Origin of the sequence: Streptomyces sp. NPDC006458 (assembly GCF_040612135.1) — a bacterium.
Classification (GTDB): domain Bacteria; phylum Actinomycetota; class Actinomycetes; order Streptomycetales; family Streptomycetaceae; genus Streptomyces.
On the sequence record NZ_JBEXPR010000013.1, the window covers coordinates 173,015 to 230,685 of the forward strand.

44 protein-coding genes and 5 pseudogenes (1 of these 49 cut by a window edge) are annotated in these 57,671 nt (G+C 71.0%); 37 read left to right on the forward strand and 12 right to left on the reverse strand.

Going from position 1 to position 57,671, the window contains the following annotated elements:
• Window positions 1-295 precede the first annotated feature (295 nt).
• The gene (locus tag ABZZ79_RS19630) at window positions 296-1,651 is read right to left on the reverse strand and encodes an NAD(P)-binding protein (RefSeq protein WP_356690339.1); all 1,356 of its coding nucleotides are present in this window, start codon (window positions 1,649-1,651) and stop codon (window positions 296-298) included.
• An 832-nt stretch (window positions 1,652-2,483) separates the two neighbouring features.
• Between ABZZ79_RS19630 and ABZZ79_RS19635 the strand changes: the two are divergent.
• Window positions 2,484-2,606: pseudogene (locus tag ABZZ79_RS19635) on the forward strand (IS3 family transposase); the annotation flags it as partial.
• Window positions 2,607-2,994: 388 nt separating this feature from the next.
• On the opposite strand, the gene ABZZ79_RS19640 reads toward ABZZ79_RS19635, so the two are convergent.
• The 6 genes from ABZZ79_RS19640 to ABZZ79_RS19665 form a co-directional block, all read right to left on the reverse strand.
• Window positions 2,995-3,603: a hypothetical protein gene (locus ABZZ79_RS19640; RefSeq protein ID WP_356690341.1), complete on the reverse strand. Its 609-nt coding sequence runs from the start codon at window positions 3,601-3,603 to the stop codon at window positions 2,995-2,997.
• Window positions 3,604-3,692: 89 nt separating this feature from the next.
• Window positions 3,693-5,945: a hypothetical protein gene (locus ABZZ79_RS19645; RefSeq protein ID WP_356690343.1), complete on the reverse strand. Its 2,253-nt coding sequence runs from the start codon at window positions 5,943-5,945 to the stop codon at window positions 3,693-3,695.
• Window positions 5,946-5,999: 54 nt separating this feature from the next.
• On the reverse strand, window positions 6,000-6,815 hold the full coding sequence (locus tag ABZZ79_RS19650) for a hypothetical protein (RefSeq protein WP_356690345.1): 816 nt from the start codon (window positions 6,813-6,815) through the stop codon (window positions 6,000-6,002).
• A gap of 102 nt (window positions 6,816-6,917) precedes the next feature.
• Window positions 6,918-7,559 (reverse strand): Crp/Fnr family transcriptional regulator, encoded by a 642-nt coding sequence (locus ABZZ79_RS19655; RefSeq protein ID WP_356690347.1) that lies wholly within the window; start codon window positions 7,557-7,559, stop codon window positions 6,918-6,920.
• Between the two features lie 62 nt (window positions 7,560-7,621).
• Entirely contained in the window at window positions 7,622-8,113 is a 492-nt protein-coding gene (locus ABZZ79_RS19660; protein WP_356690349.1) for a hypothetical protein, read from the reverse strand.
• Between the two features lie 108 nt (window positions 8,114-8,221).
• A complete protein-coding gene (locus tag ABZZ79_RS19665) occupies window positions 8,222-8,605 on the reverse strand; it encodes a cellulase family glycosylhydrolase (protein ID WP_356690351.1) in 384 nt (127 codons plus the stop codon).
• Window positions 8,606-8,674: 69 nt separating this feature from the next.
• Here ABZZ79_RS19665 and ABZZ79_RS19670 point away from each other — a divergent pair.
• The 5 genes and pseudogenes from ABZZ79_RS19670 to ABZZ79_RS19690 form a co-directional block, all read left to right on the forward strand.
• Window positions 8,675-9,586, forward strand: a pseudogene (locus ABZZ79_RS19670) (LacI family DNA-binding transcriptional regulator); the annotation flags it as partial.
• Between the two features lie 29 nt (window positions 9,587-9,615).
• Window positions 9,616-11,742 (forward strand): annotated as a pseudogene (locus ABZZ79_RS19675) (glycoside hydrolase family 2 protein); the annotation flags it as partial.
• Window positions 11,739-12,362, forward strand: a complete 624-nt coding sequence (locus ABZZ79_RS19680) for a LacI family DNA-binding transcriptional regulator (RefSeq protein WP_356690353.1) — start codon at window positions 11,739-11,741, stop codon at window positions 12,360-12,362. The pseudogene ABZZ79_RS19675 and the gene ABZZ79_RS19680, both read left to right, overlap by 4 nt.
• Window positions 12,268-12,684, forward strand: a pseudogene (locus ABZZ79_RS19685) (substrate-binding domain-containing protein); the annotation flags it as partial. The gene ABZZ79_RS19680 and the pseudogene ABZZ79_RS19685, both read left to right, overlap by 95 nt.
• Window positions 12,591-13,250: a family 1 glycosylhydrolase gene (locus tag ABZZ79_RS19690; protein ID WP_356690355.1), complete on the forward strand. Its 660-nt coding sequence runs from the start codon at window positions 12,591-12,593 to the stop codon at window positions 13,248-13,250. The pseudogene ABZZ79_RS19685 and the gene ABZZ79_RS19690, both read left to right, overlap by 94 nt.
• 457 nt (window positions 13,251-13,707) lie before the next feature.
• Here the strand turns inward: ABZZ79_RS19690 and ABZZ79_RS19695 are convergent, their stop codons facing one another.
• Entirely contained in the window at window positions 13,708-14,421 is a 714-nt protein-coding gene (locus ABZZ79_RS19695; protein ID WP_356690357.1) for a ScbR family autoregulator-binding transcription factor, read from the reverse strand.
• 327 nt (window positions 14,422-14,748) lie between these two features.
• On the opposite strand from ABZZ79_RS19695, the gene ABZZ79_RS19700 reads away from it, so the two are divergent.
• Window positions 14,749-15,954 carry a transposase gene (locus ABZZ79_RS19700; protein ID WP_356690359.1) on the forward strand — a complete coding sequence of 402 codons (1,206 nt, stop codon included), beginning with the start codon at window positions 14,749-14,751 and terminating at the stop codon, window positions 15,952-15,954.
• Window positions 15,955-16,283: 329 nt separating this feature from the next.
• Here the strand turns inward: ABZZ79_RS19700 and ABZZ79_RS19705 are convergent, their stop codons facing one another.
• Window positions 16,284-17,201 (reverse strand): shikimate dehydrogenase, encoded by a 918-nt coding sequence (locus ABZZ79_RS19705; RefSeq protein WP_356690361.1) that lies wholly within the window; start codon window positions 17,199-17,201, stop codon window positions 16,284-16,286.
• 317 nt (window positions 17,202-17,518) lie between these two features.
• Here ABZZ79_RS19705 and wrbA point away from each other — a divergent pair, with 317 nt between their 5' ends.
• Window positions 17,519-18,136, forward strand: a complete 618-nt coding sequence (gene wrbA / locus ABZZ79_RS19710) for an NAD(P)H:quinone oxidoreductase (protein ID WP_356690363.1) — start codon at window positions 17,519-17,521, stop codon at window positions 18,134-18,136.
• A gap of 357 nt (window positions 18,137-18,493) precedes the next feature.
• Window positions 18,494-19,984 carry an ABC transporter substrate-binding protein gene (locus tag ABZZ79_RS19715; RefSeq protein WP_356690365.1) on the forward strand — a complete coding sequence of 497 codons (1,491 nt, stop codon included), beginning with the start codon at window positions 18,494-18,496 and terminating at the stop codon, window positions 19,982-19,984.
• A 110-nt stretch (window positions 19,985-20,094) separates the two neighbouring features.
• Here the strand turns inward: ABZZ79_RS19715 and ABZZ79_RS19720 are convergent, their stop codons facing one another.
• Window positions 20,095-21,333: a 3-deoxy-7-phosphoheptulonate synthase gene (locus tag ABZZ79_RS19720; RefSeq protein ID WP_356690367.1), complete on the reverse strand. Its 1,239-nt coding sequence runs from the start codon at window positions 21,331-21,333 to the stop codon at window positions 20,095-20,097.
• Between the two features lie 560 nt (window positions 21,334-21,893).
• On the opposite strand from ABZZ79_RS19720, the gene ABZZ79_RS19725 reads away from it, so the two are divergent.
• The 16 genes from ABZZ79_RS19725 to ABZZ79_RS19800 all read left to right on the forward strand — a co-directional run bounded on the left by ABZZ79_RS19725 (window position 21,894) and on the right by ABZZ79_RS19800 (window position 40,250).
• Window positions 21,894-22,691, forward strand: coding sequence for an arginine deiminase-related protein (locus ABZZ79_RS19725; RefSeq protein ID WP_356690369.1), 798 nt, complete (start codon window positions 21,894-21,896; stop codon window positions 22,689-22,691).
• A gap of 81 nt (window positions 22,692-22,772) precedes the next feature.
• Complete coding sequence (locus ABZZ79_RS19730; RefSeq protein WP_356690371.1) at window positions 22,773-24,689, forward strand: FixH family protein; 1,917 nt, start codon at window positions 22,773-22,775, stop codon at window positions 24,687-24,689.
• 88 nt (window positions 24,690-24,777) lie between these two features.
• Entirely contained in the window at window positions 24,778-26,052 is a 1,275-nt protein-coding gene (locus ABZZ79_RS19735; RefSeq protein ID WP_356690373.1) for an MFS transporter, read from the forward strand.
• A gap of 514 nt (window positions 26,053-26,566) precedes the next feature.
• Entirely contained in the window at window positions 26,567-27,394 is an 828-nt protein-coding gene (locus ABZZ79_RS19740) for an isocitrate lyase/phosphoenolpyruvate mutase family protein (RefSeq protein WP_356690375.1), read from the forward strand.
• 162 nt (window positions 27,395-27,556) lie between these two features.
• Window positions 27,557-28,927: a helix-turn-helix transcriptional regulator gene (locus ABZZ79_RS19745; protein WP_356690377.1), complete on the forward strand. Its 1,371-nt coding sequence runs from the start codon at window positions 27,557-27,559 to the stop codon at window positions 28,925-28,927.
• Window positions 28,928-29,096: 169 nt separating this feature from the next.
• Window positions 29,097-30,380: a SidA/IucD/PvdA family monooxygenase gene (locus tag ABZZ79_RS19750; RefSeq protein WP_356690379.1), complete on the forward strand. Its 1,284-nt coding sequence runs from the start codon at window positions 29,097-29,099 to the stop codon at window positions 30,378-30,380.
• Window positions 30,380-30,751: a cupin domain-containing protein gene (locus ABZZ79_RS19755; protein ID WP_356690381.1), complete on the forward strand. Its 372-nt coding sequence runs from the start codon at window positions 30,380-30,382 to the stop codon at window positions 30,749-30,751. The genes ABZZ79_RS19750 and ABZZ79_RS19755 overlap by 1 nt, the downstream gene beginning before the upstream one ends.
• Entirely contained in the window at window positions 30,748-32,286 is a 1,539-nt protein-coding gene (locus ABZZ79_RS19760) for a class I tRNA ligase family protein (RefSeq protein ID WP_356690383.1), read from the forward strand. The genes ABZZ79_RS19755 and ABZZ79_RS19760 overlap by 4 nt, the downstream gene beginning before the upstream one ends.
• 1 nt (window position 32,287) lies before the next feature.
• The gene (locus ABZZ79_RS19765) at window positions 32,288-33,361 is read left to right on the forward strand and encodes an FAD-dependent oxidoreductase (protein ID WP_356690385.1); all 1,074 of its coding nucleotides are present in this window, start codon (window positions 32,288-32,290) and stop codon (window positions 33,359-33,361) included.
• Window positions 33,358-34,656 (forward strand): ATP-grasp domain-containing protein, encoded by a 1,299-nt coding sequence (locus ABZZ79_RS19770; protein WP_356690387.1) that lies wholly within the window; start codon window positions 33,358-33,360, stop codon window positions 34,654-34,656. Before ABZZ79_RS19765 ends, ABZZ79_RS19770 begins: the two co-directional genes overlap by 4 nt.
• Window positions 34,653-34,997, forward strand: coding sequence for a hypothetical protein (locus ABZZ79_RS19775; RefSeq protein ID WP_356690389.1), 345 nt, complete (start codon window positions 34,653-34,655; stop codon window positions 34,995-34,997). Before ABZZ79_RS19770 ends, ABZZ79_RS19775 begins: the two co-directional genes overlap by 4 nt.
• Window positions 34,994-36,349: an FAD-binding oxidoreductase gene (locus tag ABZZ79_RS19780; protein WP_356690391.1), complete on the forward strand. Its 1,356-nt coding sequence runs from the start codon at window positions 34,994-34,996 to the stop codon at window positions 36,347-36,349. The genes ABZZ79_RS19775 and ABZZ79_RS19780 overlap by 4 nt, the downstream gene beginning before the upstream one ends.
• A gap of 18 nt (window positions 36,350-36,367) precedes the next feature.
• On the forward strand, window positions 36,368-36,889 hold the full coding sequence (locus tag ABZZ79_RS19785; RefSeq protein ID WP_356690393.1) for a flavin reductase family protein: 522 nt from the start codon (window positions 36,368-36,370) through the stop codon (window positions 36,887-36,889).
• Between the two features lie 2 nt (window positions 36,890-36,891).
• Window positions 36,892-38,079, forward strand: a complete 1,188-nt coding sequence (locus tag ABZZ79_RS19790; RefSeq protein ID WP_356690395.1) for an acyl-CoA dehydrogenase family protein — start codon at window positions 36,892-36,894, stop codon at window positions 38,077-38,079.
• 52 nt (window positions 38,080-38,131) lie between these two features.
• Window positions 38,132-38,977, forward strand: a complete 846-nt coding sequence (gene ddaH, locus ABZZ79_RS19795; RefSeq protein ID WP_356690397.1) for a dimethylargininase — start codon at window positions 38,132-38,134, stop codon at window positions 38,975-38,977.
• 31 nt (window positions 38,978-39,008) lie between these two features.
• Window positions 39,009-40,250, forward strand: a complete 1,242-nt coding sequence (locus ABZZ79_RS19800; protein WP_356690399.1) for an ATP-grasp domain-containing protein — start codon at window positions 39,009-39,011, stop codon at window positions 40,248-40,250.
• Window positions 40,251-40,450: 200 nt separating this feature from the next.
• Here ABZZ79_RS19800 and ABZZ79_RS19805 read toward each other — a convergent pair whose 3' ends face one another.
• Window positions 40,451-41,599: an MFS transporter gene (locus ABZZ79_RS19805; RefSeq protein WP_356690451.1), complete on the reverse strand. Its 1,149-nt coding sequence runs from the start codon at window positions 41,597-41,599 to the stop codon at window positions 40,451-40,453.
• Between the two features lie 189 nt (window positions 41,600-41,788).
• Here ABZZ79_RS19805 and ABZZ79_RS19810 point away from each other — a divergent pair, with 189 nt between their 5' ends.
• The 10 genes from ABZZ79_RS19810 to ABZZ79_RS19855 all read left to right on the forward strand — a co-directional run bounded on the left by ABZZ79_RS19810 (window position 41,789) and on the right by ABZZ79_RS19855 (window position 56,201).
• A complete protein-coding gene (locus ABZZ79_RS19810) occupies window positions 41,789-42,652 on the forward strand; it encodes a hypothetical protein (RefSeq protein WP_356690401.1) in 864 nt (287 codons plus the stop codon).
• A gap of 11 nt (window positions 42,653-42,663) precedes the next feature.
• Window positions 42,664-45,705: a caspase family protein gene (locus ABZZ79_RS19815; RefSeq protein WP_356690403.1), complete on the forward strand. Its 3,042-nt coding sequence runs from the start codon at window positions 42,664-42,666 to the stop codon at window positions 45,703-45,705.
• Between the two features lie 57 nt (window positions 45,706-45,762).
• Entirely contained in the window at window positions 45,763-50,778 is a 5,016-nt protein-coding gene (locus ABZZ79_RS19820; RefSeq protein WP_356690405.1) for a hypothetical protein, read from the forward strand.
• Between the two features lie 124 nt (window positions 50,779-50,902).
• A complete protein-coding gene (locus tag ABZZ79_RS19825) occupies window positions 50,903-51,292 on the forward strand; it encodes a cell division protein SepF (RefSeq protein WP_356690407.1) in 390 nt (129 codons plus the stop codon).
• 85 nt (window positions 51,293-51,377) lie between these two features.
• Window positions 51,378-52,697, forward strand: a complete 1,320-nt coding sequence (locus ABZZ79_RS19830) for an ATP-binding protein (protein ID WP_356690409.1) — start codon at window positions 51,378-51,380, stop codon at window positions 52,695-52,697.
• Window positions 52,694-53,026 (forward strand): nucleotide pyrophosphohydrolase, encoded by a 333-nt coding sequence (locus ABZZ79_RS19835; protein ID WP_356690411.1) that lies wholly within the window; start codon window positions 52,694-52,696, stop codon window positions 53,024-53,026. Before ABZZ79_RS19830 ends, ABZZ79_RS19835 begins: the two co-directional genes overlap by 4 nt.
• A 194-nt stretch (window positions 53,027-53,220) precedes the next feature.
• Entirely contained in the window at window positions 53,221-53,685 is a 465-nt protein-coding gene (locus ABZZ79_RS19840; protein ID WP_356690413.1) for a DUF6099 family protein, read from the forward strand.
• Window positions 53,686-53,947: 262 nt separating this feature from the next.
• Window positions 53,948-55,297 carry a cytochrome P450 gene (locus ABZZ79_RS19845; protein ID WP_356690415.1) on the forward strand — a complete coding sequence of 450 codons (1,350 nt, stop codon included), beginning with the start codon at window positions 53,948-53,950 and terminating at the stop codon, window positions 55,295-55,297.
• 190 nt (window positions 55,298-55,487) lie between these two features.
• The gene (locus ABZZ79_RS19850) at window positions 55,488-55,910 is read left to right on the forward strand and encodes a hypothetical protein (RefSeq protein ID WP_356690417.1); all 423 of its coding nucleotides are present in this window, start codon (window positions 55,488-55,490) and stop codon (window positions 55,908-55,910) included.
• 156 nt (window positions 55,911-56,066) lie between these two features.
• Window positions 56,067-56,201, forward strand: a complete 135-nt coding sequence (locus ABZZ79_RS19855) for a hypothetical protein (RefSeq protein ID WP_356690419.1) — start codon at window positions 56,067-56,069, stop codon at window positions 56,199-56,201.
• A 59-nt stretch (window positions 56,202-56,260) separates the two neighbouring features.
• Here the strand turns inward: ABZZ79_RS19855 and ABZZ79_RS19860 are convergent, their stop codons facing one another.
• Complete coding sequence (locus ABZZ79_RS19860; protein WP_356690421.1) at window positions 56,261-56,683, reverse strand: DUF4352 domain-containing protein; 423 nt, start codon at window positions 56,681-56,683, stop codon at window positions 56,261-56,263.
• A 362-nt stretch (window positions 56,684-57,045) separates the two neighbouring features.
• Between ABZZ79_RS19860 and ABZZ79_RS19865 the strand changes: the two are divergent.
• Window positions 57,046-57,422: pseudogene (locus tag ABZZ79_RS19865) on the forward strand (LLM class F420-dependent oxidoreductase); the annotation flags it as partial.
• A gap of 179 nt (window positions 57,423-57,601) precedes the next feature.
• Window positions 57,602-57,671: the beginning of a 3' terminal RNA ribose 2'-O-methyltransferase Hen1 gene (locus ABZZ79_RS19870; protein ID WP_356690423.1), read on the forward strand. The gene runs 1,388 nt beyond the window's last position; 70 of the gene's 1,458 nt are visible here — the first part of the coding sequence; the start codon lies at window positions 57,602-57,604; its stop codon lies beyond the right edge, outside the window.

The window sequence follows — 57,671 nt, forward strand, 5'->3', positions numbered from 1 at the left end:
CTGGCGACCCACCCGGGTCCGGGCGAGGTTGGCCAGGAAAGTACGCCGCGTCCAGGATCCAGTCGGGGGCGTCGGGCGCCCTCACCGGGAGACCCTGCTCGCCGCCGAGATCCTCGAAGAAGAGGGCCAGCGCTGGCAGGGCCACTGCCAGCGCGAGCGTCGCCCCGGCGACGACCACCTGACCCGTTGTCACCTCACTCCGCATCACGGGGGAACCTCTGACCGAACCGCCATCGGGCCCGTTCCACAACGAGGACCGGGCCCGATGAGTGTGTCTGCCGTGGTGGCCGACCAGTCAGGAGGGCAGGGCAACGTCCACGTGGGCGCATCCGTGGCGGCCCGCGAGCGGCCAGGGTTCGAAGGTGTCCGCGGCCAGTTGCACGAACATGCGGTGCTGGTGGGCGATGACGCCAGTGGCCGGTGTGTCGAGGAGGCGGGCCAGGACGTAGGCGGCGGACAGGCTGGTGACGTCGCGGATGGTGCCCAGCGGCAGCAGGGAGCGGGTCTCAGCGATCGCCTCGTGCTCACCTGCCCGCAGGACGACGCGTGTTCCGGGGGCGATGCCGTGCGCGGCGATGGCGACGGCGATGTTGTCGAGGTCGTCGGAGCCGACGGCGGCCAGGGCCCTCGCCCGATCGAGATGGACCTGCTCCATGACGGCCCGGTCACCGCCGTGGCCCGTCAGGACGGGAATGCCCAGAGAACGGGCGAGCCGAACGCCCGGCGCGTCGGGATCGCGCTCCACACCGACCACCGGCACGCCCAGGCGCCGCAGTTCACCGCACAGACGCAGCCCGACCTGGCCGATCCCGACGACGATGACATGGTTCGCGCGGGGGATGGTGCGCGGTCCGATCAGCCCGATCAGGCGGGGCCCGAGCATGCGGTCGATGAGGCCGGCCGTGAACATGGCGCTGAAGACGATGGTGCTGAGGATGAACACGCTGGCCACCACGGGATACACGGTGGAGTGCTCGGGTGCGGCTGCCGGTCCGACGGTGGCGACGACGCGGGCTGCGTCGAACAGTGCCTGTGCGGGGCGGTGACCGAGCACGACCAGCCAGGTGAAGTCGGCGAGGAGGACGCCGAGCATGCCCAGCAGGCCCATGAGCATCAGCTGCGTCCCCACGTCATGAGGGCGCAACTGCCCAGCTATTCGCCCGAGTCTCGTCCGGCGATCGGCTCGCTCCGGTCTCCAGGGCCGGGTGGACGGGGGTTGCCCATCGGCGACCTGGACGGCGTGCGGGCGGCCGTCCTTGTGCGACAGGGCGGCGATCGAGCCGTCGAGGCAGGGGCCGGCCAGGGCGGGCGCCGCCAGGTCGGCCGGGGAGGTCACGTGGCACTGTGGCAGCAGGCGGAGCAGTTCACCGGCTATGGTCCGATCGAAGATGGTCACGGTGATCGGGGTGTGGGCGGACATATGCGCGACGGCCAGTGCGTAGCGCAACGCCGCGACATCGTCGTGCAGCAGCACAGCCACCGCGTCGGGCGACGGCGTCATCGCCGCACGCAGTTCCTCGTCGCCGGGCTTGGTCAGGTGCCGCACGATGTGCGCACCCTCGCGCAGGGACGCACACACCCGGCGCGCCACGTTGGTCTCGCCGATGACGACGAAGGAGCGGGCGCCGGTCGGGGCGGGGGAGTGGGCCATGGCGTCTCTTCAGCCCCCGGTCACCTGCAGTCGTCGGGGCGGTGTCATTGAGCAAGACTTCGTCATGGGAATAAGCCTCGGCTTATCGCGGGGCTGATCGTGCCGCCGAATTGGATGACGCTCACGCGGTGGGTTGTACGGACGCCCCACTTGACAACCGAGCCTGGCTCGGCTGTCCGGGCCCTGGCGATACCCCCTTGTGGAGCTGATGACGCTGGTCGAGACCGGAACCAGGGCTCTGATCGGCGCAGTCTTCGGACCCTAGACGGGATGGGTAGGGACCGCCAAGATAAGGCGGGCACGCTGCGCTCGACCTGCGCCTGTCCCACGTTTTGGGAGCCGCAGCCCAGCCTTGGGCCCCGCCGAGCGCGACAGCTGGGGTACTGCCTCCCAGCAATCCGGAGTACAGCCTCACCACTCAGCGGCTGGGACGCTCATTTGACGCTCCGGGCCTCCGATAGCCTCCTGGCAGGACCGCCAAACCCGGCCTGACCTGCATGTTCTCTCACGTCGGCGCAGCGTGACATGTTTTCGATGACGCATCATGTGGAGTGCGTGGCGATTCTGGAGCCGGTGAAGAAGGACGCCTGACCTGGGGTTTTATGAGTGCACATAATGGGCGTTATGGGCGTTATCTTGACGCTGAAATGGCGCTCGTGACGCTCGTTCTGATGGGGTGTCAGGCGTCTTGCTGGGCTGGTCAAGCCACGAATCGGCGTTGTCGCAGAGGCCCGGCCGGGGAAAAAGTTCCATTGAGCGGTCGGGAGATAGCCGCGGCGACATCACGGCGGGGTGGATCACAACCTCAGCGGGCTGAGCCCCCGGGAGTCCGATCGCGATCGTGACCTGGATCGAGCGGACCTACCACCGACGCCGCAGACAAACCTCACTCGGCCAGCTGACCCCCATCGAATTCGAGACCCTCATGACCACACCGGCCCTCCAGGCCGCGTGACCGCACCTGTCACCCGAACCTGCATCAGCCCCTCAGGTGCCGCAGTCGAGGCGAACCTCGTCCTGAGGCATGAGCCCGAACCAATGGACGCGAGTATCCGCGACAGGGCGAAGGAGTTGTCCGCTCCCGGGATGCTCGAGTTACGGGCGCCGGTCGGTTGGCTCGTCGCTCTTGGGCGGACCGGAGGGTGTCTGGGCGCCGGTCGCTTGATCGGAGGTGCTGGCGGCTTGGTGGCCGTGGAGTCGATAGACCATTTCATCCGGACAACGGTCTAGGCGGGCTCGACGCCATGCAGCGTCGTAGGACAGGGGCGTTGCGCTGCGCCGTTGAACGAGGAGGGCTCGGAGGCTGGTCATTGGGGCCAGCAGCACTCGCCACAAGACGAGCTTCATGGATGTGCCCTTCGAGCTGTCGTGTCGGCCCCGGCTATGTCCATCGGCGCGATGCTGCTGGGCAGGCTGCCGTCGTTGAGTGCCTTGAGGGAGTCAGACAGTACGAGCATTGCCTGCTGTCGCTTTTCGATGTCCGTGAACCCTTGGCCGACCTGCTCCCATTGCTGCAGGAGCGGGAACCACCAGCGGTTGCATGAGTAGATCAGGCGAGCGAGGCGCTGGAGTTCGGCAACATGCTCGTTTGCCAGGGCACCGGGGGCGTGGTGCTCAAGTTGGTCCAGGACGACGAGGTCCGGGTGATCGTAGAGGTTGTCCTTCAAGAAACGCAGACGGCGGACGCGTTGCTCGTCCGCTGCCCGCTGTGCCAGTAGGTCCTTGGCGGTGCTGGGCAGACCGAGAGCCGCGTAGGCGTTCAACAGGCAGTAGTTCGAGGCGCGGTGGGGGAGACAGCCGAGGGCGGCGTTGACGGCGTCCTGGGCAGCAGGTACGTCCGAGGCCGTCAGACGTGCCGCTGCAGCGGAGGCCGTGGCATGCACGGCGGCGCGTACTGTCTCCTCCGCATTGGGAGGCACACGCCACAGTGGTCGCCAGGTGATCGTGTACACGGCTTCGAACGCGATGTCGTCCGTGGCACTCGGCAGCAGACGCGGCTGGACAGACGTACTCCTACGGACTGCGCGCCTCCATGGCCACCTCACTTGAGCCTCTCTTCGAGCGGAAAGACCGTGCGCAGACGGCTGTCGACGAGGTGGTTGTAGAAGTCGTCAGCCACACTGACGCCCTCAACGGTGGAGATGCCACGCAGCTCGTTCATCAGCTTCATGCCGGCCTCGAACATGTTGTGGCCGCGTAGCGCAGGCAGGAGTTGGTCGCGCAACTGTGTGTAGGCGCTGGGATCGCCCGCGCACGAGCGGATCCAGCCCGTCAGACGCGAAATGACCTGGGCAGCGGTGTCCGATGAGGAGAGCAGGTTGTTGAGGGCTCGCTGTACGTCGATGTCCGGGGGAGGCGCGCACACGAGCCACGGTGTGCCGTCACGGCGAGCGGTCATCAGCGCGAGGAAGGCCAGTGCACCGCCGCGCGCGGAGACTTTGCCCTGTTGCCAGCCCTGGACCTCAGCGACCAGTCGCTGTCCCACGGTGGGGTGTTGGACCAGATCGTCGTAGGCAGCCAGGACTTGGCCAGCTGCGTCGGCGTTCTTGTGCGCGACGCGACGCAGGCGCACCATTGCTCGCTTGGCCAAAGACGTGGCGGCGGAGGAGTCCTCCAGGATCCGTTGACACAGCCCGATTACGGCGGGCGCATAACTCCTCTGTTCCGCCCACCCGTAGAGCGCTGCCCACGCCAGGCGGCCGACGTGTTCGTTGCGCACGGCCTTGTCCAGGACCGCACCGAGCACCTCTGGCTGGCTGCTGCCGACGAGTTCACCCAACTCGGTGAGGTAGACCACCGTTCCGTGCCGCACGGTGAGTTCGGCCAGCGCCGCCACGGCGTGGTCTTCCGGATCGGCGTTCTGAGCTGTCGCGACGAGCCAGGTCAATAGGGGTTTGCGCATGACGTCGTAGTTGTCCCAGACGTACTCCAGCACCGCGCGTCCGTAGGCGGGCCGGTCGAAGACCACTGTGTCCTGCAGGTCGACTCGACCTCCGACGTCCTGGATACGCCGACGCATTCCCCGTCCTGCAAGGGCATTGAGGGTCGGCGAGAATCCTGGTGCTGTGTCGGCGGTGCCGGGCGCGTCCCCGATGGCTGCGAGCAGCGCGGCTGCACTGCGCGCGACTATGGGCATGGGCGCAGACTGCTGCACGGCCAAGGCCAGCAGCAGGCAGCGGTCTTCCACGGAGAGCGATGGGTTGTCGGGGGTGTGCAGGCTGTTCATCTCGCCGAATCGGCTGTCGAGTTCACCGCGCCAGTCGGTCAACGCTGCGATGATGCGGTCTTCGAGCGTGCTCCCGGTTTCGCCCTCGCTTTCGGCCTGCACGAACGACTGCTGGGAGCTGGTGCGGGTGTGCTCCTTCCAGGCCATCACGACGGTGTGCGCGGCCCGCACGGCGGCCACTGCTGTCAGTCCGCGCAAGGACGTGGTGGTCTTGGAGAAGGAGCGGAGTGACGTGACGAGTTGGTCGTAGCCGTGGGCGGTCAGGTGTGCCTCGACCACGCGCTGGGCATCGGGCGCCTCGTGCAGGTGAACGACTTGGATGCCGTCACGATCGCTGAGGCGGTGGTCCTTCCACAGGTCCTGTGCGACGGTCAGCGCGAGATAGGAGCGGCAGTCGCGCAGGTGGGAGGCGTGTTTCGACAGGGCATTCAGGAAGTCGGCGGAGACTTGGTCGTTCTCCGGATGCTTGAGATCGAGTTGGTACGCATGCGTCTTCTCCAGAGGCAGGCGCCCCTGGCGGGGAGTGTCCCAGTCCGCATCCAGCTGGACCACGGTGGTTTCGTCAGCAGTGTGCTCGGCCAGCAGTCGCAGAGCGAAGGTGGTGGAGCCACACGAACGCGGTGCCACAATGACGTTGATCGGCTGGCGAGGACGGCCGGTGACAGGATTGACGATCTGTTCCCAGACCAGGTCCCAGTGCGGGCCTCGCACGAACGGCTGGTCGAGCAGCCGCTCACGGTTCTGTTCCACGCCCTCCAGTAGGTCCCGTTTTCGAGTCTCCAGGATCACCTGCTCGATGTGGTGGGCGACAACTTCGGGGTCCCCGTACACGTGTGTCGCTGCACCGTCGGTTTCGTGCACGCGAAGCGCGGGTGGCACAGCGCCCGGCTGTGAGGGAACGGGATAAGGGGACGGGTCGTCAGGGTTCGCGCCCGGTCGATCGGCGGAGCCGCTTCCGGTGCGCAATCGATGCAGCCAGCCGCCGGAGCCGTTGGACTGGCTCTCATCACCCTCGTTGTTCGGTGGGGCGGCGTCGGAGCGAGTGGGGTCGAACGGTACGTCAGTCATACTGGAACTCCAGCGTGAGTGCAGGAAAGGCAACGGGGCGGAAGGCCAGACGCCTCACCGCTGGCGGCGATCGATTCGCACGGTTTCGATGCTGTTGGCGATCGTGGCGTCGCTGACCTGAGCGTGGAACTGGAACGTGCCGCCGCTGCTGGCAGCAGGCGCCGCCGACGCAGCGTTCTGCTGCGCGGTAGAGGACTGAGCAGAAGTCGACGATGCGACATCTGTGACATAGGGGTGTACGGCCGGACTGGTCAGGCCCGGTACATGAATCCGGCAGGGCTGCTCGAAGCCGGGCTTGTCGCTGACGCGGGCAACCGCCTCAAGGAAGTGGTGCGGGCCGAGATCCGGCGTACGTCCTGCATGCACGGTGCGCTGGTAGACGACCTCGGAGAGCGCGGCTGCGAGGAAGGCACCGCAGTCCTTCGCGGCGGACAGTGCTTGGCGGGCTGCCTGGCTGTCGAGCAGTCGGGTGGTGTCGTTGATGGCTTTACCGCGATGGTCGGGCAGGGACAGCGGGCCGACGTGCACGCTGGCCCGCAGCCGCAGTACGGGGCTACTGGCCAACCGCTGCTGCTCGTAACGCACGAGGGCCGCATTAAGCCGGCCCAGCAGCGGGTCCACGAGCCAGGCCAGCACCGCGGGTGGGAACAGCAGAATCGCCCCGTCGCCGTTGTCCTTGTAGCCCCCGGGAAGATCCTGCGGGGCGGGCAGCCGGCACTCGGCGAGCACGGTTGCCACGATGTCATCCACGTCGCACCGCGCGGCGGCCATCTTCGCCTCGGGGATTTGGCTGTACTTCTCCATGTCGATCGCTACGAGGGCGAGTTCAGCGGGCACGTCCAGAGGCTCTGCATGCAGCGGTGCATCCATCGGGCACCGTCCTTTCAGCACAGGCGGTCAGGGAAGTGCCCATACTGATCGCGCGGGTTAGCCGCCGCTGCCCAGCAGTGGGCACGCCTGAAGTGCGGCTCGTCACGCCTGCGTACGCGCGTGCGACTGAATCGAATGGATGTCGCGGACGAGGAGCCCGCCGCCGGAGGTGGTCCGGACCCAGTCCTGCTCGCGCCACGGCTTGAGTGCGTTGACCACCGCATTGCGCGAAGCGCCGATCATCTGAGAGAGCTCCGTCTGCGTCAGACGCACGGCGAGCTCCGAGGCCGAAGAGGATGCGGCGTCGACCAACCTCGACAGAGCCGATGCCAGGCGCAACGGCACGGATGCGGTGGCCAGTTCGAGTCGGACGGCCTCCGACTCCCGCACCCGGGCAATGGCGTGGCGCAGCAGAGGGGCCAGCAGGCCATGCTCGTCGACGAATGCGAGGAACACGGCGGCCGGAATGATGTGGATGTGACAGGGCTCGGCAGCGATGACCGTGGCAGTACGCGGCTGGGAGTCCAGGACCGCCAGCTCTCCAAGTAACTCGCCGGCGCCGCGTACGGCGAGAAGCGTCCTTTCGCCGCTGGTTCCAGCCAGGGTGATCAGTGCTGACCCGGATTCCAGCACGATCACGTGTGTTGCTGGATCCCCCTGACGTAGCAGCACACTCCGAGCCGGTCGGATGCGCTGCGGGGCCAACGCTTTCAAGCGTGCCCATAAAGCGTCACCGATCGCCATGGCATGCGGCTGATACACACGTCCCCCCCGCTGTGCGGCCCCGACACACTGAGGTGATGGTCTCAATTAACCAGAAAGCAGCTCAACAGGCATATTCCAGCCATCAAGAGAGCTGCTAGGGCAAAATCTACGGCCAAGCGGGCGGCGCGCAGCTTCCTGTCCGCGAGCCAGGCAAGCACCCATAGCCGACGTGCCTCGACGTGTCGTTCAAGCTCCCCACGCGCGGTCGTATTCACACCGAACCGAGGGTGTACGAGCGCCTCAGCCATCAGTTCGGCCTGCAGTCCCGACTTTGGAACCGCAGGACGCATTGCGAGCAGCGCGACCCCAATCGCAGCCAGTAGCAGCAGGCACATCAGTACTAGAGACAACACCCCGATCAAGGGCAGGCTGCCTGCACTCGACAGGACCGCGACTCCAGCAGCCAGCAATCCACCGGCTATTCCGCACAGCGCCGTTGCTTTCGTGTCCGCCCGCTGGACCTCGATGAAGGCGCGTTCGGTGTGCCCTTGCAGTCGCTGTATCTCTGTCGGAACAACTAAAGGCTCCTGCATACGCCCGCACCCTCCGCAGTCGTCGCGTGCTTGTCATGGCAGTAGCCAGGCTGCTCGCAGCGGCGCAGGAGTGTTGCCCACCGCAGGGCACGAGGAGCGCCTGGTGCCTCACTTCTCGGCCATTCCAAGACCGAACTCGCCGACCACGACTGGGAGACGGTTGTCGACGAAGTGGTTGAGGTAGTTCTGCGCCTCGGCTGCGGTGTCGTAGACGCCGTACAGGTGGACCGAGAAGACCGTGTTGTGGTCGGGGTCGGCGGCGAGGACCGACGTGGCGGTGTTGCGCACGGTGCCGGCCCCGTCCTGGCCCCAGCTTGGGGCGTCCGCCATCAGGGCATGGCGGAGACCGGCGACGCGCAGTTTGCTGATCGCGCTCTTCGTGGCGTTCGTCCACGCGCTATCTGGTCCGCGCTCGTCCTGGTCCACCGGTCGCCGCTGCTGAGACTGGGTCAGTGTCAAGAACACACTGATCGGCCAGGAGGACTTGGTCATCGTCGACCTGGGCAACGAGCCGGGCGGAGTTCCGTCGGCGGCACGAGCGAGCGGTAGGGTCGACCACCGGTGACGGACCAGCACTGGACAGGAGCGGCGCGTGAGGCGGCCGACCATGCGGACATAGCACGCCGCGCCGGCGTGTCCAAGGTGGCGGTCTCGTACGCGCTGAACGACCAGCCGGGGGTCTCCGAGGCGACCCGGGCGTCGATCAAGAGCATCGCCGAGGAGTTGGGGTGGCGCCCCAGCAGTGCCGCGCGTGCGCTCACCGGAGGGCGGGCGCACGCGGTGGGTCTCACCGTGCGACGGCCCTCCCGGCTGCTGGGCGTGGAGCCGTTCTTCATGGAGTTCATCAGCGGAGTGGAGTCAGCCCTCGCCGAGCGGTCGTACGCACTGATGCTGCAGATGGTCGCGACGCAGGACGGCGAGATCGAGGTGTGCCGGCGCTGGTGGGGTGAACGCCGGGTCGACGGGGTGTTCCTGATGGACCTCCAGGCCGAGGACGCGCGCGTGCCCGCCGTCGAGTCCCTCGGTCTTCCGGCTGTGGTCGTCGGGCCGCCCGATGCCTCCGGTTCGCTGCCCGCGATCTGGTCGGACGACGGCGCGAGCATCCACGAGATCGTCCGCTACCTCGCGGTGCTCGGCCATCGGCGCATCGCCCGGGTGGCGGGCCCCGCGGAGCTGACCCACACGATGATCCGCGACCGGGCGCTGCGCGACGCGTGTGCGGAGGCCAAGATCCCCGAGGCCACCGTGGTGCACACCGACTACACCGGCGAGGCCGGGGCCCGTGCCGCCCGCTCGCTGCTGATCGCGCGGGAGCGGCCTACGGCCATCGTCTTCGACAACGACATCATGGCCGTGGCCGCGCTCTCCGTGGCCCAAGAGATGAACCTCTCGATCCCCGCGGACCTGTCGATCGTGGCGTGGGACGAGTCCCCCCTGACCCAGGTCGTCCGCCCCATGCTGTCTGCGGTCAGCCGGGACATCCCGGCCCCGGGCGGCGAGAGCTCCTCGGCACCACCCGCAACATGCACCGCACCCATCGCTTCGACGTCACGGGCCGTACGGGACCGCTGGAGGTCCGCTTCGCCTCCGCGTACGACGAGGCCGACCGGGTCCGCGCACCGGCGAACGGCCGAACGTCTACCCCGAGCCCTTCCAGTACATCCGCAAGATGGCCTGCTCCTTCGGGTGGGACTGGGGCCCCACGGTCGTCACCGCCGGCATGTGGCGGCCGGTGCGCCTGGAGCACTGGTCCACCGCCCGGCTCGCCGAGGTCCGCCCGCTCGTCGCGGTCGACGACCACGCCGGCCGCGTGGAGCTCCGGGTCCGGGTCGACCGCACCGCGAGCGGCGCGGGCCGGCTGCTGACCCTCCGCGCCACCGTGGCGGATGCCGTCGCGGAGACTGCCTTCGAGGGGGACGAGGCCATGCTCGTCCTCAAGGTGCCCGCGCCCGAGCTGTGGTGGCCGCGCGGCTACGGTGAGCAGCCCTTGTACACGCTCGACGTGATGCTCCTCGACGAGGACGGGGCCCCGCTCGACTCCTGGGAGCGCCGGATCGGCTTCCGTACGGTCACGGTCGACCGCTCCGCCGACGAGCACGGCACCGGCTTCACGTTCGTCGTGAACGGCGTACGAATCTTCGCCCGCGGGGTCAACTGGATCCCGGACGACGTGCTGCCCTCCCGGGTCACCCGCGCGCGGTACCGGACCCGGCTCACCCAGGCCGCAGAGGCCAACGTCGACCTGATCCGGGTCTGGGGCGGCGGAATCTACGAGGACGACGCCTTCTACGACGTCTGCGACGAACTGGGTCTCCTCGTCTGGCAGGACTTCCTCTTCGCCTGCGCCGCCTACCCGGAGGAGCAGCCGCTGCGTCGAGAGGTGGAGGCCGAGGCGCGCGACAACGTTGTCCGGCTGATGCCCGCACCCGAGCCTGGTGCTCTGGAACGGCAACAACGAGAACCTGTGGGGCTTTCGCGACTGGGACTGGGAGAGACCGCTGGCCGGCGACTCCTGGGGCGAGGGGTACTACCTCGGGGTGCTGCCCCGGGTCGTCGCCGAACTCGACCCCACCCGTCCGTACGCCGCGGGCAGCCCCTGGTCCGGCTCCTGGGACCACCACCCCAACGACCCCGCCCACGGCACCCATCACTCGTGGGAGGTGTGGAACCGGCGGGACTACGCCGAGTACCGGGCGGATGTGCCGCGGTTCTGCGCCGAGTTCGGCTGGCAGGCCCCGCCCGCACTCGCCACGCTCCGCCGCGCGCTGCCCGGTGAGGAACTCGCGCCCGACTCACCCGGGATGCTGCACCACCAGAAGGCCGAGGACGGCAACGGCAAACTGGCCCGGGGCATCGAGCGCCACTTCGATCTGCCGCCCGGCACCGACTTCGACCGGTGGCACTACCTCGCCCAAGTCGTCCAGGCTCGGGCCGTCGCCGCCGGCATCGAGCACTGGCGGGCCAACTGGCCGGTGTGCGCGGGCACGGTGGTGTGGCAGTTCAACGACTGTTGGCCGGTCAGCTCCTGGGCCGCCATCGACGGCGACGGCCGCCTCAAGCCGCTGTACCACGAGCTGCGCCGCGTCTACGCCGACCGGCTGCTCAGCCTTGTACCCACCGAGAGCGGGCCGGTGCTCGCGGTCGACAACCAGAGCGGCTCCCCGTGGCGCACGGCGGTCACGCTGCGCCGGATCGGCGCGGACGGCACCGTCCTGCAGGAAGCGGTCGTCGAGGTGGAGGCCGCTCCACGTTCGGTCGCCCGGCAGGCACTCCCGGCGCAGGTCACCCCCGCGCCCGGATCGTCGAAGGAGTTCCTCGTAGCCGAAGCGGACGGACTGCGGGCGGTCCATCTGCCCGTGACCGACAAGGAGTTCGACTACCCGGCCGCCGAGTACGACGTCCAGGTCGAGGCCGTCGCCGGAAGCGGGACGGTGGAGGTGGTCGTGACCGCCCGGACCCTGATACGGGACCTCCTCCTGCAGCCCGACCGGCTCTCGCCCGAGGCGCGCGCGGACCGCGGTCTGCTGACCCTGCTCCCCGGCGAGCAGGCCCGGATCGCGGTCACCGGCTGGCCCGGCACCGACGCCACCGCCGTACGTCAGGCGCTGTTCAGCGTGGGATCCGCGTGAACGTCCCCGCCGCCCGCGTCACGATCAACGATGTCGCGGCGCGGGCCGGAGTCTCCAAGGGCGCCGTCTCCATGGCCTTCAACAACCGGCCCGGGGTGTCCCAGGCGACGCGCAAGCGGATCTTCGAGGTCGCCCAGGAACTCGGCTGGACCCCGCACCAGACCGCGCGAAGCCTCTCCGGCCGACGGTCGGGCATCGTGGGCCTGGCGCTCTGTCGCCCCGCCAGGGTCCTCGGGCTCGAACCCTTCTACATGGAGTTCATCTCCGGGATCGAGGACGTCCTGGCCGAGCGCTCGTGCTCCCTGCTGCTGCGGCTGGTGCGCGACCTGGAGGAGGAGACTCTGCTGTACGAGGAGTGGTGGCGCAGCCGGACGATCGGCGGGGCCATCCTGGTCGATTTTCACCACGACGACCTGCGGATCGAGCCGCTGCGGGCGCTGGGCATGCCGGCCGTCGCCGTCGGGAACCCGTCGCTGACCGGCGGATTCCCCTCCGTCTGGAGACGCGTCGGAGGCGGCGGAAGCCGTGCGCTACCTGGCGGCGCTCGGCCACCGGCGCATCGCGCGCGTCGGCGGTCCCGCCGGCCTCGGCCACAGCGGCATCCGTGCCGCCGCGTTTGAGGCCACCATGGCCGAACTCGGCCTTGACGGCCGTCGTCAGATGGCGACCGGCTTCGTCGGGGAGGAGGGAGCCCGCGCGACCCGGAGCCTGCTGCTCGGCCCGGACCGTCCGACGGCGATCGTGTACGACAACGACATCATGGCCGTCGCCGGGGCGGCCGTCGCAGCCGAGATGGGGCTCGTGGTGCCGGACGACGTGTCCCTGCTCGCCTGGGACGACTCCCAGCTGTGCCGGCTCACTCATCCGCCGATGTCGGCCATGAGCCACGACGTGCACCAGTTCGGCGAGGAGGTGGCACGTGCCCTGTTCGGCGTGATCGAGGGCACCCACCGGGGGAGCCGCCAGGTCCCCACACCCGCTCTGGTGCCGCGGGGTTCCACGGGGCCGCCTCGCAGGGCCTAGTCCCCGACAGGCAACAGCCGCCGTGCTGCGGAGCGAGAGGTCGCACCTCCACGGGGGAGAGGTGCGGCCTCTGGTCGTCCGTCCGCACGCGAGCAGCCGGGAGAGCTTGGCGGACTCCTGCCTCCGACGCCCTGCGGGAGCTCCTGGTGCGCCTCCGTGACCGCTACGGCGCCCTCCTTCCGCCGATCCACATCACGGAGAACGGCTCCGCCGAGGACGACACCGCCGCCGCGGACGGCACCGTCCACGACGCCGACCGGATCGACTACCTGAAGAGCCACCTCCAGGCCGCCTCCGAAGCCGTCGCGGCGGGCGTCGACCTGCGCGGCTACACCGCATGGTCGCTCATGGACAACTTCGAGTGGGCCTTCGGCCACAGCAAGCGCTTCGGCCTCGTCCACGTCGACTTCCCGACCGGGACCCGCACCCCCAAGGCGTCCTACCACTGGTACAAAGCGGCCATCGCCGCCTCCGCTGCCCGATAGGTGTATCGATCACGAGCGTTGTCGGCACCGGGCCGGGCTTGAACATGGCGAAGAACTCCGGTGGGTGAAGGTGTCGAGCCCTCACCCACCGGAGGTCTTCGTGTCCCACCGCGATGTCCGGCTGACCGTTCACGGCAGGCGGCTGCCAGGGCGCTGAGCGCCAAGCGCCGACGGGGCGACAGCGGGGCTGGTCACGCCGCCCGCCGTCCCGGCCCGCCACCCGCGGCCCGCGCCCCGCGGCCCTGTGTCTGCGTTGCGCCGCCGCCCCGCCCCTCCGCTGCCTCGGAGCGCAAGGCGGAAGGGCCGGTTCGGCCTGGTGATGCGGAGCTCGTGGTTTCGCATCGGCGCTTACAAAACAAGGCGGACGGTTTCTTATGATCAACTTTCATTGGGGTTGATGATGGCGGTGTGAAAGTTGTCGTACCGGTTGGTCTGAAAAGTCGACGGCGTTCTGTCGTCAGCCGGCCCGTACGCGTGAGACCAGCGGCTCGGGCGTGCCGGACGTGCGCTGGGGGCCGATGCCGGGTGCCGGGTCGGGTGGTGCGGGGGGTGTCGTTCCGGCGGCCCGGAAGTGGTGGAGCCGGTCCGCGGGGACCAGGGCCGGGAGCAGGGCGTCCCAGGCGCCGGCGATCACCCGCGGCCGCAGCCAGCCGCGGTCCTGGCGGGAGAGGAGTTCGATGCCGGCCGTGGCGGCGGTCAGCATCTGGGCGGCCTGGGTCAGGTCCAGGCCGGGCAGCAGTTCGCCTCGGCGGTGGGACCTGGCGAGCAGGTGGCCGACCGTGCGCCGCCAGCTCCGGTACGGGCTGATCCGGACGTCCTCGCCCGGGCGTCGGCGCTCGTCGCAGAGCCGCAGGCCCGCGCGGAATACGACGTCCTGGTGCATGTGGCGGGCCAGGTCGTGGGTCATGTCGATCAGCGTCTGCAGGACCGGCCCGTCGGGCGTCCCGGCGGCGCGCACGATCTCCCTCCAGTCGGTGCCCAGTTGGGCCACGACCGCCTCGGCCAGCTTCTCCTTCGAGCTGAAGTGGAAGTAGAGGGCTCCCTTCGAGACCTCTGCCATCTCCACGATCTCGCTCAGGCTGGTCGCGGCGAAGCCGGTCGTGTCGAAGCACACGGCTGCCGCCCGGACGACCAGTTCGCGGGTGCGTTCGGCTCGTTCCTGGCGTGGCATGGCTACCCCCTCATCGCGGCGATCCCGGGTCGGTGACGGTCGAGGACCGCCGGGGTCCGGCTGGAGCCCGCTTCGGGCGCCGCTGGACCGAGTTCCGGGTGAGATCGACAAAAGACACTCTAGCAAACCAACCAAGCGGTATTTTATTGTCTGTCGGGTGGGCTTCCGAGAGTGTGACTACCTGACGAACGAAGTCTACAAAACCAACTGCCCGGTACGGTATGGTCGTTCCGGTCGACGTTCCGCGTACGGCTCCCGGCCGTGCCGCCACCAACAGGAGGTCGCCTGCGAAGGCGACCGGGGAGAGGGAGGGGAGTCGTGGAAGGCGTGGAGAGGGAAGCCCTGGCAGCACAGGCGTGGGGCGACGTCGCGGACGACTTCGTCACCGAGTTCTGCGGGCGGATGCTGGCCTCGCTCAAGAGGCGCGATCAGCGGACCAGGGGTGAGTGGTACGTCTCCGGGTTGCTGACCGTTCCGGGCCGCAAGTCCATGCGTGCCCTGGCCGCCGTCGCCGATCACGGTGCCGCCGAGCAGAGCCTGCACCACTTCATCAGCAACTCCTCGTGGGGCTGGCAGCCCGTACGGCAGGTGCTCGCCCGCCATCTGGACAGGGTGCTGCTGCCGCAGGCCTGGGTGATCGACTCCATGGCCATCCCGAAGGCCGGAGAGCACTCCGTCGGAGTCGCCGAGTCCTTCCGCTTCGACCTCGGACGGGTCGTCAACAGCCAGCAGGCCTACGGCGTCTCCCTGGCCAACGAGCAGTTGAGCGCCCCCGTCAACTGGGGTCTCAACCTGCCGGCGGAGTGGCTGGAGGACGAGGAGCGGCGTCGGCGGGCCCGGATCCCGGACGACGTCGCGGCGATGAGCGTCGAGGCGGGAGTCGTGCACACCGTCGCCGAACTCGCCGACTCGTCTTGGGGGTTGCGCCGCCGACCGGTGGTCCTGGACGGTCGCACCCTCAACTCGAACGCCTTGGTCGAGCAGTTCACCCGCCGGCGCATTCCGTTCGTCATGCGCGTCGACGGGTCGACCCGGGTGGTCGGCTTCGACCCGGCGCAGCCCGGTGCGGGAGAACGGCTGTTCCAGGCGCAGCAGTTGATCGAGCGTGGCAAGAAGCTGTCCAAGCCCGTCTGCTGGGTCGACCCGGAGTACTCGATCACCCGGTCGGTTCTGGTGAGCGGCACCAGGGTGACCATGCCGGGCGTTCGCAGGCCGGGCATGCCGCATCTCTCCGACCGGGCCCTGACACTCGTCGGCGGCTGGCCGATGCAGAAGGGCCGGCCGGGGGAGGTCTGGCTGTCCAATCTGCTGGACGTGCCTCCGGCCGCGCTGCTGCGGCTGGGGCGGCTGACCCGGCGGGTGGGCAAGGACTTCCAGGAGGTCAGCACCCGGGTGGGGATGCGGGACTTCGAGGGGCGCTCCTACGCGGGCTGGCACCGCCATGTGACGCTCTGCTCGGTGGCCCACGCGATCATGGTGCTGTCCTCGGCCCGCCGCCGGCGCTTCGCCGCCCCGGAGGAACTGTCCGCCTAGGAACGTTGTCCGGATCAGGTCGGCTGTGAGGGACGGGTTTCGCGGCGAGGAACAGTGCCCTTGCCGCGAGGGACGGCGTCTCGCGGCCGGCCCGAGCGAGATGCAGGCGGCCCGAGCGGGATGCAGGCGGCTCGAGCGGGATGCAGGCGGCTCGAGCGAGATGCAGGCGGCTCGAGCGGGACGCGGGTGAACTGAGCGGGACGCGGGTGAACCGAGCGTGCGGGAGGAAGTGTGTGACGGCGACGCGACTGGGGTCCCCCCACGGCCTTGAGGAAGTGGGGGACTGCGTGCGGGACCCCGCGACGCCGACAGGCTCCGAACAATCGGCCTCAGTGGAGGCTGCCGCCCGAACCCGCGGGCTCGGCCTCGGCCTCGCGTGCCGCCCGCCGCGTGAGCTCGGCTCGGGCGGCCCGGCCCATCGCGGCGACCGGCACATCGGTCCGGCCGGTCAGCAGCTCGATCTGCCGCACGGTCCGGTGCAGCAGCAGGGACAGACCGTCGACCACGGTGCTGCCGTTGAAGCCCGCCGCCTTGGCGAGCCGGGTCGGCCAGGCCGAGTACACCGCGTCCAGGACGGCGGCACCGGAGTGGGCGACGGCCGGGGCGAGAGCGTCGGCGGCGTCCTCGGGCAGGGTGGAGACCACCACCGCGACGCCCCGGAGCAGGCGCTGCAACTCGTTGACGTGGTGCAGGTCCACCGAGACACCCAGCCGGCCGGCCGCCGCCTCGACCTCGGTCGCGCCCGTGCGCTCCTGGACCACCACGACCGGCTCGCGGACCCCGACCTCCCGCAGCGCGGCCAGCGCGGAACAGGCCGCCGCCCCGCCGCCCAGCACCACGGCGGAACCCGGCGCCTCCAGACCCGCCTGGCGCAGCGCGGCGGTGATGCCGTGCACGCCCGTGTGGTCGCCGAAGCTACGGCCCTGACGGAAGACCACCGTGTCCGCCCCGCCCACGTCCATGGCCAGGTCCGAGACCTCGTCGAGCAGCGGCAGCACGGCCCGCTTCAGCGGCACGGCCAGACAGAGCCCGGCCCAGTCCTCGCCCAGCGAGTCCCACACGGCGGGCAGGGCCGCCTCGTCGCACTCGATGGCCTCGAAGGCCCAGTCCAGCCCCATGGCCGCATAGGCGGCTCGATGCAGCGTGGGTGACAGGGAGCGGCCGGCCGGCGATCCGAGGACCGCCGCACGGTTGCCCCTGCGGCCCCCGGGCGAGGTGCGGCCCGCGGGAGTCTGGTCTGCATACATGGGTGGAGGACGCTCCTTCTGCGTCGGGTGGGGGGTGGACTCCGGATATCGGAACAGCTTAGAACCCTGGTCTTCCGATCAGGACACCGAGTTGACATAGATTCGTGGTGAATCGCGCGACAAGCCGTTCTTTCGCCCGTCCGTGAAGTGCCGGCGGTTCCGCGGAGCCGCAAGGTGATGAAATCGCGGCCGGCTGTTTGCCGCCCCCGCGGCCGCCCGCGACAGTCGATTTACAGGTGGCCCGTCCGTCGGTTTCGCCGAGGCCCGCCCGTCGGTTCCGTCCGTATGCCAGCCCAACGCGAATTGGAGTTGCGACCGTGACCAACGTCGCCGTCATCTACTACTCGTCCACAGGACACGTGCACACGCTGGCGGAGTCGGCCGCTGCGGCAGCGGGGAAGGCCGGCGCCGAGGTCCGTCTGCGCAGAGTCGCCGAGACGGCCGCGGAGGCCACGATCGCCACCAGCCCGGAGTGGGCCGAGCATCTCGCCGCCACCGGCGGTGTCGCCGTGGCGCAGGTCGAGGACCTGGACTGGGCGGACGTCATCCTGTTCGGCACGCCCACCCGCTTCGGCCTGCCGGCCGCTCAGCTCAAGGCGTTCATCGACAGCACCGGCGAACTCTGGCAGCAGGGGCGCCTGGTGAACAAGGTGGTCTCCTCGTTCACCTCGACGTCCACCTCCCACGGCGGCCAGGAGAGCACGCTGCTCGCCCTCAACAACACCTTCTACCACTGGGGCGCGATCATCGTCGCCCCCGGTTACGCCGACCCCGTCCAGTTCGCGACCGGCAACGGCAACCCGTACGGCACGAGCCACATCTCGCACGACGACACCACCCCTCCCGGCGAGGAGAACCTGAGCGCCATCGAGTTCCAGGCCCGTCGCACCGTGGAGATAGCCACGGCGCTCAAGACCGGTATGCAGGCGGCCTGAAGCCGCGTGGAATCTTGAATTCCCGTGAGCCGGGCCCTGGATGACCGACATGGCTGAGCGTCAGCCCGCCAGCCCGTCAGCCGAGGGCCAGGCCGTCTCCAGGATTTCTGTTGCCGGGCCGGGCCCGTTCCGTCGCAAACACAACCGGCTTCATCGGGAATGCGACCGGCCCGCGGGAATCGAGGCGGGGAATTGTTCGGCGGAACACCGGCCCCCGATCAAACGCCAGGGCTCCGCTACCAATCAACCGGGCGAGTGACCACACTGCTCACCGGCGGCGGCCGCGATGTTCGCAGATCGCCCGATCCGGCGCGCCCACAATCCTTTTCAGCACCTTGACCCAAGGGATTCACACGCATGAACATCATCAGCTGGAACGGCACCGAACCCGAGAATCCGCTGGTGCCGGGCGACGCGACCGAACGCGACAGCGTGAAGATCGTCAACGCCCTCTTCACCGGCCTGGTCGAGTACGACCCGAACACGGCCGAACCGCGCAACGCCGTCGCGAAGTCCATCGAGTCGGCCGACTCCCGCGTCTACCGGATCACCCTGAATCCGGGATGGACCTTCCACGACAACACCCCGGTCACGGCCGCGAGTTTCGTCGACGCCTGGAACTACACCACCTACGGCCCGAACAAGCTCCAGGGCGCCGAGTACCTTTCCCACATCCAGGGCTACGAGGACACCCAGAGCGGCGCGGCCAAGACGCTGTCCGGCCTGAAGGTGATCGACGACAGCACCTTCGAGGTGACCCTGTCGGCGCCCTTCTCGGCCTTCGTGACCCAGCTCGGCTACGCCGCCTTCTTCCCGCTGCCGGCCGCCTTCTTCGCCGACCGCGAGGCCTTCGAGGCGCACCCGGTCGGCAACGGCCCGTTCCGCTTCGAGTCGCACACCCCCGGCGAGCACATCGTGCTGCTGCGCTACGACGCCTACGCCGGCGTCCGCAAGCCGCGCGTGGAGGGCGTGGAGTTCCGGTTCTACCGGATGCTGGAGGACGCCTACGCCGACGTGGTGGCGAACAAGCTCGACTACCTCGACTTCGTCCCGGCGGACGCCCTCGACGGCGGCCGCTACAAGCAGGAGCTGGCCGGACGCTGCATCTCCAAGCCGTACATGGGCGTGCAGTCGATCTCCTTCCCGCTGTACGACCCGCGCTTCGGCGACCCGAGGCTGCGCCAGGCGATCTCGATGGCCATCGACCGGCAGTACGTCATCGACACGGCCTTCGACGGCGACAAGATGCTGCCGGACGGCCTGGTCCCGCCGATCGTGCCCGGGTACGGCGGCGACGCCAGCGGTGATCTGTGCACCTACCAGCCGGAGAAGGCCCGAGCCCTGTTCGAGACCACCGGCTTCGAGGGCCCGATCGAGCTGACCTCCAACGACGACTCGGCCAACCAGGTGTGGATCGACGCGGCCTGCCGCACGATCACGGCTGCCCTCGGCGTCGAGGCGCGCTACGCGCCGGTCCCGACCTTCGGCGAGTTCCGCAAGCTGATCAACGAGGAGAAGATGACGACCATCTTCCGCTCCGGCTGGGTGGCGGACTACCCGTCCATCGAGAACTTCCTCAACCCGATCTTCCGCACCGGTGCGGCGGTCAACGGGTCCGGCTACTCCAACCCCGAGGTGGACGCCCTGCTGGCCAGGGCCGACGCGGCGGCCACGGAGCAGGAGGGCTGGGAGCTCTACCGGGAGGCGGAGAAGCGGATCATCCAGGACATGCCGGCCATTCCGCTGTGGTACCAGAAGGTGGAGTCGGGCTGGTCCACCCGGACCGGGAACGTGACCGTCACCCCGCTGCTCCAGCTGGACCTGTTCGACGTGACCGTCGAGGGCTGATCCCTCACACCGAAACGGCCTGCGGCTTCGTGATCACTCACGAAGCCGCAGGCCGTTTCGGTGGGCGAACCCGGTGGGCGAACCCGGTGGGCGAACCCGGTGGCGGAACGTCACCGCAAGGGCGTACGGCCCTGCCAGGCGGCGGCGACCTCCAGTGCCTGCGCCGGGTTCAGACGCGGGTCGCAGAACGTCGTGTACCGCTCACCGAGGCTCCCCATGGACCGCTCGTCGTGCACGCACTCGCAGACGTCGTCGGGCGTGGTCTCCAGGTGCAGACCGCCCACGACGGCGCCGGCCTCGCCGATCACCTGCTGGAAGCCCCGTACCTCGCGGATCACCGTCTCCACCAGCCTGGTCTTGCGGCCGCCCGGTCCGCTGACCGTGTTGCCGTGCATCGGGTCGGACAGCCAGAGCACCGGGTGCCCGGCGGCGTGCACGGCCGCGGCCAGGGCGGGCAGGTCCTCGGTGACGGCGTCCGCCCCCATCCGGGCGATCAGGGTGAGCCGGCCCGGCTCACGGGCCGGATCGAGCCGCTCGCACAGCGCCAGCAGATCGTCGGTGCGCATGCCCGGACCCACCTTGGTGGCAACCGGGTTGGCCACCGACGCCAGCAGGGCCACATGGGCGCCGTCCAGCTGGTTGGTGCGGTAGCCGATCCAGGGCCAGTGCGTCGAGGCGAGGTAGCGGCGGCTGGCCCCGTCCGTGCGGATCAGCGGTGCCTCGTAGTCGAGCAGCAGCGCCTCATGGCTGGTCCACACCGGGGTGGCGAAGGCCGCGGGCTGCTCGGCCACCCGGCCCCGCAGGGTAGCCATGGCCCGGCCGGCCGCCTCGTAGCCCGAGCGCAGCCGGCGCGGGTCGGGACGGCGCAGCCGCGCGTCCGGCTCGGGGCTGTTGACCATGTGGCCCCTGTAGACCGGCAGTTCCACGCCGTCCACCACCTCGGTGGGGTTCGAGCGCGGCTTGGCGAACTGGCCCGCCATCCGGCCGACCCGGAGCGTGGGCAGCAGCGTGTTCATGGACATCACCCCGGCCAGCGCCTCCAGCAGCGCCACCTTGCGGGTGATGTGTCCGGGCTCGCACTCGGCCGGGTCCTCGGCGCAGTCGCCGGCCTGGACGACATGGCAGCGGCCCGCCGCCACCTCGGCCAGCAGGCCCCGCAGCTCGGCCACCTCAACGGCGCCGACCAGCCCCGGCCGGTCGGCGAGGTCGAAGGTGACCTCGGCCAGGAGGTCGAGGTCCTCCCACTCCGGCTGCTGCCGTGCGGGAAGGGCCCGCCAGAGCTCGCCCGTGCCCTCCAGGAGGGCGGACCCTGCCATGGCCGGCCTGGTCGCGATCGCGTCACTGGTCACGAGGAACCTCCGTGGTCGTGATTGATTGCCGTCAACTTCGTCGGATTCCCGGGACTTCGTCGTCCGCGGGAAATTCCGGAGCCGTTCAGTGCCGGCGGCAGCCGTGTTCGGTGCCTGGCGGCCGTTCGGTGCAAGAGGCGGACCTTCGGGGCCATGACGGCCCGGTAAGACGCCGGGAAGACGTCGTAAGACGCCGTGAAGGGTTGTTCAATGGCACATGGAATCGCTTGGAATCCTTTTGGATCCTGCGGAGTGAATCCTCCATAACTCTTCACCCGCCGACGGCCCTTCTGCGAAAGTGCCGGACGGACTCCGTCATGTCCGACTCATGTCCGAGTCGTGTCCGACGGAATTCCACGCGCACGGGTCCGGCGGCCCACCCCGCCGGACGAAACGGACTTGATTGCCTTTGCCGTTCAAGGCTCGCGATCAATTCGCCGCTGGGCTGGACTCGGATGGACAAGGCTGCGCAACGTCCAGCCCGTTCCGCGCTTCGGACCATTCCACGCCGGCACCCGCCCCACCGGGCAGGGCCGGCAGACCACCAGAGAGAGGGCACCGTGAACAGCGAACTGCTTGTCTCCGACGCGAGCCATTTCCGGGTCGACTACGAGATCAACCCTTACATGGACACCGCGATCCAGCCGGACGTCCAGGCGGCGCTCGCCGAGCACCAGGCCATCGTGGCCGCGCACCTCGCGGCCGGCCGCAAGGTCGAGTACCTGCCGTCCGCGCCCGAGTGCCCGGACATGGTGTTCACCGCCAACGCCGCCGTGATCCGCGGCGACCGGGCCGTCCTGGGCAACCCGCCGTCGGAGCGGCAGGCCGAGATACCGTACTTCACGGCGTGGCTGGCCGAACGCAACTACGAGGTCGTCGAGGCGCCCTACCTCTTCAGCGGCCAGGGTGACGCGCTGGCCTGCGGCGACCTGCTGCTGGCGGCGTACGGCCAGCGCACCGACGAGCGGATGCTGGATGTGCTCGCCCGCGAGCTGGACTACGAGGTGGTGCCGCTGCGCACGGTGAGCGCCCGCTGGTACGACCTCGACCTGGCCGTCGGTGTCGTCGCCCCGGACACGCTGGCGTACTGCCCCGACGCCCTCGACGCGGCCAGCGTCCGCACCCTGCGCGGACTCGGGGTCGACCTGATCGAGGTGCCGGTCGAGGAGGCGGCGCGGTTCGCGCTGAACCTCGTCAGCGACGGAACCACGGTGACCATGACCCAGGGGGTGCCGCGGCTGGCCGCCGAGCTGCGCGGGCGCGGTCTGGAGGTGGTCGAGCTGGACACGGCCGAACTGGCCAAGGGCGGCGGCGGGGTCCGCTGCACCGCGCTGACGCTGGACAACCCGCCGGCGTAGCCGGTGGGCCTATTCTCGGGGCGGAACCGCCTCCCGCGGAGTGCCCACCGCGGATACGCCTACGGACGGGGAGCAGGCAGGATGACCACGGGATCCGTGCGGGTGCGGCGGGCCGTCGGCGCGCTGTTGGCGGTGCTGGCCGCCGTGCTGACCGTGCTGGCCGCGGCCGGTTCCGCGTCCGCGCACGCGGAGCTGGAATCCACCGACCCGGCACAGAACTCGGTGGTGCGCACGGCGCCGTCCGCGGTCACGCTCACCTTCGGCGAGGGGATCACGCTGCCCTCGGCCTCGCTGCGCGTGTTCGACCCGGAGGGCAGGCGGGTCGAACGGGGCACGCCGGAGCACGCCGCCGGCCGGGACGACACCGCACGCGTCGCCCTGCGCGACGACCTGGCCGACGGCACCTACACCGTGGCCTGGCAGGTGATCTCCGCGGACTCGCATCCGCTCGGCGGCGCGTTCACGTTCTCCATCGGGGCGCCGTCGGCCAGTTCGGTCTCCGCCGAGGAGTTCCAGGGCGCCCGTACGGACGGTCTGATCTCCTTCCTGTACGGCACCGCCGGAGCGGTCGCGTACGGCTCGTTCGCCCTGCTGGCGGGTGCGGTGGCGTTCGTCCTGGTGTGCTGGCCGGCGGGCGCCTCCGTCCGGCCGGTGCAGAAGCTGCTGGCGGCCGGCTGGATCGGCCTGCTGGGTTCCACCGTGATCCTGATGATGCTGCGCGGCCCGTACGAGCAGGGCGGCGGTCTCCTGCCGTCGGAGGACCCCGCGATCGCCCAGGCCCATGTCGACGTGGACGAGCGGATCTACTTCGCGCTGGCGGCCAGGCTGCTGCTGCTCGTCGCGAGCGCTGTGTTCCTGGTGCTGCTGGTCGGCCAGCTGGGGCAGTCCGGCACCGAGGCCACCCGGCGATCCCGGGCCCGGCTCGGCGCCGCCGGACTGGCGCTCGCGGCCGGGACGGCGTTCACCTGGGTCACGACGGACCACGCCTCCGAGGGCCCCCAGGTCTGGCTGGCCCTGCCGCTGACCGCGCTGCACCTGCTGGCCATGGCGGCCTGGCTCGGCGGGCTGGCGACGCTCGCGGCCGGACTCCGGCACGGACTCGCGCCCGCGGCCGTGCGGCGGTTCTCCGTGGTGGCGCTCAGCTCGGTGACCGTCCTGGTCGCCACGGGGCTGTACCGGGCCTGGCGCGAAGTGGGCACTTGGGACGCCCTGTTCGACACCAGGTACGGTCAACTGCTGCTGATCAAGGGCGGATTCGTGACCGTCATGGTCGCCGCGGCCTGGGTCTCCCGGTCGCGCCTCGCCCGCCTGCGGGCCGGCGAACAGTCCGCTGAGAGCGGCGAGCCCGTGCGAACGGGCGAGGAGGGCAAGTCCGTTCGCACCAGTGAGGGCGGCGGGAGCGGCGGGAGCGGCGAGAACGCGCGGCCGAGCCGGGGCGGCGTGTCCGTCCAGGTCGGCGAGGACGCCGGGAACCTGCCGCCGGGCGACGGCGGCGCGTCCGTGCGGGCGGGCCTGCGGCGGTCCGTCCTGACGGAGTCGGCCGTGGCCGTCGCCGTGCTCACGGTCACCACGCTGCTCACCTCCTCACCGCCCGGACGGACCGCGGACGACGAGCGGAGCCCCGTCGCCACGACCAGTCCCGCGCCCGCCCGGACCGTCACGTCCCGGATCCCCTTCGACACCGGCGGCGGCACCCCGGACGCCCGGGGCACGGCCACCCTGAGCCTCGTACCGGCGAAGTCCGGCGGTTACGCCGTACGGCTGAAACTGCGGCGGGCCGACGGGAGGCCGGCCGAGGTGCCGGAGGTCCGGCTGGCCCTCACGCTTCCCGCCCGGGACCTCGGTCCGCTGCGGGTGCCGCTGAAGCCCGACGGCGCGGGTCGGTGGGCGGGTTCGGTCCGGCTCGCGCTGGCGGGGGAGTGGACCGCGTCGATGACCGTACGCTCCTCCGACATCGACCAGACGACGTCCGAGCAGAAGCTCTCGATCGGCGGCTGATCGGCCAACGCCCGTACGCCCGGATGGACCTGACATGGTGTCCGGGCCCGGCTTTCCGGGGCGGTGTTGCTTCGATCACGCTGTGCACATGATTCGTCAGAAGCAAGTGTGGCCGTGGATGATCGCGGCCATCGGATTCGTCGCGTTGGTCGCGGCGGCTGGGTTCCGGGCGACCCCCGGTGCGCTGGTGGAGCCGCTGCAAGAAGAGTTCGGATGGTCCACCGGGGTCATCGGTCTCGCCATGTCCGTCAACCTCGCCCTCTATGGCGTCACCGCGCCGTTCGCCTCCGCGCTGATGGAACGCTTCGGCATGCGCAAGGTGACCGCGGTCGCCATGTCGCTGATCGCCCTCGGCAGCGGTCTGGCCGTCTTCATGACCGCGTCCTGGCAGCTCGTGCTGCTCTGGGGCGTCCTGGTCGGCCTGGGCTCCGGTTCCATCTCGCTGGGCTTCGTCGCCACGCTCGGCACCCGCTGGTTCGTCAAGCGTCAGGGTCTGGTCACCGGCGTGCTCACCGCGGGCGGCGCGACCGGTTCGCTGGTGTTCCTGCCGCTGGTGGCGAAGCTCTCCGAGGCGCCGGGCGGCTGGAAGACCGCCGCGATCGTGGTGTCCGTGGTGGCCCTGGCCACCGTGCCGTTCATCCTGCTGTTCTTCCGGGAGCACCCGGCCGACCTCAACATCCCGCCGTACGGCGCGGACGAGGTCGTGCCCGTGCAGCCGCCCGCCCGCAACGCGGCGCGGCTCGCCGTCGACGGCCTGAAGACCGCCAGCCGCACCAGGGCGTTCTGGCTTCTCGCCATCGCGTTCGCGATCTGCGGGGCGACCAGCAACGGCCTGGTCAACACCCATTTCATCCCCGCAGCCCACGACCATGGCATGCCGTCGGTGACCGCCGCCGGCCTGCTGGCGATGATCGGCATCTTCGACCTCATCGGCACGGTCGCCTCCGGCTGGCTGAGCGACCGCTACGACTCGCGCATCCTGCTGCTCGCGTACTACGGGCTGCGCGGTATCTCCCTGCTGGTCCTGCCGCAGCTGTTCGACGCGGAGGTCACAGGACCGATGCTCATCTTCATCGTCCTCTTCGGCCTGGACTTCATCGCCACCGTGCCGCCCACGGTCGCCCTGTGCCGTGAGCACTTCGGGATGTCGGCTCCGATCGTGTTCGGCTGGATCTTCGCCGCGCACCAGCTCGGCGCCGCCTTCGCCGCCACGACGGCCGGCCTCACCCGGGACGGCTTCGGCACCTACGCGCCCGCGTGGTACGTCGCCGGCGCCCTCAGCATCGGCGCGGGCCTGCTGTCCCTGCGGACGAAGCCCCCGACGGTGGAGAAGACCCTGCTCGCCGAGCCCGCAAGCGTCTGACCGACCGCGTGCTCGACGTGCTTCGCAGGTTCCCACCGCTCGGCCCGCTCCACGTGTTCCGTCCGCTCCGACTGCTCGGCGAGCCCCCCGTGTTCCACGGGCTCATCCCGCTCCACCGGCTCCACCGGCTCCACCCGCTTCACCCGCTTCACCCGCTCCACCGGCTCAGCCCGCGCCACCAGTTCGGCCCGCTCCACCGGCTCAACCCGCTCGATCCGCTCCACGAGCTCGGCAAGCTCCACGTGATCCACGAGCCCACCACGCTCCACGGGATCCACGTGACCCCCGGGCTCGACGCGCGCGACGCGCGCCCCCGCACCGCCCCGTTCCGTGTCGTATCGGAGGTGGCGCCTCCCCTTTGCTGGATCGGAGGCGCCACCTCGGTCTCTAGGGCCACAATCGGCCTGCCGTACGCGGCGGTTGCAACGTGACGGAGTCTCCCGTCACCACTTTCAACCCTTTTCCCGTTATCGGCAAAATGTCTAGTGAACCCCCTTTCACGAAAGGTGCCGTCATGGCGAACACCCAGCAGACCAAGGCCCTCGCACTCCGCGAATTCCACGAGAAGGGCATCCTGGTGCTGCCGAACGCCTGGGACGCCGGCAGCGCGGCGCTCATCGCCCAGGGCGGTGCCAAGGCGATCGCCACCACCAGCGGCGGCGTGTCCTGGTCGGCCGGTAAGCCGGACCAGCAGGCGCTCACCCGCGACGAGATGGTCGCCCTGGTGCGCCGGATCGCCGACGCCGTGGAGGTGCCGGTGACCGCCGACATCGAGGGCGGCTACGGCCTCGCGCCCGAGGACGTCGCGGCGACCGTCACCGCCGTGATCGAGGCCGGTGTGGTCGGCGTGAACCTGGAGGACTCCAAGCTCGACGGCACGCTGTTCACGGCCGAGGAGCAGGCGGCCCGCATCCGTGCCGCGCGCGAGGCCGCCGAGCGGGCCGGACTGCCGGAGCTGGTCATCAACCTGCGTACCGACGTCTTCCTGTTCGGGATCGGCGCCCCCGAGGGCCGGGCGGCCGACGTCCTGGCCCGCGCGGCCGTCTACGCGCAGGCCGGGGCGGACAGCCTGTTCGTGCCGGGCCTGCTCGACCTCGCGGTGATCGCCGAGCTGGTCGAGGGCCAGCCGCTGCCGGTCAACGTGATGGCCGGTCCGGGCGCTCCCACCGTGGCCGAGTTCGAGGCGGCCGGCGTGCGCCGGGTCAGCCTCGGCACCGCCGTCGCCCAGGCCGCCTACTCGCTGGCCCGCCGGGCCGCCGCCGAGCTGGTCACCGAGGGCACCTACGAGGAGCTGACCGGCGCCCTCGACTTCGGCGCGGTCAACAGCAGCTTCAGCCGCTGAGGCGCAGCGCTGCGCCGCACGGCCTGAAGACGTGCACCACCCACGGGGCGGGTCGGCCCGTGACATCGGACCGACCCGCCCTTTGTGTTTTTCCGCAATGTGCGAATCATCCATATTTCTACACGAGATGAGGCGATGGAAATGGGGAGGCCGGAGAAACCAGTGGATGCCTCGGGCGGAGCGGTCGCGGAGTTCGCGAGCCGGTTGCGCCGCCTGCGTGCCGAAGCCGGTGGACCGACGTACCGGGACATGGCCAAGGCCGCCATGTACTCGGCCTCGGTGCTGTCCAGCGCGGCCAACGGGCACCGGCTGCCCACCCTCCAGGTCGCGCTGGCGTATGTGGCCGCCTGCGGCGGCGACCGGGAGGAATGGCGCCGACGATGGCTGGAGGCGGCCGCCGGAGGCATACCGGTGATGCCACCCCGCCCGGCCGCGGCACCTGGACCGCCGACGCTCCAGGAGTCGACCGCCGAGGCGATACCCCCCGAGCCCCGGCTCACCGCGCCGGCGCTGCCCAGGCCGTGCCAGCTGCCGCCCCGCCCGCAGGGTCTGGTCGGCCGCCGCACGGAACTGAGCCTGCTCGCCTCGGCCCCGGCCGGTCCGGTGGTGATCAGCGGGCCGGCCGGCATCGGCAAGAGCGAACTGGCCCTGCACCACGCGCACGACCTGGCCCCCGCCATGGTGGACGGCCAGCTCTACGCCGATCTGGGACCGGTGCCGGAGGGCGGGTACGACGTCCCGGGCCTGCTCGCCGAGTTCCTGGCGGCCCTGGGGGTGCCCGCCGGACGCATCCCGGCGGCGGCGGACCAGCGCGCCGGGCTCTACCGCTCACTGCTCGCCCAGCGCAGGGTGCTCGTCCTGCTGGAGAACGTGCACAGCGAACGGCAGGTACGCCCGCTGCTGGCCGACTCCGCCACCAGCACCACCATCGTGGTCGGCCGGTCCTCCCTGCTCGGTCTGCGCGACGTCCTGCGGGTCCGGCTGGACCTGCTGCCGCGGGCCGACTCCGTCGCGCTCATCGCGCGGGGGCTGCCGGAGCGCGCACAGGCCGACCCGGCGAGCACCGACCGGCTGGCCGGGCTCTGCGGCGATCTGCCGCTGGCGCTGGACATCGCCACCCGCAAGCTGCTCGCCCACCCCGAGATGTCGCTGCGCTGGGCGGTCACGCGGCTGGAGCGCCCCGAGGCGCTGCTGGACTGGCTGACCGTGGGCGATCTGTCCCTGCGCGAGGTGCTCGCCTCGGCGCACGACCGACTCAGCGGCGCGGCGCGGGAGTTGCTCGACCGGCTGGCCCGTCTGCCGCAACCGCAGCTGCGGGCCGACGAATCAATCCTGGCCGGATCCGAGCATTTGACCGACGAGTTGGTCGAGGCGGGCATGCTCCGGACCACCGAGCGGCTGGGCGCGTACCGGCTCGACGCCCTGGCGCGGGCCCTCGTGGCGGCCGGCGATCCGGCGTACGACCTGCTGCCGAGGCACTCCGTGCCGTTCGCCCGTGTCCGGCCGCTGGTCGACGCCCGGCAGCTGATCTGACCGGTCGATCAACTTCGGTCAGACACACGTTGATTGTCCGATTCGGACAAGCCTGTCGATCAATATCCGCCTTCGATGTACTCGTCCTACCGAACGGACCCGAACAGAGGAACGGCCGTTCACCTGCTCGCTCGAACGGGCGGTAGGACGAGTAGCGAGGTGGCAGAAGATGACCAACCACGAGGTCGAGGTCCTGGCGATCGGCGCCGGCCCGTCCAACCTGGCCCTGGCGGTGGCGATCGAGGAGTCCGGCGCCACCGGCCTGGCGGCCGACACCCTGCTCCTGGAGCAGCACGCGGACGTAGTGTGGCAGCGCAACCTGCTGCTGCCGTTCGCCCGCAGCCAGGTCTCCTTCGTCAAGGACCTGGTGACCCTGCGCAACCCCCAGAGCCGGTTCTCCTTCCTCTCCTTCCTGCACGCCAAGGGACGGCTCGACGAGTTCGTCAACCTCGGCACCTTCAACCCCTTCCGCCGGGAGATCTCCGAGTATCTCCAGTGGGTGGCCAACTCCCTCGATCACGTGGGAATCCGCTACAACGCCAAGGTCCAGGCCGTCAGCCCGCGCAAGGCGGACGACGGCACGGTGATCGGCTGGCGCGTCAGCCTCGCCGGCGGCGACACGGTGGACGCCCGCGACCTGGTCGTCGGCACCGGCCGCGACGCCAACATCCCGGCCGAGTTCAAGGACCTGCCCCGCGACCGGGTGATCCACAGCACCCAGTACTCCACCCGGATCGCGCAGTACCCGATCGACCGCCCGGTGCGGGTCGTGGTGATCGGCGCGGCACAGAGTGCCGCCGAGATGTTCGTCTCGGTCCACCAGGACCTGCCGCTCAGCCAGCCGACCCTGATCCACCGCTCCATCGGCCTGATGAACTACCAGACCAGCAAGTTCGTCAACGAGCTGTTCTTCCCGTCCTTCGTCGACGAGTTCCACGGCAGTTCCCCGCAGGCACGCAAGCAGATCCTGGACGAGGTCCGCCTGACCAACTACGCCGGTCTGGCAGCCCCGTTCCTCGACGAGACCTACATGATGCTCTACGAGCAGAAGCTGTCGGGCTCGCAGCGCTCCGCCGTCCGGTCGATGACCGAGGTCCTCTCGGCCCGCGAGGAGGACGGCGAGGTCGTCCTCGTCCTGCGCGACCGCAAGACCGGCCGGGTGGAGCCGTACCGCTGCGACCTGGTCCTGCTCGGCACCGGCTACGACCAGCGCATGCCCGCGATGGTCCGCAGCCTGGCCGGCCAGGTGGGTCTGGACGAGATCGAGGTGGACCGCCGCTACCGCGTCAGGACGGGCGACGACGTCCGCGCCGGCCTGTACCTCCAGGGCTTCAACGAGGCCACCCACGGCATCTCCGACTCCCTGCTCAGCGTCCTCGCACAGCGCTCGCACGAGATCAGCCAGGACATGCTCGACCGCCGCAGCGTCGTCGCGACGGCAGGGGTCCGCTGATGCAGATCCGCCGACTGGACCGCGCCAACCTGACCCCCGCCTACGGCATCGAGGGCGAGCGCCTTCAGCCCTGGAGCGTGCTCAACGCCCCCTTCGAGGGCGCCTGGTGCGTCGTGCGGGCCGGGGGCGAGTCCACCCCGCACAACCACCACGAGTACGAGATCTTCATCGCGATGAGCGGCAGCGCCGCCCTGGTGGTGGACGACGTCGAGCACGAGTTCGTCGCCGGCGACATCGTCCATCTGCCGCCGGGCTGCACGCACAAGGTGGTCAACCCCTCGTCCGAGGACTTCGAGTACTACGGGATCTGGTGGGACTCCGAAATGTCGGAGACCTTCCTGACCCGCCATCAGAAGGAGACCCCAGCATGAGCAAGCGCGTGGCGGTGATATCGCCCGCCCCGACCGCCAACGGTGACCTGCACCTCGGCCATCTGGCCGGTCCGTTCCTGGCCGCCGACGTCTTCACCCGCTACCAGCGTGCCGCCGGCCGCGAGGCCGTCTTCGGCACCGGCGCCCAGGACACCTCCACCTTCGTGGTCACCACCGCCCGACGGCTGGGCACCACCCCCGAGGCACTGGTCGCCGACTCCACCGCGAAGATCGAGTCCACGCTCGCCGCGATGGGTATCGAGGTCGACGGCTTCACCCGGGACGAGGAGCGCTTCACCAAGGCCGTGCTGAAGTTCGTCAGCCGGCTGCACGAGGAGGGCAAGCTGGTCCTGCGGCCCACCCTCTTCCCCTACTCGCCCAGCACCGGTCAGTACCTGGTGGACGGCTTCGTCAAGGGCGGCTGCCGCAACTGCCTGGCCGAGGGCTGCGCCGGGCTCTGCGAGAGCTGCGGCCACCCGCTGCCGGCCGGCGAACTGATCGACCCGCGCTCCACCGAGAACCCCGACGACGTGCTGGAACTGCGCGAGGTCCCGGTCCTGGTGGTCCCGCTGGAGGAGTACCGGGACCGGCTGAAGGAGTACTTCGCCACCACCGGCGCCGCACTGCGGCCCCACATGGCCCAGGCCGTCGCCGAGATGCTGGCCCGCCCGCTGCCGGACTTCCCGGTCACCTACCCGATCTCCTGGGGCATCCCCGCCCCGTTCCCGGAGGTCGCCGGACAGTCCGTCAACCCCAACGCCGAGACGATGGCCTGGTCCATCTACACCACCGCCGTCTCCGCCGAGCAGCGCGGCGAGGTGCTCTCCGCCGACGACGAGCTGTGGTGGCCGGAGGCCGCGACCGAGGCCGTCTACTTCCTCGGCTTCGACAACACCTTCCCGTTCGCCATCGCCGGGGCGGCCATGCTGCTCGCCCTGCACGACCGGTACTCCCTGCCCGCCCGCTTCGTCACCAACGAGTTCTACGAGCTGGACCACCAGAAGTTCTCCACCAGCCGGGGCCACCTGGTCTGGGGGCAGGAGCTCGCGGACAGGCTGCCGCGCGACATCGGCCGCTACCACCTGGCCGCCACCAGCCCGGAGAACCAGAAGACCAACTTCGGCTGGTCGGCGCTGCCCGCGGTCACCGGGGTCCGGCTGATCGAGCCGTGGAACCGGGTCGCCGCCAAGGCCGAGCGCTGGGCCGGACAGACCCTCCCGGTCTCCGCCGCCTCCCGCGAGGCCGCCGACCGGATCACCGAGCGGTTCGCCACCTCCTACGAGCTCGACTCCTTCAGCCTCGTCCGCACGGCCGAGACGCTGGCCGAGCAACTGGGCAGACTGGACCGCTGGGAGGCGACCGACGCCGAGGCGGGCGACTTCGTCCACCAGGTGCAGACCGTGCTGCGCAACGCCGCCCCGATCCTGATCGACCTCGCCGAACAGGCCGGTATCGACACCCGGCTGATCCCGAGCGACGAGACGACCGAGATCACGGTGCGGGCACTGCCGCGGCTGGACGGCGGGGCGGTGTGACATGCCCACCGAAAAGCGACGGATACTGGTGGTCGGCGCCGGTGTGACCGGGCTGCTCTCCGCGGTGCGGTGTGCCCTGGCCGGACACCACGTCACCGTCCTGGACCGGGACGCCATTCCGAACCCCGGTTCCACCTCCTTCGACCAGCACCGGGCCGTCCGCGCCCTCGACACGCACGACCTGGCCGCCTCCCGGCGGATCGCGGTGGCGCACCGGCGCTGGATGGGGCTGGAGGCACTGACCGGCTCCAAGTTCTACCGCCGGGTGGGCATGATCACCGCCTGGCCGGAGGACGACGTCGACGCGGTGATGTCCGCGGCGGCCGCGGCGGACCTCCCGGTCCGTCTGATCGAGCCGGACAGCGTTCCCCATGTCCGCTTCCCCGACGGCACGGTCGGGGTCCTGGAGCGGCACGGCGGCATCCTGCTCGCCGACCACGCACTGCAGGTCCTGGTGCGCTGGCTCACCGAGCAGCCGAACGTGGCGCTGCGCCCCTGGCAGGAGGTCAAGGCGGTGGACCCGGGGACCGGCCGGGTGTACCTGCCCGACGCCGAGAGCCTGGACGCCGACCTCACCCTGGTCGCCACCGGCCCCTGGTCCAAGGACCTGGTCGACATCCCGATGGTGCTGCACCGCCAGACCCTGGTCTACCTCAAGCCGCCGGAGCAGCTGGCCACCGCCTGGGAACGCACCCCTGGCGTCGGCCGGATCGGCACCTCGGGCCAGGCCTGGCTGCTGCCACCGGGCGACGGGACGCTGCTCAAGGTCAGCTCCGCCGTCGCCTGCCGGGAGGCCCACATGGTCACCGCCGGCACCCCGGACGAGGAGCGCCAGTGGGCCGAGCAGGTGCTCTCCGAGCAGATCGTGAGCGAGCCCCACCGCTACACCGTGATGGCCGTCAAGCGCTGCCACTACCTGGTGGACGCCCAGACCGGCAACTCCCACCTGGTCCGCATCGGCCCGAGCACCTGGGCGCGGACCGCCAGCGGCGGCGACGGCTTCCGCACCGCGCCACTGGTCGCCGAACGGATTCTCGAAGCACTCACCACGGACTTCCGAGAGGAGTCGATATGACCGCCGACGACCGCGTCCTGCTGGTGATCGGCAGCGGGCTCAAGGTGTACCGCGAGTACCTGATCGAGTCCGCCGCCCGGCGGGCCGCCGAACTGGACCTCAAGCTGGTCCTGATCAACAACCTCAAGCCCACCTGGCAGCAGGGCTACTTCGACGAGATCACCGTGGTCAACGTCTTCGACCACGAGGCGCTGCGCGCCGCCGCCCGGGAGATCGCGGGCCGCCGCAACGTCGTCGGACTGTTCTGCTACGACGAGCCGCTCGTGATGCCCTCCGCCGAACTGGCCGCCGAGTTCGGCGTCCCGGGCCTCGGCCCCGACGGGGTGCAGGGCTGCCGGGACAAGCACCGCACCCGGTCGATACTGACCGCGGCCGGACTGCCCCAGCCCGGCTTCGAGCTCACCGACACGCTGGAGCAGGCCCGCGAGACCGCAGACCGGATCGGCTACCCCGTGGTCGTCAAACCGCGGGCGCTGGGCGCCTCGATGGGCGTCGTCCTCGCCGAGGACGAGTCGCAGCTGGACCAGGCCTACCTGATCGCCTCCAACGCCAGCCTGGTCGGCGACGAGCCGTTCCGCGGCGGGGCGATCGTGGAGGGCTACGCCGACGGCCCCGAGATCAGCGTCGACGGAGTGGTGCACCAGGGCGAGTACCGGGTGATGTTCGTGGCCCGCAAGGAGACCGGCCACTACCCGTACTTCGAGGAGGTGGGCCATGTCGTCGACGCGGCCGACCCGCTGCTGGCGGACCAGGAACTGATCGACGTCCTGACCAAGGCGCACGAGGTGATCGGCGTCGAGAACGGGCTGACCCACACCGAGGTCAAGCTCACCTCCTACGGCCCGGTGATCATCGAGATCAACGGACGGCTGGGCGGCGACCTGATCCCCTTCCTCGGCCGGATCGCCACCGGCATCGACCCCGGCGAACTGCTGGTCGAGGTCGCCTCCGGACACCGTCCGGACACCGGCTTCACCCGCCACGGCGTGGCCGGCATCCGCTTCGGCTACCCCACCGAGGACGTCACCGTCCACGAGGTGCGGGTGCCGGAAGGGCTGCCGGGGCTGGTGACCGCCTCCCCGATGGTCGACCCGGGCACCGAGCTGCGCCTGCCGCCCGGCGGATACCTGGCCCGGCACTCCTTCGTGGTCTGCTCCGGCGAGGACCGGGACAGCTGCGAGGAGCGTCTCGCCGCCGCCGTCGTGGCCGTCGAACTGGACGCGGAGCCGCTGGAGCGCAAGGACGTGGCGGCGCGCCTGGAGATGCCCGCCGGACTGCTGGACGTGGACAAATGAGCATCGACTACGACGGCCGCCGGTTCCGCAAGCTGGCGTCCACGGACGGGGTGACGGCCCGGTACCACCAGAAGGACGACCTGGTCTGGGCGGACTTCGCCGGCGGACCCGTCCGCCGGGGGAGCGTGAACGGGGTCTGTGAGCCCGACGGCACCCTGCGCCTCGCCTACACGATGGTGCTGGCCGGCGGTGACGTGATCTCCGGACGCACCGTCAACACCCCCGAGCGGGACGCCGACGGCGGACTCCTGCTGCGCGAGGAGTGGGAGCGGTACGGGCCGCACGCCGAGACCGGTGTCTCGTACCTGGCGGAAGTGAGAGAACCGGAGGAAGCGGGATGACCGACTGGGAGCGCCTGCGCGAGCAGGTGGACGGAACGGTGCGGCTGCCGGGAGAGCCCGGCTTCGAGGAGAACAGCAGCGCCTTCAACAAGCGCTACGCGGACGTCCGTGCCGCCGGGGTCCTCTCGGTGGCGAGCGTCGCGGACGTCGCCCGGGGCATCACCTGGGCCCGGGAGCAGGGCGTGCCCGTCGTCGCCCGCGGTGGCGGCCACAGCTACTCCGGCCAGGCCGCCACCACCGGACTGGTGCTCGACCTGCACGGGCTGAGGACCATCACGGTGGACCGCGAGCGCGAACTGGTCACGGTCGCCGGCGGGGCCCGCTCCGGCGACCTGTACGCCGAGCTCCAGCGCCACGACCTCGCGGTGCCGCTCGGCAACTCCGAAGAGGTCGGCATCGGCGGCCTCACCCTGGGCGGCGGCGTCGCCGCGGTCTCCCGGGCGTTCGGCCTCACCTGCGACTCCCTGGTGGAGACGGAGGTCGTGCTCGCCGACGGCACGGTCGTCATCTGCAACGAGACCGAGCACCCCGACCTCTTCTGGGCCTGCAGGGGCGGCGGAGGCGGCAACTTCGGGGTCAACACCTCCTTCACCTTCCAGGCCCGGCCGACGGTCGCCAGCTCCACCTGCCTCGTGGTGTGGCCGCTGGACGACGCCGAGGCGGTGCTGCCGGTGATGCAGCGGATCATGCGGGACGCGCCGGACCGCTTCGCCGCCCGGATCGGCGTGAGCCGTTCCTCGGACGACGACGGCATGGTCTCGGTGATCGGCCAGCACCTCGGCCCGGCCGCCGAACTGCGCGAACTGCTGGCCCCCGCGCTGGCGGTGGGCACGCCCGCCAAGGCGGACATCGAGGACCGCAGCTACTGGGAGGCCAAGGACTACCTGCGCCACGAGACCTCCGGCGACCCCTTCGCGGTCCGCACCCGCACGATCGGCGAGCCGCTCACCGAGGCCGGCGTGGACACCCTGCTCACCGCGCTGCGCAAGTGGCCCGGCAGCGGCAACCCGGACGGCGCCGGTATCGCCCTGTTCACCTGGGGCGGCGCCATCAACAAGGTGCCCGTCACCGAGACCGCCTTCCCCCATCGGGACGTGCTCTTCCTGATCTCGATGGACTCCTCCTGGTCCACCGACGACCCCGAAGAGGTGCGCCGGGCCAACCTCGACTGGCTGACCGAACTGCACACCGCGATGGGCGAGCACGCCCGGGACGCCTCCTACGTCAACTTCGCCGATCCCGACCTGACCGAGGCCCAGGCCGCCTACTACGGCCCCAACCTGGACCGGCTTCAAGAGATCAAGCGCCGCTACGACCCCGACCGGGTCTTCACCTTCCACCAGGCCGTCTAACTCTGAGGAGGAACCGTCATGGGAGGAACCGTCATGTCACCCGATCTGCGCGGCGCCATGCGCAACTTCGCCACTGGAGTGTGCGTCGCCACGACCTACGCGGACAACGAGGGCAACCGCCGCCATGACGCGGTGACACTCAACTCGCTGTCCTCGGTCTCCCTCGACCCGCCGCTGGTCTCGCTCTCCCTGCACCGCGACTCCCAGTTCCTGGGGGATCTGCTGGAGACCAAGAAGTGGGCGATCTCCATCCTGGACAGCGACGCCGAGTCGGTGGCCCGACAGCTCGCCAAGGGCCGCGGCGACCGCGCGGAAGTGGTCGCCGGCCTCGCGGCCAACCCCGGGCCCGCCACCGGAGCCCTCATCCTCGACGCGCAGAGCGGCATCGAATGCGTGCTCTGCGACAGCTTCGACCTGGGCGATCACACGATGGTGATCGGCGAGGTCGTCTCCACCGGCATCCGTGACCTCCAGCCCCCGCTGCTCTTCCTGCACGGCAAGTTCCAGCAGCTGGCCGGCGCCACCTCCAAGGAGTCCTGACCATGACGAACAACACCGCGGTCCCCAACACCGCCACCGAGATCCTCGCCGCCGCCAAGGCGCTGGCCCCGCAACTGCGCGAGCGCGCCGTCGAGATCGAGCAGAACCGCCGCCTGCCCTCGGACGTCGTCGAACTGATCCGCGCCACCGGAGCGTTCCGGATGGGCTTCAGCAAGGCCTGGGGCGGCCCCGAGCTGACCTCCGTCGAGCAGACCGAGGTGGTCGAGGCCCTGGCCTACGGCGACGCCTCGGCCGGCTGGGCCGCCATGATCGGCATGGACTCGGGCCTCTACGCCTCGTTCCTCGACGAGACCGTGGCCAAGGAGATGTTCCCCCGCCTCGACATGACCACCGCCGGCCTGCTCTTCCCCACCGGCCGCGCCGAGAAGGTGGAGGGCGGCTACCGCCTGACCGGCCGCTGGCAGTTCGGCAGCGGTATCACCCACGCCGACTGGGTCATCTCCGGCGCCTTCATCTACGAGGACGGTGAGCCCTACCTGGTCGACGGCTCCCACGACTCCATCCTGCTGATGGTGCCGCGCGCCGACGTCGAGATCATCGACACCTGGAACACCACCGGCCTGTCAGGCAGCGGCAGCTGCGACTACGCCATCCACGAGGTGTTCGTCCCCGAGGGCCGCACCCTCACCTTCGGCGAGGTCCGCAACGGCCAGGGCCCGCTGGCCCAGCCCGAGGTCCACATGCGCAACATGCCCGGCGTCCCGCTCGGTGTCGCCCGCGCCGCCCTGGACTGGGTGCGCGAGCAGGTCCTCGCCAAGTCCAAGCCCGGCGGCGGCGGTTGGAACGACAACTGGCGGGTGCAGGTCACCCTCGCCGAGTGCGAGGCGGACTTCAACGCCACCCGCAGCGCGGTCTACGGCGCGATGCGGCGCCAGTGGGAGGTGCTGGAGGCGGGCGGCACCCTCGACGACCTCACCGCGGAGGAGCGGGCCGCGCTGCCCCTCTCCCGGCTGCACGCCTTCCGCACCGCCCGCTCCATCGTGATGAAGCTCTACGACCTGATGCAGACGGCCGCGATCTACAAGCCGAGCCCGCTCGACCGCTGGCTGCGCGACACCATGACGATGTGCCAGCACGTGGTGGCCCAGGACAAGATCCTGCAGTCCGCCGGCGCGCACCTGCTGGGCAGCAGGCCCAGCTTCCCGCTCAGCCTCGGGATCACCGGCTGACCGCCGGGAAACGCCCACGGCCCCCGTTCCCCACACCCGGAAGGACTCCCGCATGACCGGTCTTCTCGCGCCCGAGGCGAGCCCCGTCCGACGCAAGGCGCGCCTGCGGAACTACGCGATGTGCCGCCCCGAGCACTTCGAGGTCACCTACAGCATCAATCCGTGGATGGACCCGCACAAACCCACCGACAAGGCCCTGGCCCTCGCCCAGTGGGAGAACCTGCGCTCCCTGTACGCCGAACTCGGCCACTACGTGCAGACCATCGAGGCCGCCCCCGGGCTGCCGGACATGGTGTTCGCGGCGAACGGCGCCCTCGTGGTCGACGACAAGGTCCTCATCTCCCGCTTCCGGCACCCCGAGCGCCAGGCCGAGGCCGACCTGTGGGCCCAGTGGTTCCGGGACCACGGCTACCGCGAGATCGTCCAGGCCGACTTCACCAGCGAGGGCGAGGGCGACTACGTCACCACCGGCCGCGCCGTCCTGGCCGGCAACGGCTTCCGCTCCGACCCCCGCTCCCAGGCCGAGGCCGAGGCGCTGTTCGGCCGCCCCGTGGTCAGCCTGAAACTGATCGACCCGCGCTTCTACCACCTCGACACCGCACTGGCCGCGCTCGACGACGACCAGATCGTCTACTACCCCGGCGCCTTCGACGCGCAGAGCCTGCGCGTCCTTCGGGAACTGTTCCCCGACGCCATCCTCGCCGACGAGGAGGACGCCCTGGTCTTCGGGCTCAACCTGGTCTCCGACGGCTACCACGTCATCCTGCCCGAGCCGGCCACGAACCTCGCCGCCCGGCTGCGCGACCACGGCTTCGTCACCTACCACGTCGACCTGTCCGAACTGCTCAAGGCGGGCGGCAGCGTCAAGTGCTGCACGCTCGAGATCCGCCACCCCTGACCCCTCATCGTTCCGGCACAGGAGAAGCCCCATGACCGAGCAACCCTGGATCATCGTCGGCTACGTCAACGTCCTGCCCTACATCAAGGAGTTCGCCCCCGGCTCGGTGATCGTCGTCGACGAGCCGGACGTGATCCGCAAGCTCGACGTCAAGAAGGCCCTGGAGGGGGCCGCGATGCTGCGCGAGCTGATCGAGTGGGAGTATCAGCTCCCCGCCGCGGCGGACGAGTTCTACAACACCTACCCCGACCTCGCCCCGGCCGTGGTCGCCCCGCTCGTCGAGTACGCCACCCCCTTCGCGGCCCGGCTCGCCGAACGGTACGCGGTGCCCGGCGCGGGAGCCGGAGCCTCCCAGGTGATGCGGGACAAGTCGCTGCTGCGCCGCGTCAGCCGCGCCGCGGGCGTCCTCAACCCGGCCTCCGCGGAGGTCACCTCCCCGGACGAGGTACGGGAGTTCGCCGCCGCCCACCCCGGCTCGCTGGTCCTCAAGCCCGCCAACCGGCAGGCCTCCGTCGGCACCAAGGTGCTCCACGAGCTGGACGACCTGGACGCCGCCTGGACGGAGTGCGTCAGCCAGGACGAGGGCAACCGGGTGCCGGACCGTGAGCGCGAACTGCGCATGCTGATCGAGGAGTTCGTCCAGGGCGACGAGTTCAGCGTCGAACTGCTGGTCCACGAGGGCGAGGTGCTGTTCTCCAACGTCACGGGCAAGATGCTCTACCCCGGTCCGCGCCCGATCGAGCGCGGCCACACCGTGCCGGCCGCCGGCATCCCGGACGAGCTGAGCGAGCTGATGGTCTCCCAGACCGAGACGGTGGTCCGCGCGGTCGGCTTCGGCAGCGGCATCGTGCACTGTGAGTGGATCGTCAGCGACGGCCGCCCGTACCTGGTGGAGTGCGCCGGCCGGTTCCCCGGCGACGGCATCCCGATGCTCATCGAGGAGGCGTACCGGATCAACCTCGCAGGAGCGTTCTACGAGGTCATGCAGGGCCGCCGCCCCGAGGGCCTGCCCCAGAGCGCGGCAGGCGGTGCCGCCGTCCGCTTCATGGCCGCCGCGCCCGGCGAGGTCGTCTCCGTCGACGGCGCCGAAGAGGCCGCCCAACTGCCCGGCGTGCTCTCGCTGTCGATGCACCTCAAGCCCGGCGACACCGTGAACGAGCTGCGCAGCTCCTGGGACCGGGTGGGCTCGGTGATGACCAGGGGAGCCACTTCGGACGAAGCCCTGCGCAACGCCGAGGCGGTGGTCGACGCGATCCGCATCACCACCGCTTGAGCACGCGACACCAGGCACGAGGCCACGGCCCGGTGCCTGGGCCGGAACTGACGAGAGCGGCGAGGCCGGATCCCGTGACCCAGGAAGAGTCACGGCCCCGCTCGCCGCTGTCCGGCGTGCCGGGACTCACTCCCGCGCGACCGATGGCGGCCGTTCACCGCTGTACACGGCCTCGGGCCCGTGCCCGGGGAGCCGGCCGTTCACCGCTGTGCCGTCCGCGACTGACCGCGCACGCCCGCGCAGGCGATCAGGGCGCCGAGGGCGGTCACGACGGCCAGGGCCGCGTAGCCGTAGGCCAGGGTGAGCGCCGAGGCGACCCCCGCGACCAGCAACGGGTCGCCCGCGTCGCCGAGTTCGCGGCCCAGTTCGGCCGCGCCCATCGTCTGGCCGACGCGCTCGGCGGGAGTGGCCGAGGCGAGGGCGGCGAAGCCGAGCGGGGTGATCAGACCCGTACCGGCGCCGATGAGCGCGGCCGCCACGAGAACGCCCGCGACACCGGGCAGCACGGCCGCGAACAGACCGGCCGCCGTGGTGCCGAGGCCGACGGCCAGGCCCCTACCGGTGCTCAGCCGGCCCGCGTCCAGCGCGCGTCCGGCGTACGGCTGGACGACGGCGGCGGTGGCGGCGAGCACGGAGACCGCGGCGCCGGTCGCCACGGTACCGAGACCGGCCGCAGCGCCGGAGACCGGCAGGAAGCCGACACCGACGGAGAGCGCCGCCGTGGCCGCGGCCAGCGCGGAGGCCGGGGCGAGGAACCAGCGGTCGGCCAGGCGGCGGGCCAGGTCCAGCAGCGTCTGGCGCCGCTTGGGCAGCGGCGGCACGGCCGGGACGGCGAGCGTGGCCCACACGGCGACGGCCGCGGCCAGGACGGCCAGCACGAGGAAGAGCAGGCCGAGTCCGCCGGCCCAGACCAGGACGCCGCCGAGGAGCGGGCCGAGCGTGTAGCCGAGGGACTTGGAGAAGCCGTAGGTGCCGAAGGCACGGCCGTGCCTGGCCGCCGGGTTGAGCCGGGCGACGAGCGCGGAGGCCGCGGGGGAGAAGGCGGAGGCGGCGGTGCCCTGGCCGAGGCGCGCGGCCCACAGCCAGCCCGGACTGCCGGCCGCGACGTACAGGGCGGACGCGAGGGAGAACGCGACCAGGCCGCCGACCAGGACGGGCTTGGCGCCGATCCGGTCGGCCAGGGAGCCGAAGACGGGCTTGAGGACGACCTCCGCGCCGTCGTACAGGGCGAGCAGTCCGCCGAGCACCAGCAGGGACGTGACGGCGTCGGCGGAGAAGCCGCCCAGGTTGGCGGCGATGCCGTGCGCGCCGAAGGCGGTGGTGAAGCCGGCCGCGTGCAGGGGCCACATCCGGGGTACGGGTGGGGTGGCGGTGGCGCTCATCGGGTGTCCTCGCGGTGTTCGTGGAGGTCCTGAAGACCAGGCGCACGGGCTGGAACGGGGGTCGATTTTCACTCATCCGGGGGTGCCTGTCGTCCAAGCAGGTCGTTGACGATGCAACTCCCCCTATAATTCTGGTCCGTTGAAACAGGGGGCTGCATGTCGCACGTGGTGATGTGTCACGGCATCGGGTATCAGTACAAGCATCGCGAGACATCACGCACGGAGTGGTACGAGGCCCTGCGCAAGTCCCTGACGGACGCCGCACTCCCGGTGCCCGCCCCCGAGCTGGTCGACGCCGTCTTCTACGGGAACTGCTACCGCAGCCGCAAGGGCAAGGGCGCGGTGACCGAGGACGAGTTCGCCGACATCCCCGACTTCACCGCCGACGATGTGACCCTGCCCCTGGAGAGCGAGCTGCTGGAGGCCTTCGCCGAGGGACTCGACGTCCCGACGGGCGGCGGCAAGGGGCTCACCCAGGCGGCGCTGCGCAAGCTGGAGAAGTCCGAGAAGCTGGGACGTCCGGCGTCCGGTGTGGTCATCTGGCTCGTCCGGCAGGTCCGCCGCTACCTCGACGCCGAGGACAGCGTCCGCGCCTGCGCCCAGCAGCGGTTCGAGCGGGTCGTCACCCCGGACACCCGGGTCGTCGTGGCGCACTCGCTCGGCTCGGTCGTCGCCTACGAGGCGCTGTGCGCCCACCCGGAGTGGAACGTCGACACGTTCGTCACCCTCGGCTCCCCGCTCGGCCTCGGTCTCGTCCAGGACCGCCTCCGGGTGCCCGACGGCGTGACCTGGCCGCAGGTGAACCGCTGGGTCAACATCGCCGCCGACGAGGACCCGATCGCCCTGGTGAAGAAGCTCGGCCCGGCCTTCGGCGACCGCGTCGAGGACCGCCTCGTCGTCAACACGCCGTGGTACAGCCCCGGCAAGTACGCCCTCGGCGGGCACTCCGTGATGCGTTATCTGTCCACGGCCGAGCTCGCCGAGGCGGTCGGGGACAGCCTGTCGGCCACCGAGCGGTGACGGTGGCGGCGGTGGACGTGGCGGCCGGTGCGGGCCGCCCCGAGCGGGTCGCCCTGGTCTCGGGGACCAGCGACTTCGGCAGCGGCTTCGAGCGGCTGATCCGGGTGCCCGACGAACTGCGCATGATGAAGGCCGTCCTGGCCGAATCGGCGGGCTACACCATCCACCCCGAGTCGCGGCTCAACCCCAGAGCGGGCGACCTGGAGAGCAGTTTCCGCCGTGCCGCCCGCGGCGGCGACGACGGCCCCCCGCCCGACGTGCTGCTCTTCTACTACTCCGGTCACGCCGTCGAGCTCAGCCGCGGCCGGCTCACCATCGCCGCGGCCGACAGCGAGAAGGACAAGGGCGAGACGCTCGTCAGCCTCGACACCCTCTTCGAGTTACTCGTGGAGACCGGCGAGCCCCGCCCCCGCGAGGTGATCATCCTGCTCGACGCCTGCCAGGCCGGACTCGCCGTGGCCCGGCTGGAGCAGCGGGTCGCGGAGGAGCGGCTGAGAGGCACCCGGCTCCCCGTCCTCTCCGCGATCGGCGCCATCGACCGGCTGCGGGAGGCCAAACAGCTCCACTTCGTCGACTCCTTCGCGGCTGCCCTGCGCACGACGAAGGCCGAGGACACCGAGCAGTACCTCTCCATGGAGCGGCTGGGCACCGAACTCGCCGCCCGGATGGCGAAGCTGGTGGGCGACGAGGGCCCGCCCACGCCCGAACTGCTGTACGCCTTCCGGGAGTCCAAGGCGTTCCTCAACCCCAGGTATCTCGGGGACAAGCAGGTACGCCGCCCGCTGGAGGCGGCCGACTCCACCGGCTGGGCGTTCTGCGGGCGCGGCAAGGCGGTCGGCGCGGTCGTCGCCTACCTCCAGGGCACGGACCCGGGCGGCCTGCTGGTGACCGGCGCCGCCGGCTCGGGCAAGTCGGTCCTGCTCGACTGGATCCACACCGGTGCCAAGGGCGTCGCGCTGCCGCCCGGCCCCGACGCGCCCGAGCCCGCTCCCGAGGGCTGCCTGGACCTCCTGATGGACGTACGGGGCATGACCCCGGAGGTCGCCGCCTGGAGCCTGAGCGCCGCCTTCCCGGTGACCGAGGGCGACGCGCGCGATCCCCAGGCCGTCGTCGAGGCCGTCGCGCGCGAGGCCGCGCGGCGAACCCTCAGACTCTGTTTCGATTCCGTCGACGCCTCTCCCACCCCTGACGCGCTCCACACGTCGCTGCTCGCCCCGCTGGCCGCGCTGGACAACGTCCGGGTCGTGATGGCGGGCAGCCAGGTGCCCCCGGACTTCGCCGGGCGTGAAGTCGACCTGGACGGGCCCGAGTTCTTCGCCGAGGGGGACGTGGAGGCGCTCGTCGCGCACGTCCTGCGCCACCGCCGCGACACCAACTGGGCGCATCTGGACCAGCAGGCGGTCGACGACATCGCGCGCGCCACGGCCCAGGCGGCCGGCCGGTCGTGGCTGAGGGCGTATCTTTTCGCCGTGTCCCTGAGTTCCGAGGACCCGGCCAAGGCCCAGGTGCGGGCCGACCGGACCACTGCGGACCTGTTCCTGGAACGGCTCAGGTCGCTGGACGAGGACGAGCCGCAGTGGGCGCTGGACCTGTTGCTGCCGGTGGCTCTCGCGCAGGGCGAGGGTCTCCCCGACGACGGCCGGCTCTGGGCCGCCGTCGTGGCGGAGGCGAGCGGCCGACGGGTGTCGGTCGGCGAGCTGGCACACGTACAGGAGTTGGCAAGGGAGTTCCTCGCTGCTCCGGAGGGCGGCATGCACGGACACGGCTGGAGGTTCCAGGGTTCGCCCCAAGCCGAGTTCCTCGTCCGGGACAAGGGAGAGGCCGTGGCACACGCCGCGTTCGTCGCGGCACTGGCCGCCCGGCTGCCCAAACGGGCCTCGGGCGGGCGGGACTGGACGGCCGCCGACCGTTACACGCGTGAGCACTTCGCCCATCACGCCCGGCTGGCCGGCCTGCTGCGCGACTACCTCGTCGAACCCGAGTTCCTGCTGATGATGAACTCCGAGGCCCTGAACCGGGCCCTGATCCTCATCCAGGAGGGCGCCGGGGACTGGGTCGCGCACGTGCGGCGGCTGTGCACCGAACTGAACCGCGCGGACCGCACGGACGGCAACACCCTGTCCCGCCTTGCGCTGCTCGCCCAGGTGCACGACCTGCCCGAACTGGCGCGGCGCGCCTGCGAGGCGGCCATCGGCTGGCAGCCCTCCCTCACCTATCACGACGGCCCGGCCCGGAGCGTGCACTGCGTTCCCGGCGGCGGCGAACTCCTCGTCGACGACGAGGGCGAGGTGCAGCACCGCTCCGCCTCCGCGCAGCCCACCTCCTGGCAGCGACTCGCCCTGACGTGGCGCCGCGACCTGGTGACCACCACCTCCCTGGTCGACGTGGGCGGCCCCGCCCTGCTCGCCGGTGAGGCCTCGGGCCGGGCCTGGATCCAGCGCATGGACGGCGAGGGCCAGGAGTTCGACGACCTGGAGCTGGACTGTCCGCTGGTCGCCTGCCGGATGAACGAGGCTGGCCTGCTGTTCGCGGGCACCGAGGGCTGGCAGTGGCGGCAGGCCGGCGTCAACGGCCCGGTCGTCCCCCGGGACCGGCTGCGCTTCGGCGGCGCGACGGCCGCGGTGTGCGAGGGCGTGCCCCACGTCGCGGCGCGCACCGCGCGCGAGGTCACCGTCTGGCACGCCGACGGCACCTTCCAGCACACCTACCGGCCGGAGCAGAAGCTCGGCCTCACCGCCATCGCCTCCGACGACGAGGGCGTCTACACCGGAGCCGGCGACGGCACCGTCGTGTGGAGGTCCTGGGACGGCGCGTGGGTCGAGGACGTCACCCGGCACACCAGCCAGGTCACCCAACTGCACGTGCACACCGGACCCGACGGCCCGCTGCTGGTCAGCGCGGGCAAGAAGGGCGACATCAGGCTGACGCCGCTGAACGACGGAGGCAGGCCGTACGACCTCGTCCTCGGCCTCGACGTCACCTCGGTGGACGTCGACGCGCGGGGACAGCTCGTCGTCGGGACCAGCGCGGGCGTGGTCCGTATCACCCGCTGAACCACCCGCTGAACAGCAAGCGGCGAGTCCCGGGGCGCGCCGATCGAGGAGGACACCGTGAGCATTGCGGAGGCCGGAACGTACACCGGGCGCCGGGAGAGCGCGCTGGAGTACGAACTGCGCATGGCGCTGCACGCCCTGGCCAGTGCGCTGGCGCCGATACCGGCGGACGTGACCCGCGTCGAGCAACTGCTGCGGACGGTGATCGACCTCGGTGAACGCACGCTGCGCACGGGAGCGCTCCCCGAACGCCCCTTCGAGTACGCCGGTGACCTCCGGCCCGTCGGCGCGGGCGCGCTGCTCGCCGAGTACCTCGACAACGGCAGCACCGAGCTCGCGCCCCTCGTGGCACGGCTGGACAACGGGCTCCTCGGGGAGCTCGCCGGGCTGGTGACCGCCGCGGAGACGCCCCCGAGCACGACCGTGCCCGCCCAGCGCGCGGCCGTGACCGCCGAGGAGGTTCCGCTCCTGCTGGACCCGCTCGACGACTGGTACACCGTCGCCCGTGCCACCGTCGCCTTCGCCGCGCCCGCCACCGCGGCCGCCCGCGGCGCGGAGCGCGCTGTCCGGCCGGCCTGGACCGCGCTGTCGCACTCCGCCGAGGCCGAGGTGGAACGCGCGCTCGCCACCGCCCGCCGGCTGGCCGCCGACGTGGGCCGCGCCCAGCCGCCCGCCGTCAACGTCTCCGTCGACGTGCTCGGCGCGGTCAACCCCTCCCAGGTCGCCCCGCACGCCTGCGCCGCCGCCGTGGCCCTGACCTACCTGGCCCACGAGGGCGGCCTGCCCACCCCCGCCCAGCTCGGCGTGCTGCCGCTGGCCGGCTGCGCAGAGGACGGCGGCTGGACGCCGTACGACCGGGCTGAGCGGGCCGCGACCGCCGCCGCCGAGGCCGGACTGCGCCCTCTGCGGCGCGACGAGCGCGGCTGGCGGCTGGACGGCGACGCCGACAGCGACGCCACCCTGGAGGGCGCGGCCCGGCTGCTGTGGGGCGAGCGCTGGGAGCAGACCCGCCGCCGCTGGGCCCAGGAGACCCTCGACGCCCACCAGTGGAGCCTGCTGCACAGCACGGGGGAGGCAGACGGCGCCTGGCTGCGCGGCGACGGCACCCTGCTGGTCCCCCTGAAACAGGCGGAGTCCCTCGCCGCGCACCTCCGCAAGTGGAACACGGCCCGGGTCATCCAGTCGGGCACCCGCAACAGCGGCAAGAGCGTGTGCGCCCGCCAGCTGGTCACCAGGCTGGAGGCCCTGCAGTGGCAGTCCGTGGTCATCTCGCCTGGGCTGCGCCACCTGCCCACCGACGGCAGTCTGCCCGGCATCGTGCGGGCCGCGCTCATCGCCGCCGACGCGGTGGCCGGACGCCCCACGCTCGTCGTCCTGGAGGACCTGCACCCGCTCAACGACGGCCGGGTCGGTGAGGCCCTGGAGTCCCTCGGCGACCTCAAGGTCGGAGTCCTCGCGCTCACCCGCTACGTCGACGGCGCCACCAGCAACTGGGACAGCAACGGCGTCATCGGATACATGACCCCGCTGCCCGCCGACGAGATCCCCGACTTCGCGCACCGGCTGGTCAGGGCCCACCCCGATGTCTACCAGGCACCCGGCGGCGACGCCGACATCACCCTCGCGGTCGACGCCGCCCAGGGCGACCTGAGCGTCCTGGTCGAGCTGCTGCGCGACGGCGTCGGCGCTGCCCCGAGCCCGGAGACCGGGCGGCGCGAGGCCGCCGCGCGCGTGGTGCGCGGACAGGCCGAACGCGTCTGCGCCGGCCTCGGTGACGAGGCCCGCACCGCCATGTGCCGGCTCGCCGCCGTGTCGATGATGGACGACGGCGTCCCCGTCGCCCACCTGACCGCCGTACCGAAGGACCGGCTCAGCGAGCTCGGCGTCACCGAGTACCGCGGGCTCGCCCGCATCCCCAGCGAGGTGCGCGCGGAGGCCGTCCTCACCTGCGCCGGCGGCGACGGATCCCCCGCCGACCTGCTGCTCTCCCACCTGGAGAGCTATGTGATCGACATCCTCCAGGAGGAGAACGGCCATGAGCGAGTGCGCGCCCTGCTCGCCAACCGCGCCGCCTACGCCCCCGTCCAGCTAGCCCAGTTGCTGGAGCGCGAGCCCGTCCGCCGGGCCCTCGCCGCCTGGGCCGCCGAGGCGCCCGCGCCCACCGCGCTGCGCCTGCTGCGGCTGTGCGGGCGGCACAGCGACCCGGTCTGGATCGGTGAGGCCCTGCCGCCGGTGGTCACCCGGGTCGCCACGACGCCCGGTCTGACCGTGCGCGATCTGACCACCGCGCTGAAGTCGCTGTGGGACCACCAGTACCAGATGCCCGCCACCGAGGTCGCCGACCTGCTCGCCTGGATCGGCCAGGAGCAGGTCGGCGGCCTCGACACCGTCCTCGCCCGGCCCGCCACCGTCCGGGACCGCTACCAGCTCGCCCGCTCCCTGCTGCGCCTGGCCGGCGACGACACCACACCCGTCGGCACCGTCTGCGCCTGGCTGAAGAACCGCGCCGACGCCCTGGTCCGCGGCGCCGACCCACGGCGGCCCGAGGACCTCATCAACATCCGCAAGCTGGACGACCTGATCCACCGCTGGTCCCGGGAGGCGGAGGGCCCCAGCCCCGAACTCGGCACCCAGCTACGCCCGTTGGAGAAGCCGGGCGTGTCGATCCTGGACCACAACAAGCCCACCCGCGACACGCGCCTCGCCGCCGTGCTCGCCTGGATGTCCCTCTACCTGCACTACCGCAGCGCCGACAGCTGGGACGACCTGATCAAGGAGTACGAGGGCCAGCTCAAGGCCGGCCTCGCGCACGCCGACGCGATCCAGATCAGCAGCGCCCTGCACGACCTGGCCCGCAACAACCGCGGCCTGTGCAACCGTCTGCTGAACAACCTCCAGCCCGGCAAGGCGCTGGCGCGGGTGCTGCGCGCCGCGACGCCCGCCGAGGCGGCCATCCTCATCTCCACCGTGCGCAACATCCACGGCGCCACCATCAAGGGCCTGCTGTACCGGGGCGCCGCCGGGGGCAGCCCCACGGCAGACCCCGACCTGGCCCGCGACCTCGCCAAGTCCATCCTCCACCTCAAGGACGGCCGCGGTGCCGGCATGCTGCTCTCCAGCGTCGCCAAGGCCGACGACCTGTACTGCGACACCCGCGACGGCTTCGGCCACCGGCTGGCGACCGAGCTGGGGCCGGAGTTCGCCCGCGAGCTGATGAAGCGCGAGCGCAGGCCCGCGGTCATCTACTACTTCCTGCGCGGCCTGTGGGAGGCCGGCGCCGACTACCGGGGCGAACTGGAGGAGCACGCCCTGGAGCTGGTCGTCTCCAGCATCCAGGCCCAGCGCGGCACGGCCCGCCCGTGGGGTCCGCGCCTGGCGATGCTGCTGATCGAGGACGACTACTTCGGCCAGCGCTTCCTGGAGCGGCTCGCGGAACGCCTCGACACCCGCCTGCTCATCGACCGTATGCGCAACGCCGCGCTCGACCCGCAGAGCATGGTCCACACCCACCGGCTCGGCCTCGCCATCGACCCGGCCATCGGCAGGGAGTTCGCCAAGCGCGTCGAGCTGGACCGGGCCGTGGACAGCAAGGTCCAGTGGAGTGCCGGGGACGTCGCCCAGAAGCTCCAGGTGATGGCGAGCACCCTGCGCGCGGGCGGCCAGCAGGGCGCGGCCACCGTGGTGCTCAAGGTCTTCCGCGAGGTCAACCCGCAGTGGGACTGGGTGCGCAGACTGCACGACGTACGCGGCATCGGCGCGTTCACCACGGGCCTGAGCCAGCTGCGCAAGCTGGCCCCGCACGAGGCCGCGACCGCCGTGAAGGAACTGAGCACCCCCCAGGGCGACCAGGAGATCTCGCACCTGACCGATCTGCTGATCCGCAGTGTCGTCCATCCGCCCATCGCCGCCGACCTGCTGAGCGCGCTGGAGCGCTGTCAGCCGGGGCTGGGCAGGAAGGAGCTGACGTCCCTGCGCGAATCGCGGGGCAGCCGCTGGGCGACCTTCACCGAGATCTTCAAGTTCGGCCAGGACCCCATCACCCAGGGCGACGTCGGTCGCAAGCTGGCCCGGCTCGGCGTGGTGCCGGCCACCGAGCCCAAGGCCTGGATGCGGACCCTGGTCACCGATGTGTGGCACTCCACGCTGCACCTGCTGGCCAGCCCCCGGGCCATCACGGAGATCCTGCTGCTCAGCTACACCTGGCAGGCCCAGTGGGGCGAGCAGCTCGCCGAGACCGTCAATCAGGACCGACTGCTCCGCCGCCTGAGCCTGCGCATGCGGGCCGACCTGCGGGAGCTGCCCGGCCTGGTGACGGGCCTGTGGCTGACCGGCCGCGACGACATCGTGGACGAGATCGTCCGCGACCTGCGCCGCGTGGATCCCTCCATGATCGTCGAGGCGATGGGCCTCAACGACTCCGGACGCCTGCTCAAGTCCCTGCGCCACGCCCAGCAGCCGGTGGACTTCCTGCTCCCCGCCGTGGGCCGGCTGCTGGACCGCACGCTCAGGCGCCCGCTCGCCGTCGACGCCGAGGCGCACTGGATGCACATCGGCTGGGCCGCTCAGGCGCTCGCCGACTGCGGCGGACAGCAGTACCTGCCGCGCACCGAGCCCGCGCTGCGCCCCAACACCACCGCCTACCCCGCCGCGGTCGCCTGGGCCACGGCCTGGCTGCCGCGCACCGAGTGGTCCGCCGCCGCGGCCGCCGAGGCGCTGGACGCCTTCGCCCGCGAGGGCACCGCGCACTGGCACTCCCGGGACGCCTGCATGGCCCTGATCACGGCGGCCCGGCTGGGCCGGATCCCCGCCGCCGAGCCCCTCGCCACGCACTGGCTCACGGCCACGGACGCGGGCCCCGAGCTGATCACCCTGCTGTGCCGGGAGGCGGACACCACTCCCGCCGTCACCGCCCACCTCAGGACCGTCCGGGTCTCCGCCCGCCTGCGCGACCTGGTCAAGGCACCCGGTGTGTCCACCCACACCGCCTACGAGGAACTGAAGAAGGAGATCAAGCGCCTCTGCCCGCCGCCCCCCGCCCCGACTCCGGGTCCGCGACCGGGACTCGGGCTGTGAGCCAGGGCCGCTGAGCCAGGCACCCGTTCGGTCGCCGACCGTGTCGCTGTTGGGCCGAACGGGTGACTTGGCGTAAGAATTGGCCGGTGCAGGAGATGAGTGCGAGTCAGATCGGGGTGAGCCGGTGAACAGCCACGACGTCACCGATGAACAGTGGGAAGGGCTCGCCCAGGTCGTGCCTCTGCGTGGCCGCGACGCGTGGCCGTCGTCGGTGGGCCACCGTGCCCTGCCGGAGGCGGTGACCGAGACCCGGCGCCGTTTCGTGGTGCTGCGGGTCAACGTCTTCGCGGACGCCCGTGAGGTCGCCGAGACCCTGATGGCCGGAATCCCGGTGCTGCTCGACCTCACCGGCGCGGAGGCCGAGACCGCCAAGCGCGTCCTCGACTTCAGCACCGGCGTCGTCTTCGGCCTGTCCAGCGGGATGCACCGGGTGGACCGCAATGTGTTCCTGCTGACGCCGCCCGGCACCGAGGTGCAGGGGCTGATGGCGAGCGCGGGGGTGCCGGGCGTGTGACGCCGGTGCCCCCGTCGTCGCCCGATCGTAGGAAGGTCGCCCGGGTGGAACGGTTCGCCTGACGGCGGAGCCATACGGTCCGGATATGGCCGTACCCCCCGCGTCCCCCTCCCTCCCGCCGTCCCGTACGGCGCGCTCCCGCCCCGAGACCGTCCCGCTGCCCCGCGACGCGGGCCCGGACGGGGGCATCACTCCTGCCGCGCGGGAGACGCCGCCCGAAGAGGGCGGCGGCCGCGGTGCGCCGCCGCGCGGGCCGGCACCCGGGCCCGCCCCCTCGCGCGCCGAGCGCCAGGACCTACGGCCCCGGCTCACCGAGCTGCGGCTGTCCGCGTTCGCCGGGCACCGGGGCGCCGGGTTCCCGCTCGGCCCGTGCACGCTGTTCGCCGGGCCCAGCGGGAGCGGCAAGACCACCGCGCTGCGGGCGTACGAGGCGCTGGCCCGGCTCGGGGGCGGGGCCGGGCTGTACGACGTGTTCCCCGACCCGCCGTCATGTGTGCCGGAACGGGCCCGGCCCGACGTCCAGGGACGGCGCGGGTTCCGCATCGGCTGCACGGCCGACGGCCCGCAGGGCCCGGTCCGGCTCGACGTCGCCGTGCAGGCGGAGCCCGAGCTGCGCGTCGTGGGGGAGCGGCTGAGCGCCGACGGGGTCGTGCTGCTCCAGACCGCCCTGCGCGACCCCGGCAGGCCCGTCGTGCACGCCGCCTGGCACACCGCGGGCAGCGCGCCCGTCACCCGGGCCCCACTGCCCGACGACCGGCTCGGCACCGCCCTGCTCCCGCTGCGCGTGGCGGGCAGGACGGACGGGCAGCGCCGTGTGCTGGCCGCCGTGGAGCAGATGGTCGTGGCCCTGCGCTCGGTCTTCCCCTGCGACCCTTGGCCCGGCCGGATGCGCGAGCCCGTGCCGAACGGGTCCGGGCGGCTGCTGCCCGGCTGCGACAACCTCGCCGACGTGCTGTGGCGCACCCGCGCCGAGTGCGGCCTGCGGCACGCGCGGTTCGTCGCGGCCGCCCGGGCCGGCTGCGCCGGACCCGTGCTGGACGTCCTCGCCGAACCCGACGGCCGGGGGACGGTCCGGGCCCTGCTGGACCGGGGCGCGGGGTCGCGCACGGAGCTCGGCCGGCTGGGCGACGGCGAACTGCGCTACCTCGCCCTCGCGCTGGTGCTGCTCACCGGGCCCGGCGTGCTGGACGTCGACCCGCCGGGCGAGGTGCCCGACGCGATGCGCGCGCTCACCGTGCTGGCCGACGGCTTCGACCGGTCGCTCGACCCCCGTCAGCGGACCGAGCTGGTCCGGCTCGCCGTACGGACGTCCGAGCAGGGGCACATCCGGTGCGTCGGCGCGGTCGGCGACGCGTCCTGGGCGGCGGGGGTGCCCGGCGTGACAGTGGTACACCTGGACAGGTGACAGACGATCAGCGGCCGGACCTGGCCGGACTCCAGCGCAGGCTCGCCGAGTTCGCGGCCGCGCGCGACTGGCAGCGGTACCACACCCCCAAGAACCTGGTCGCCGCGCTCAGCGTCGAGGCCTCCGAACTGGTGGAGATCTTCCAGTGGTTGACGCCGGAGGAGTCGGCCCGGGTGATGGACGACCCCGACACCGCGCACCGCGTCACCGACGAGGTGGCCGATGTGCTGGCGTATCTGCTCCAGCTGTGCGAGGTGCTCGGTGTCGACCTGCTCGCGGCCCTGGACGCGAAGATCGACCGCAACGAGCGCCGCTTCCCGGCGCCTTGAGGGCCCCTCATCCGCTGAGGAAATCACTCCGCTTTCACTCTCCGCAGTCAAAATTCGGCCTGAATCCGAATTGGTGTCCACAGATTTCCGTCTTCCTCTGGCTTTTCGTCGCATGCACCCTCACTCTGGGTAGTGAGCAAAGGAGTTCGGGCGGGCGGGTGCGGAGCACGCGTCCGGACAGACGGGGGCAGCGCATGGACGCGGTGCGGCTCATTCTGACGAGCAGGCGCGCCCTGGCGGGGAGCGGCGAGGTGCGCCAGATCATGGTGGAGGTGTGGCAGGCACAGTCACTGGCCCAGGCCATCGGCAGCCGCCTGGCCGTCTTCGGTCCGCCCCGGCTGCGGGGCGAGGCCCTGGGCCTGACCGAACTGGCGGGCCGCGGCTGCGGAGTCCTGGGCCAGCCGGAACTGGGCCCGGGTGAACTGCGCGCCGCCCAGCTGACCGACCTGGGCGACGCCCGCCAGGCCCTCCTCGGCCTGGGCGGCCTCCTCGGCGAGGTGGGCATCGCCCTGGTGGGCGTCGCCAGCACGGCCGCGGACGAGGGCACGTACTGGCAGTGCATGGAGGCGATCGACGCGGCGGACGAATCGAGAGACCGGGTGCTGGAGATGCTCAGACGCCTGGCGGACGGCGAGGAGGCCCTGGCGGCGATGTCCTAGACGGTTTCGTTTGGATCATCGGGCGGGCCGGAGGAAGATGCCGGCGATGTGGAGTCCGGCCCAGGTAGATCGTGGCTGTCTTCGCATAGCGGGTGGCGATGACTCGCCCAGTTCCTGTCATGACTGAGGACGTGACAACACGCCCCATGCGGTCTCACGATGGCCCGCACGTCGTAATCTGCGACCAGGCGCACGAGCGTCGCCCTGAACACCCGCTCCCGGTCCGCCCCCTGGACCGTGCCCCAGGAGTAAGTAAGCCATCATGGACGCCAACACCCCCGATGCGGTGCCCCCGCCCGGATGCCCCGCCCACGCCGCCGGCGGGCGGATACCCCTGTACGGGCCGGAGTTCGCGGCCGACCCGCACGCGTACTACACCTACCTGCGGCACTACGGCCCGACCGCACCCGTCGAACTCGCCCCGGGCGTCGACGCCACACTCGTTACCGACTACGCGACAGCGCTGCGCCTGCTCCAGGACAACGGCGCCTTCCGTAAGGACGCGCGCCGCTGGCGGGCCTTCAACGAGGGGCTGATCCCGCCGGACAGCCCCGTCGTACCGCTGCTCGCGTACCGCCCCAACGCCATGTTCAGCGACGGCGTCGAGCACCTGCGGCTGCGACAGGCCATCACCGACACTTTGGCACGCGTAGACACACGCCGGCTGGCCCGCAGCACCGAACAGATCTCGGACTACCTGATCTCCCAGTTCGGCTCCCGCGGCTCCGTCGACCTGATGGCCGACTACGCCAAGCAGCTTCCGCTGTTCGTCTTCAACGAACTCTTCGGCTGCCCTGCGGACATCGGCGACCGCATCCTGTTCGGCATCTCCGGAATGTTCGACGGCATCAACGCCGAACGGGCCGCCGAGGTGCTTTTCGGCGCCGTCGGCGAACTCGTGGCTCTCAAACGCAGCCGCCCCGGCGACGACGTCACCTCGTGGCTGATGCAGCATGAGGCACGGCTGACCGACGAGGAGATGGTCTACCAGCTCGCGCTGCTCCTCGGGGCAGGCGCCGATCCGCTGCGCAGCCTGATCGGCAACACCCTGCACCGCATCCTCACTCACGACGAGTACGCCCACCAGGGCGGACTGATCGACGAGGCGCTGGACGACACCCTGTGGGAGAACCCCCCGGTGCCGAACCTCGCGGCCCATTACCCCGCCACGGACATGGAGTTCGCCGGGCACAAGTTCCAGGCGGGCGACCTGATCATGGTCAGCTTCGCCGCCGCCAACACCAGCCCGGCACTGACCACCGCACGGCAATCCGGCAGCAACCGGTCACACTTGGCATGGAGCGCGGGCCCGCACGCCTGCCCCTCGAAGGACCCCGCCCGGCAGATCACCATGGCTGCCGTCGAGAACCTCCTCAACAAGATCCCCGACGTCGAACCCGCCGTTCCCGAGAACAGCCTGACGTGGCGCCCCGGGCCCTTCCTCCGCGGCCTCACAGCCTTCCCGGCCCGCTTCACCCCACTCCCGCCCCCCGACCGGGTACACGCCCCGGGCCAGGCACCCGCGGGAGAGCACACCGAACAGCCCGGCACCGTACACAAGCCCGAGGGCACAGGCCGGTGGAGCCAGTTCCTGAACTGGCTCGCGGGGTGACGCGCGCAACAAGCCGCGGACACCCGATACCCGAGTAGCGGACCGAACCCGCCGGTGCGACTGCGGGAAACGGACCGCGCACGATTGCGACCGTTCGCCGCAGCCCCCAGCGCAACCCGACGTCACAGACCGCAGGAAGCTGCCCGCCCCGTGGGGGCGGGCAGCTTCCTGCATCATTCGGAGGTACGCAATGATCCGCCAGGAAACAGCCTGGGTCCTCTTCAGCGCCGGCCTGATCTTCATAGCGTCACTGATACTCGGGGTATGGAAATGGCAGCAGTCGATCTCGTCCCCGGACGGAACGGCACACCGCTACGTCAACGTCGCGCATAACGCCGGACTGATGTACTCCTTCGCGACGTCGGCCATCGTCGCACCGCTTGTCCAGTTCTCCGATTGGCCGTCCGCAGTGAACATCACCGCCGCCACAGCGGTCATCGGCATGTTCACTTTGACCATCTCGAACTACGTGCGGCTCGGAATTCAGGCCCGCACCGACAACCAGATGCGCGACCTGAAGCCCAGCCTGCGCGGTGTACGCGAAGCACTGATCATCGGCGAGATCGGCGGCACCGCTGTCCTGCTGGCCGGGTTCGCTTCAGCCCAGCTGTAGGCAATCGGAACGGCCGAGCCGGAGTCTGCGGTATGGGCCTGGCGGTGGCTCTCGTCGCCCGGCGGAGGGCCCGGCAGTGGCCGACCTGATGCCGCGGGCGGGAAGCGATCACTCGCCGGCGGGAAGCGATCTTCCCGCAAGGTCGACGGTTTCACCGTGGCCCCGCGGACGGAGAGCCTCGCGGTCGGTGAGCGACAGCTCTTCGGCCCGCTCGATGTCCAGGAGTACGGCGGACAGCTCCAGATCGACGTGGACAACGCGGAGCTGAAGCTCACACCGATCAAGATCTGATCTCACGGACACAGGGCCCCGGCGCGGAGGACGACTCCCGCGACCGGGGCTGAGTCACGTCATGCGGGAAGTTCGACCTTGAACGCGGCCTCCGCGTACGGCACGTCCGTCCCGACGTAGCTCACCGTTCCTCCGTCACCGACATCGAGGATCAGCTTCCCCGTGACGGACTGGCCCGGCTTGTACGTGGTGTCGATGCTCTGCCCCTCGCCGACGCCCTCCAGCGTGGAGGCGTCCTGCGCGGCCGTGTCGGCGCTTTCCCACCGCATCATGTCGTAGGTCATGACGTCGCCCAGTCCCTTGCCCACGTTCTTGATCGTGAGCGTCAGCTCGACGTACCGCCCGTTCTTCGGCTTGACGGATGTGTCCGGCGTGACTTCCTTCGCGCTGACGACGGTCACTTGCAGCTTCGTCGTCTCGCGGTAGTTCTCGCCGAACCTCTCGCCGACCCCGAACGTCCCCGTTTCGCCGACCTTGAGCACCGGAACCGGGGTGGACGGGGGCGCTTCTTGCGGCGCCTCCTCTGTCGTCTCGACGACCACCGGATCCGCTGAGGCGGAAAGCTCCGGCGCAGCATCCGCGGAACCCCCGTCGGACGAGCATCCCGTGAGCAGTAAAGCGGACAGCAGTACGGCCGGCACGCGGGCACGGCGTATGTAGGTGCGCACAGCGCAACCCCCCCATGAGTCAGTGGCTCTCCCTTGCCACGCGGAGCCACAGCGTAAGACACGCATGCACCACCAGGAGGCGCTGTGACGTGGCATGGCAGCACGCGTTGAGCGTGCCTCCCTGAGAACTGGGCGCTCGTCAGGCTCCGTGTCCTGCGTAGGGACAAGGGTGTCTGCCAAGCCTGGCCGCCCGGTACGCGGACGAGTTCAACATGCCGTTCAGCTCGGTGGCGGACACCGAGCGCCAGTCGGCCGGGTCCGGGCCGCCGCCGAGGCCGCGGGCCGCAAGGGCGACGACCTCGTCTGCTCCACCGCCCTCGTCGTCTGCGTCGGCAAGGACGAGAAGGAGATCGCCCGCCGGGCCGCCGCGGTCGGCCGCGAGGTCGACGAACCGCGGACCAACGGCCTGGCAGGCTCCCCGGCCGAGGTCGTCGACAAGATCGGCCGTTACGCCGCGGTCGGCTCCAGCCGCATCTACCTCCAGGTGCTCGACCTGCACGACCTGGACCACCTGGAGCTGATCGCCTCCCAGGTGCAGTCGCAGCTGTCGTAACCCCCCCGAGAGGCACCGCCGGCCGGCCCGAAAACCGCCCCGGAATAACCGAAGGCGCCGGTCACAGCCCTGTGCGACAGTAGAGCGGTCGTCCTGCCGAGCCCCCAGGATCACCGTGTCCCGGGGGCTTCGGCACGTACGGCACCACGCACTGTCCACCGGCCTGAGAGGCCCCGCCCATGTTCCTGACGATCACCACCACCGGCACGGCCGAACGCCCCGCCACCGACCTCGGGTTCCTGCTGCACA

Coding starts and splice junctions, on each gene's coding strand:
- ABZZ79_RS19750 (WP_356690379.1), top strand. CDS start 29,097: ATGACCAACCACGAGGTCGAGGTCCTGGCGATCGGCGCCGGCCCGTCC.
- ABZZ79_RS19790 (WP_356690395.1), top strand. CDS start 36,892: ATGACGAACAACACCGCGGTCCCCAACACCGCCACCGAGATCCTCGCC.
- ABZZ79_RS19695 (WP_356690357.1), bottom strand. CDS start 14,421: ATGCCACGCCAGGAACGAGCCGAACGCACCCGCGAACTGGTCGTCCGG.
- ABZZ79_RS19850 (WP_356690417.1), top strand. CDS start 55,488: ATGATCCGCCAGGAAACAGCCTGGGTCCTCTTCAGCGCCGGCCTGATC.
- ABZZ79_RS19800 (WP_356690399.1), top strand. CDS start 39,009: ATGACCGAGCAACCCTGGATCATCGTCGGCTACGTCAACGTCCTGCCC.
- ABZZ79_RS19830 (WP_356690409.1), top strand. CDS start 51,378: ATGGCCGTACCCCCCGCGTCCCCCTCCCTCCCGCCGTCCCGTACGGCG.
- ABZZ79_RS19630 (WP_356690339.1), bottom strand. CDS start 1,651: ATGGCCCACTCCCCCGCCCCGACCGGCGCCCGCTCCTTCGTCGTCATC.
- ABZZ79_RS19655 (WP_356690347.1), bottom strand. CDS start 7,559: ATGGCGATCGGTGACGCTTTATGGGCACGCTTGAAAGCGTTGGCCCCG.
- ABZZ79_RS19650 (WP_356690345.1), bottom strand. CDS start 6,815: ATGGATGCACCGCTGCATGCAGAGCCTCTGGACGTGCCCGCTGAACTC.
- ABZZ79_RS19840 (WP_356690413.1), top strand. CDS start 53,221: ATGGACGCGGTGCGGCTCATTCTGACGAGCAGGCGCGCCCTGGCGGGG.
- ABZZ79_RS19765 (WP_356690385.1), top strand. CDS start 32,288: ATGCCCACCGAAAAGCGACGGATACTGGTGGTCGGCGCCGGTGTGACC.
- ABZZ79_RS19660 (WP_356690349.1), bottom strand. CDS start 8,113: ATGCAGGAGCCTTTAGTTGTTCCGACAGAGATACAGCGACTGCAAGGG.
- ABZZ79_RS19845 (WP_356690415.1), top strand. CDS start 53,948: ATGGACGCCAACACCCCCGATGCGGTGCCCCCGCCCGGATGCCCCGCC.
- ABZZ79_RS19730 (WP_356690371.1), top strand. CDS start 22,773: ATGACCACGGGATCCGTGCGGGTGCGGCGGGCCGTCGGCGCGCTGTTG.
- ABZZ79_RS19770 (WP_356690387.1), top strand. CDS start 33,358: ATGACCGCCGACGACCGCGTCCTGCTGGTGATCGGCAGCGGGCTCAAG.
- ABZZ79_RS19785 (WP_356690393.1), top strand. CDS start 36,368: ATGGGAGGAACCGTCATGTCACCCGATCTGCGCGGCGCCATGCGCAAC.
- ABZZ79_RS19705 (WP_356690361.1), bottom strand. CDS start 17,201: ATGTATGCAGACCAGACTCCCGCGGGCCGCACCTCGCCCGGGGGCCGC.
- ABZZ79_RS19775 (WP_356690389.1), top strand. CDS start 34,653: ATGAGCATCGACTACGACGGCCGCCGGTTCCGCAAGCTGGCGTCCACG.
- ABZZ79_RS19665 (WP_356690351.1), bottom strand. CDS start 8,605: ATGACCAAGTCCTCCTGGCCGATCAGTGTGTTCTTGACACTGACCCAG.
- ddaH (WP_356690397.1), top strand. CDS start 38,132: ATGACCGGTCTTCTCGCGCCCGAGGCGAGCCCCGTCCGACGCAAGGCG.
- ABZZ79_RS19760 (WP_356690383.1), top strand. CDS start 30,748: ATGAGCAAGCGCGTGGCGGTGATATCGCCCGCCCCGACCGCCAACGGT.
- ABZZ79_RS19780 (WP_356690391.1), top strand. CDS start 34,994: ATGACCGACTGGGAGCGCCTGCGCGAGCAGGTGGACGGAACGGTGCGG.
- ABZZ79_RS19810 (WP_356690401.1), top strand. CDS start 41,789: ATGTCGCACGTGGTGATGTGTCACGGCATCGGGTATCAGTACAAGCAT.
- ABZZ79_RS19645 (WP_356690343.1), bottom strand. CDS start 5,945: ATGACTGACGTACCGTTCGACCCCACTCGCTCCGACGCCGCCCCACCG.
- ABZZ79_RS19740 (WP_356690375.1), top strand. CDS start 26,567: ATGGCGAACACCCAGCAGACCAAGGCCCTCGCACTCCGCGAATTCCAC.
- ABZZ79_RS19805 (WP_356690451.1), bottom strand. CDS start 41,599: ATGTGGCCCCTGCACGCGGCCGGCTTCACCACCGCCTTCGGCGCGCAC.
- ABZZ79_RS19715 (WP_356690365.1), top strand. CDS start 18,494: ATGAACATCATCAGCTGGAACGGCACCGAACCCGAGAATCCGCTGGTG.
- ABZZ79_RS19735 (WP_356690373.1), top strand. CDS start 24,778: ATGATTCGTCAGAAGCAAGTGTGGCCGTGGATGATCGCGGCCATCGGA.
- ABZZ79_RS19755 (WP_356690381.1), top strand. CDS start 30,380: ATGCAGATCCGCCGACTGGACCGCGCCAACCTGACCCCCGCCTACGGC.